Source organism: Rhizobium sp. P1_E6 (genome assembly GCF_056405875.1).
This window is the reverse complement of record NZ_JBFUBG010000009.1, coordinates 57,672-112,860: the sequence shown is the minus strand read 5'-3', so window position 1 is coordinate 112,860 and position 55,189 is coordinate 57,672. Positions and strand designations below refer to the sequence as shown.

57 protein-coding genes and 1 pseudogene (1 of these 58 running past the window's edge) are annotated in these 55,189 nt (G+C 59.7%); 41 read left to right on the top strand and 17 right to left on the bottom strand.

All coding sequences use genetic code 11. The features are described from left to right. The coding region (locus AC1D35_RS07745; protein ID WP_477938468.1) for a MurR/RpiR family transcriptional regulator at window positions 1–199 on the top strand (199 nt) is incomplete at its 5' end. 93 nt (window positions 200–292) lie between these two features. Here AC1D35_RS07745 and AC1D35_RS07740 read toward each other — a convergent pair. Further along, entirely contained in the window at window positions 293–1,045 is a 753-nt protein-coding gene (locus AC1D35_RS07740; RefSeq protein ID WP_477938467.1) for a FadR/GntR family transcriptional regulator, read from the bottom strand. Window positions 1,046–1,495: 450 nt separating this feature from the next. Here AC1D35_RS07740 and AC1D35_RS07735 point away from each other — a divergent pair, with 450 nt between their 5' ends. From AC1D35_RS07735 to AC1D35_RS07685, 11 genes are all read left to right on the top strand, one after another. Further along, window positions 1,496–1,969, top strand: a complete 474-nt coding sequence (locus tag AC1D35_RS07735; RefSeq protein ID WP_477938466.1) for a RidA family protein — start codon at window positions 1,496–1,498, stop codon at window positions 1,967–1,969. A gap of 38 nt (window positions 1,970–2,007) precedes the next feature. Next, window positions 2,008–2,748 (top strand): amino acid ABC transporter ATP-binding protein, encoded by a 741-nt coding sequence (locus AC1D35_RS07730; RefSeq protein WP_477938471.1) that lies wholly within the window; start codon window positions 2,008–2,010, stop codon window positions 2,746–2,748. Window positions 2,749–2,758: 10 nt separating this feature from the next. Further along, window positions 2,759–3,427, top strand: a complete 669-nt coding sequence (locus AC1D35_RS07725; protein WP_477938465.1) for an amino acid ABC transporter permease — start codon at window positions 2,759–2,761, stop codon at window positions 3,425–3,427. Window positions 3,428–3,436: 9 nt separating this feature from the next. After that, the gene (locus AC1D35_RS07720; protein ID WP_477938464.1) at window positions 3,437–4,087 is read left to right on the top strand and encodes an amino acid ABC transporter permease; all 651 of its coding nucleotides are present in this window, start codon (window positions 3,437–3,439) and stop codon (window positions 4,085–4,087) included. Between the two features lie 42 nt (window positions 4,088–4,129). After that, window positions 4,130–4,975: a transporter substrate-binding domain-containing protein gene (locus AC1D35_RS07715; RefSeq protein ID WP_477938463.1), complete on the top strand. Its 846-nt coding sequence runs from the start codon at window positions 4,130–4,132 to the stop codon at window positions 4,973–4,975. Between the two features lie 174 nt (window positions 4,976–5,149). Beyond that, window positions 5,150–7,240, top strand: a complete 2,091-nt coding sequence (locus AC1D35_RS07710; protein ID WP_477938462.1) for a hydantoinase/oxoprolinase family protein — start codon at window positions 5,150–5,152, stop codon at window positions 7,238–7,240. A 14-nt stretch (window positions 7,241–7,254) separates the two neighbouring features. Then, window positions 7,255–8,892, top strand: a complete 1,638-nt coding sequence (locus AC1D35_RS07705; RefSeq protein WP_477938461.1) for a hydantoinase B/oxoprolinase family protein — start codon at window positions 7,255–7,257, stop codon at window positions 8,890–8,892. Window positions 8,893–8,952: 60 nt separating this feature from the next. Then, complete coding sequence (locus AC1D35_RS07700; protein WP_477938460.1) at window positions 8,953–10,158, top strand: pyridoxal phosphate-dependent aminotransferase; 1,206 nt, start codon at window positions 8,953–8,955, stop codon at window positions 10,156–10,158. A gap of 72 nt (window positions 10,159–10,230) precedes the next feature. Continuing rightward, a complete protein-coding gene (kdgD, locus tag AC1D35_RS07695; RefSeq protein WP_477938459.1) occupies window positions 10,231–11,139 on the top strand; it encodes a 5-dehydro-4-deoxyglucarate dehydratase in 909 nt (302 codons plus the stop codon). A 488-nt stretch (window positions 11,140–11,627) separates the two neighbouring features. Beyond that, a complete protein-coding gene (locus AC1D35_RS07690) occupies window positions 11,628–12,074 on the top strand; it encodes a transposase (RefSeq protein WP_477938458.1) in 447 nt (148 codons plus the stop codon). A gap of 118 nt (window positions 12,075–12,192) precedes the next feature. Then, entirely contained in the window at window positions 12,193–12,780 is a 588-nt protein-coding gene (locus tag AC1D35_RS07685) for a hypothetical protein (RefSeq protein ID WP_477938457.1), read from the top strand. Between the two features lie 73 nt (window positions 12,781–12,853). Here the strand turns inward: AC1D35_RS07685 and AC1D35_RS07680 are convergent, their stop codons facing one another. Further along, complete coding sequence (locus AC1D35_RS07680) at window positions 12,854–13,141, bottom strand: DinB/UmuC family translesion DNA polymerase (RefSeq protein ID WP_477938470.1); 288 nt, start codon at window positions 13,139–13,141, stop codon at window positions 12,854–12,856. Window positions 13,142–13,156: 15 nt separating this feature from the next. Here AC1D35_RS07680 and AC1D35_RS07675 point away from each other — a divergent pair, with 15 nt between their 5' ends. Beyond that, complete coding sequence (locus tag AC1D35_RS07675; protein WP_477938456.1) at window positions 13,157–13,558, top strand: hypothetical protein; 402 nt, start codon at window positions 13,157–13,159, stop codon at window positions 13,556–13,558. A gap of 755 nt (window positions 13,559–14,313) precedes the next feature. On the opposite strand, the gene AC1D35_RS07670 is transcribed toward AC1D35_RS07675, so the two are convergent. Further along, window positions 14,314–14,667 carry a MarR family transcriptional regulator gene (locus tag AC1D35_RS07670; protein WP_113297809.1) on the bottom strand — a complete coding sequence of 118 codons (354 nt, stop codon included), beginning with the start codon at window positions 14,665–14,667 and terminating at the stop codon, window positions 14,314–14,316. A 98-nt stretch (window positions 14,668–14,765) separates the two neighbouring features. On the opposite strand from AC1D35_RS07670, the gene AC1D35_RS07665 reads away from it, so the two are divergent. From AC1D35_RS07665 to virB11, 13 genes are read left to right on the top strand one after another with little or no spacing between them, the layout of a single operon-like run. Further along, window positions 14,766–15,305: a hypothetical protein gene (locus AC1D35_RS07665; protein WP_477938455.1), complete on the top strand. Its 540-nt coding sequence runs from the start codon at window positions 14,766–14,768 to the stop codon at window positions 15,303–15,305. A gap of 3 nt (window positions 15,306–15,308) precedes the next feature. Next, window positions 15,309–15,974: a lytic transglycosylase domain-containing protein gene (locus AC1D35_RS07660; protein WP_477938454.1), complete on the top strand. Its 666-nt coding sequence runs from the start codon at window positions 15,309–15,311 to the stop codon at window positions 15,972–15,974. After that, window positions 15,971–16,270: a TrbC/VirB2 family protein gene (locus tag AC1D35_RS07655; protein ID WP_477938453.1), complete on the top strand. Its 300-nt coding sequence runs from the start codon at window positions 15,971–15,973 to the stop codon at window positions 16,268–16,270. The genes AC1D35_RS07660 and AC1D35_RS07655 overlap by 4 nt, the downstream gene beginning before the upstream one ends. Before the next feature lie 6 nt (window positions 16,271–16,276). Next, window positions 16,277–16,615 carry a VirB3 family type IV secretion system protein gene (locus AC1D35_RS07650; protein ID WP_477938452.1) on the top strand — a complete coding sequence of 113 codons (339 nt, stop codon included), beginning with the start codon at window positions 16,277–16,279 and terminating at the stop codon, window positions 16,613–16,615. Then, complete coding sequence (locus tag AC1D35_RS07645; protein ID WP_477938451.1) at window positions 16,608–18,974, top strand: VirB4 family type IV secretion/conjugal transfer ATPase; 2,367 nt, start codon at window positions 16,608–16,610, stop codon at window positions 18,972–18,974. Before AC1D35_RS07650 ends, AC1D35_RS07645 begins: the two co-directional genes overlap by 8 nt. After that, window positions 18,971–19,672 carry a P-type DNA transfer protein VirB5 gene (virB5, locus tag AC1D35_RS07640; protein WP_113297743.1) on the top strand — a complete coding sequence of 234 codons (702 nt, stop codon included), beginning with the start codon at window positions 18,971–18,973 and terminating at the stop codon, window positions 19,670–19,672. The genes AC1D35_RS07645 and virB5 overlap by 4 nt, the downstream gene beginning before the upstream one ends. Then, the gene (locus AC1D35_RS07635; protein WP_477938450.1) at window positions 19,669–19,902 is read left to right on the top strand and encodes an EexN family lipoprotein; all 234 of its coding nucleotides are present in this window, start codon (window positions 19,669–19,671) and stop codon (window positions 19,900–19,902) included. The genes virB5 and AC1D35_RS07635 overlap by 4 nt, the downstream gene beginning before the upstream one ends. A 3-nt stretch (window positions 19,903–19,905) precedes the next feature. Then, a complete protein-coding gene (locus tag AC1D35_RS07630; RefSeq protein WP_477938449.1) occupies window positions 19,906–20,838 on the top strand; it encodes a TrbL/VirB6 family protein in 933 nt (310 codons plus the stop codon). A gap of 39 nt (window positions 20,839–20,877) precedes the next feature. Further along, the gene (locus AC1D35_RS07625) at window positions 20,878–21,162 is read left to right on the top strand and encodes a hypothetical protein (RefSeq protein WP_113310848.1); all 285 of its coding nucleotides are present in this window, start codon (window positions 20,878–20,880) and stop codon (window positions 21,160–21,162) included. 1 nt (window position 21,163) lies between these two features. After that, a complete protein-coding gene (locus tag AC1D35_RS07620; protein ID WP_477938448.1) occupies window positions 21,164–21,835 on the top strand; it encodes a VirB8 family type IV secretion system protein in 672 nt (223 codons plus the stop codon). Then, window positions 21,832–22,689 (top strand): P-type conjugative transfer protein VirB9, encoded by an 858-nt coding sequence (virB9, locus tag AC1D35_RS07615; protein ID WP_477938447.1) that lies wholly within the window; start codon window positions 21,832–21,834, stop codon window positions 22,687–22,689. Before AC1D35_RS07620 ends, virB9 begins: the two co-directional genes overlap by 4 nt. An 8-nt stretch (window positions 22,690–22,697) precedes the next feature. Beyond that, window positions 22,698–23,873 (top strand): type IV secretion system protein VirB10, encoded by a 1,176-nt coding sequence (gene virB10, locus AC1D35_RS07610; protein WP_477938446.1) that lies wholly within the window; start codon window positions 22,698–22,700, stop codon window positions 23,871–23,873. Between the two features lie 7 nt (window positions 23,874–23,880). Next, window positions 23,881–24,888, top strand: coding sequence for a P-type DNA transfer ATPase VirB11 (virB11, locus tag AC1D35_RS07605; protein ID WP_113310852.1), 1,008 nt, complete (start codon window positions 23,881–23,883; stop codon window positions 24,886–24,888). A 207-nt stretch (window positions 24,889–25,095) separates the two neighbouring features. Here the strand turns inward: virB11 and AC1D35_RS07600 are convergent, their stop codons facing one another. Genes AC1D35_RS07600 through AC1D35_RS07585 form a run of 4 tightly spaced genes read right to left on the bottom strand, consistent with a single transcriptional unit; the run spans window position 25,096 to window position 27,304 of the window. Next, window positions 25,096–25,836: a hypothetical protein gene (locus AC1D35_RS07600; protein WP_162747125.1), complete on the bottom strand. Its 741-nt coding sequence runs from the start codon at window positions 25,834–25,836 to the stop codon at window positions 25,096–25,098. Continuing rightward, the gene (locus AC1D35_RS07595; protein ID WP_477938445.1) at window positions 25,818–26,258 is read right to left on the bottom strand and encodes a hypothetical protein; all 441 of its coding nucleotides are present in this window, start codon (window positions 26,256–26,258) and stop codon (window positions 25,818–25,820) included. The genes AC1D35_RS07600 and AC1D35_RS07595 overlap by 19 nt, the downstream gene beginning before the upstream one ends. Before the next feature lie 30 nt (window positions 26,259–26,288). Beyond that, entirely contained in the window at window positions 26,289–27,044 is a 756-nt protein-coding gene (locus AC1D35_RS07590) for a S1/P1 nuclease (protein WP_477938444.1), read from the bottom strand. Further along, complete coding sequence (locus AC1D35_RS07585; protein WP_477938443.1) at window positions 27,011–27,304, bottom strand: hypothetical protein; 294 nt, start codon at window positions 27,302–27,304, stop codon at window positions 27,011–27,013. The genes AC1D35_RS07590 and AC1D35_RS07585 overlap by 34 nt, the downstream gene beginning before the upstream one ends. A gap of 637 nt (window positions 27,305–27,941) precedes the next feature. Between AC1D35_RS07585 and AC1D35_RS07580 the strand changes: the two genes are divergently transcribed. The 6 genes from AC1D35_RS07580 (at window position 27,942) to AC1D35_RS07555 (ending at window position 37,808) form a co-directional block, all read left to right on the top strand. After that, window positions 27,942–29,207, top strand: coding sequence for a metallophosphoesterase family protein (locus tag AC1D35_RS07580; RefSeq protein WP_477938442.1), 1,266 nt, complete (start codon window positions 27,942–27,944; stop codon window positions 29,205–29,207). A 1-nt stretch (window position 29,208) separates the two neighbouring features. Then, window positions 29,209–32,715, top strand: a complete 3,507-nt coding sequence (locus AC1D35_RS07575; protein WP_477938441.1) for an AAA family ATPase — start codon at window positions 29,209–29,211, stop codon at window positions 32,713–32,715. A gap of 391 nt (window positions 32,716–33,106) precedes the next feature. Then, complete coding sequence (locus AC1D35_RS07570; RefSeq protein WP_477938440.1) at window positions 33,107–33,361, top strand: hypothetical protein; 255 nt, start codon at window positions 33,107–33,109, stop codon at window positions 33,359–33,361. 264 nt (window positions 33,362–33,625) lie between these two features. After that, the gene (locus AC1D35_RS07565; protein WP_477938439.1) at window positions 33,626–35,767 is read left to right on the top strand and encodes a ParB/RepB/Spo0J family partition protein; all 2,142 of its coding nucleotides are present in this window, start codon (window positions 33,626–33,628) and stop codon (window positions 35,765–35,767) included. 269 nt (window positions 35,768–36,036) lie between these two features. Next, the gene (locus tag AC1D35_RS07560; RefSeq protein WP_477938438.1) at window positions 36,037–36,459 is read left to right on the top strand and encodes an antirestriction protein; all 423 of its coding nucleotides are present in this window, start codon (window positions 36,037–36,039) and stop codon (window positions 36,457–36,459) included. Between the two features lie 158 nt (window positions 36,460–36,617). Further along, window positions 36,618–37,808 (top strand): DUF932 domain-containing protein, encoded by a 1,191-nt coding sequence (locus tag AC1D35_RS07555; protein WP_477938437.1) that lies wholly within the window; start codon window positions 36,618–36,620, stop codon window positions 37,806–37,808. Between the two features lie 109 nt (window positions 37,809–37,917). On the opposite strand, the gene AC1D35_RS07550 is transcribed toward AC1D35_RS07555, so the two are convergent. After that, window positions 37,918–39,108: a DUF1173 domain-containing protein gene (locus tag AC1D35_RS07550; RefSeq protein WP_477938436.1), complete on the bottom strand. Its 1,191-nt coding sequence runs from the start codon at window positions 39,106–39,108 to the stop codon at window positions 37,918–37,920. Window positions 39,109–39,802: 694 nt separating this feature from the next. Between AC1D35_RS07550 and AC1D35_RS07545 the strand changes: the two genes are divergently transcribed. From AC1D35_RS07545 to AC1D35_RS07535, 3 genes and pseudogenes are all read left to right on the top strand, one after another. Further along, window positions 39,803–44,224, top strand: a complete 4,422-nt coding sequence (locus AC1D35_RS07545; protein WP_477938435.1) for a strawberry notch-like NTP hydrolase domain-containing protein — start codon at window positions 39,803–39,805, stop codon at window positions 44,222–44,224. Between the two features lie 5 nt (window positions 44,225–44,229). Continuing rightward, a pseudogene (locus AC1D35_RS07540) lies at window positions 44,230–45,266 on the top strand (DUF7146 domain-containing protein). A gap of 353 nt (window positions 45,267–45,619) precedes the next feature. Beyond that, the gene (locus AC1D35_RS07535) at window positions 45,620–46,561 is read left to right on the top strand and encodes a DUF2493 domain-containing protein (protein ID WP_477938434.1); all 942 of its coding nucleotides are present in this window, start codon (window positions 45,620–45,622) and stop codon (window positions 46,559–46,561) included. 50 nt (window positions 46,562–46,611) lie between these two features. Here AC1D35_RS07535 and AC1D35_RS07530 read toward each other — a convergent pair whose 3' ends face one another. The 3 genes from AC1D35_RS07530 to parS form a co-directional block, all read right to left on the bottom strand. Beyond that, window positions 46,612–46,890: an HU family DNA-binding protein gene (locus tag AC1D35_RS07530; RefSeq protein WP_477938433.1), complete on the bottom strand. Its 279-nt coding sequence runs from the start codon at window positions 46,888–46,890 to the stop codon at window positions 46,612–46,614. A gap of 112 nt (window positions 46,891–47,002) precedes the next feature. Then, on the bottom strand, window positions 47,003–47,512 hold the full coding sequence (locus tag AC1D35_RS07525; RefSeq protein WP_477938432.1) for an RES family NAD+ phosphorylase: 510 nt from the start codon (window positions 47,510–47,512) through the stop codon (window positions 47,003–47,005). Continuing rightward, window positions 47,509–47,994, bottom strand: a complete 486-nt coding sequence (gene parS, locus AC1D35_RS07520; protein ID WP_477938431.1) for a type II RES/Xre toxin-antitoxin system antitoxin — start codon at window positions 47,992–47,994, stop codon at window positions 47,509–47,511. The genes AC1D35_RS07525 and parS overlap by 4 nt, the downstream gene beginning before the upstream one ends. A 596-nt stretch (window positions 47,995–48,590) precedes the next feature. Between parS and AC1D35_RS07515 the strand changes: the two genes are divergently transcribed. Further along, window positions 48,591–48,917 carry a DUF736 domain-containing protein gene (locus tag AC1D35_RS07515; RefSeq protein WP_477938430.1) on the top strand — a complete coding sequence of 109 codons (327 nt, stop codon included), beginning with the start codon at window positions 48,591–48,593 and terminating at the stop codon, window positions 48,915–48,917. A 73-nt stretch (window positions 48,918–48,990) separates the two neighbouring features. Then, the gene (locus AC1D35_RS07510; RefSeq protein ID WP_477938429.1) at window positions 48,991–49,314 is read left to right on the top strand and encodes a hypothetical protein; all 324 of its coding nucleotides are present in this window, start codon (window positions 48,991–48,993) and stop codon (window positions 49,312–49,314) included. 134 nt (window positions 49,315–49,448) lie between these two features. Here the strand turns inward: AC1D35_RS07510 and AC1D35_RS07505 are convergent, their stop codons facing one another. Genes AC1D35_RS07505 through AC1D35_RS07495 form a run of 3 tightly spaced genes read right to left on the bottom strand, consistent with a single transcriptional unit; the run spans window position 49,449 to window position 50,517 of the window. Beyond that, window positions 49,449–49,859 carry a PIN domain-containing protein gene (locus tag AC1D35_RS07505; protein ID WP_477938428.1) on the bottom strand — a complete coding sequence of 137 codons (411 nt, stop codon included), beginning with the start codon at window positions 49,857–49,859 and terminating at the stop codon, window positions 49,449–49,451. Continuing rightward, window positions 49,856–50,116 (bottom strand): antitoxin, encoded by a 261-nt coding sequence (locus AC1D35_RS07500; protein ID WP_477938427.1) that lies wholly within the window; start codon window positions 50,114–50,116, stop codon window positions 49,856–49,858. The genes AC1D35_RS07505 and AC1D35_RS07500 overlap by 4 nt, the downstream gene beginning before the upstream one ends. After that, window positions 50,029–50,517 carry a WGR domain-containing protein gene (locus AC1D35_RS07495; RefSeq protein WP_477938469.1) on the bottom strand — a complete coding sequence of 163 codons (489 nt, stop codon included), beginning with the start codon at window positions 50,515–50,517 and terminating at the stop codon, window positions 50,029–50,031. The genes AC1D35_RS07500 and AC1D35_RS07495 overlap by 88 nt, the downstream gene beginning before the upstream one ends. Window positions 50,518–50,726: 209 nt before the next feature. Between AC1D35_RS07495 and AC1D35_RS07490 the strand changes: the two genes are divergently transcribed. The 3 genes from AC1D35_RS07490 (at window position 50,727) to AC1D35_RS07480 (ending at window position 52,512) form a co-directional block, all read left to right on the top strand. Next, window positions 50,727–50,957, top strand: a complete 231-nt coding sequence (locus AC1D35_RS07490; protein WP_477938426.1) for a hypothetical protein — start codon at window positions 50,727–50,729, stop codon at window positions 50,955–50,957. A 285-nt stretch (window positions 50,958–51,242) separates the two neighbouring features. Continuing rightward, on the top strand, window positions 51,243–51,401 hold the full coding sequence (locus AC1D35_RS07485; protein WP_477938425.1) for a hypothetical protein: 159 nt from the start codon (window positions 51,243–51,245) through the stop codon (window positions 51,399–51,401). Between the two features lie 865 nt (window positions 51,402–52,266). Then, window positions 52,267–52,512 (top strand): hypothetical protein, encoded by a 246-nt coding sequence (locus AC1D35_RS07480; protein WP_477938424.1) that lies wholly within the window; start codon window positions 52,267–52,269, stop codon window positions 52,510–52,512. Window positions 52,513–52,515: 3 nt separating this feature from the next. On the opposite strand, the gene traG is transcribed toward AC1D35_RS07480, so the two are convergent. The 3 genes from traG to AC1D35_RS07465 are packed head-to-tail and all read right to left on the bottom strand — an operon-like array spanning window position 52,516 to window position 54,942. Then, window positions 52,516–54,435: a Ti-type conjugative transfer system protein TraG gene (gene traG, locus AC1D35_RS07475; RefSeq protein ID WP_477938423.1), complete on the bottom strand. Its 1,920-nt coding sequence runs from the start codon at window positions 54,433–54,435 to the stop codon at window positions 52,516–52,518. Then, on the bottom strand, window positions 54,426–54,665 hold the full coding sequence (locus AC1D35_RS07470; protein ID WP_477938422.1) for a conjugal transfer protein TraD: 240 nt from the start codon (window positions 54,663–54,665) through the stop codon (window positions 54,426–54,428). The genes traG and AC1D35_RS07470 overlap by 10 nt, the downstream gene beginning before the upstream one ends. After that, window positions 54,655–54,942 carry a TraC family protein gene (locus AC1D35_RS07465; RefSeq protein WP_477938421.1) on the bottom strand — a complete coding sequence of 96 codons (288 nt, stop codon included), beginning with the start codon at window positions 54,940–54,942 and terminating at the stop codon, window positions 54,655–54,657. Before AC1D35_RS07465 ends, AC1D35_RS07470 begins: the two co-directional genes overlap by 11 nt. A gap of 222 nt (window positions 54,943–55,164) precedes the next feature. On the opposite strand from AC1D35_RS07465, the gene traA reads away from it, so the two are divergent. Next, window positions 55,165–55,189, top strand: the 5' portion of a protein-coding gene (traA, locus tag AC1D35_RS07460) for a Ti-type conjugative transfer relaxase TraA (RefSeq protein ID WP_477938420.1). 4,610 nt of this gene lie beyond the right edge of the window; 25 of the gene's 4,635 nt are visible here — the first part of the coding sequence; the start codon lies at window positions 55,165–55,167; its stop codon lies beyond the right edge, outside the window.

The window sequence follows — 55,189 nt, the reverse complement described above, 5'->3', positions numbered from 1 at the left end:
GTCCGAGCGCGTCGCCCGGCTTGCCCTTGAAAAGCCGGAAGCGATCGCCTTCGGTACGGTACAATCGATCGCTGCTGAATGCTGCGTGGGGCCGACGACCGTATCCCGGGCGGCCAAAGCGGCGGGATGCGAGAGCTTCGCCGATTTCAAGGATTTGTTTCGAGCACATTTCAAATCAACGGCATCGAGGCGAGCTTAATCGCGGACGATTTTCATCATCAAATGTGCCTGCTCGATTTGACCGCCACGCCGGCGGTTCAAATCTGTTCAAGAGCTACTACAGCGAGGTAAGCTAGTCGCTAGGCGCCACGTTGCTCAGGGGAGAGTTCGAGCCGTCTGAAAAGCCGCGATATCGCAGGTGACTCCTGCTGAGATGGGCCCGCATGGCCTCGCGTGCCTGTTCCTCAACCCCTGAGCTGATTGCCTCGCAGATTGCCCGATGTTCGACCACCGTATTCTGGATATAATCTAGAGTGATAAGGGCAGGATTGAGCTGTTTGGAGAAGGCCGGTTGCGGAAGAATCTGTAGGCTCATAAGGCTAAAGAACTCGATGAAAGCACCATTGTTCGTCGCTTCTGCGATCGACCGGTGAAAAACGAAATCGAGATGATCAAGCGCGGCTTCGTCTTCAAGTGAGGCTTCGAACTCGCGGGAGGCATTCCAGATGTTGGATTCCTGAGCCCAGGATCGCCGAACCGCCGCAAGACCGGCAGCATGCACCTCGAAGGCCATTCTAAGTTCCAGCAGGTCCATGAATGACGTCTGTAAACGAGCGAGTGGAGCAAGCGCGACGTCCGCATCCAACACGCCGGCATCTTCGACGTCGGGACCTGGTCTGTTGCGGACGAAGACCCCGACACCATGTCGTGACTCTATGATGCCATCGGACCGCAAGGCGGACACGGCTTCTCGAATGACGGTTCTGCTTACGCCGAATTGTTCCGATAATTCGGCGAGTGATCCCAGTTTAGTACCGCTTTCGAACTGGCTGTTGCCGATGTGAGCCTTGAGAGCCCGTATTGTTCGGCCCGTTAAAGTGTCCAAAATCCTGTTCCCCTTTGCCCCAAGTAGCGTCTGCAGAAGATATGCAGGGGGTCGACACAAGGTATCACTTGATCCTGCGGTGATGCTACCACCTGTCGTTAATTTTGTTGGCACAGAGTGCGCACACTTCACTCATCGTAGGTATGGGCGGCCAATTTGCCACGTACAGCTCCGAAAAAAATGATGGGAAAGATTCTGAATCTCGCACGATACGACCATAAACCAACTTTGGGGCGGTAATTAACAAATTGAATTTGAAAGATAAAATTGTAATTCGATAAAAACCTTCCCGAGAGATAGTATCTCTAGATTTTATCTTGACATGAGATACTATTTCACTAATTCTCTTTACGGAATAGTGGATCAACATCCGATGCCGATGGCTTCTGATGAATGGTTCCGGGAACCTGGTTCGCGCATCAGCGCGCCTGACAGTGATGGAAAGCTGCTATGAGTGTCGTCGCCGCACGTCTCTCGGAGCTCGGTATCGTTTTGCCTACGATTGCCCCGGCTTCAGGAAATTATATTCCGCATAGGCTCGTTGGGAGCCTTCTCTTCGTTTCAGGACAGATCCCGCGGATCGACGGTGTTGAGCATTACGCCGGCGTGGTCGGTCAAGACATTTCCGCCGAGGACGGCTACAGGGCCGCTCGCCTTTGCGCACTCAATATCCTAGCGCGGGTCAATGCTGCCCTAGATGGCGATCTCGACCGCGTCATCGCTTGCGCTCAGTTGCGTGGCTTCGTCAACGCGCCCGCGAATTTTAGGGGCCATCCGACGGTCATCGACGGCGCTTCCGACCTCCTCGTGGAGATCTTTGGCGATAACGGGCGCCACGTTCGCACTGCGCTTGGTGCGGGCTCATTGCCGCGCGGCTCCTCCGTAGAAGTCGATGCCATTTTCGAAGTCGCACCGAAAGCCTGACAGGAAATAAAGGGGAATTGGCCATGAACGGGACCAGCATGTCGGAAAAAGCCATTGCCATGACGGGCGTCAACAAATGGTATGGGCATCTCCAGGTCCTAAAAGGGATCAACCTGGAAGTTGGTCGCGGTGAGCACATCGTTCTGTGTGGGCCCTCAGGTTCGGGTAAATCGACCCTTATCCGTTGTATCAACCACCTGGAGGAAATCCAGGAAGGCAGCATTGCCGTCAACGGCACCGAGCTAAGACAGAAGGGGAGCAATGCCGACCATATCCGCCGCGACGTCGGCATGGTTTTTCAGCAGTTTAATCTCTTCCCGCATCTGACTGTCTTACAGAACTGCGTGCTGGCGCAGCGTCGCGTTCGAACGGCTACCTTGGCCGAGGCGAAGGACAAGGCAATGCGTCATCTCGAGCGTGTCCATATCGCCGAACAGGCTGAAAAATACCCCGCCCAGCTATCCGGTGGACAGCAGCAACGGGTGGCAATCGCCCGGGCGCTGTGCATGGACCCCAAGATCATGCTGTTCGACGAGCCGACCTCGGCGCTGGACCCTGAAATGGTCAAGGAAGTGCTCGATACGATGATCTCGCTTGCAGACGATGGCATTACGATGATCTGCGTGACCCACGAGATGGGCTTTGCACGTGCCGTCGCCCACCGCGTCATTTTCATGGACCGCGGCGAAATCATAGAGAGCGCCAAACCCGACGTATTTTTCAGCAATCCGGCACACGAGCGAACCAAAACGTTCCTCAGCCAGATCCTCAACCATTGAGGAGGGCCTGATGAATTACACCTTCGACTTCGCACCCGTTCTCGCCGCGTGGCCGACGCTGCTTGAAGGCGTGATCGGTACGTTGAGAATGTCGTCTATCTCAATGGTCTTCGGATTGTCGCTCGGAATTGTCTTCATGATGGTGCGGATGAGCAAGGTACCCGCACTGCGCACCATTGCCATTGGCTACATCGAGCTGATCCGCAACACGCCCATACTTGTGCAGGTGTTCTTTGTCTTTTTCGGGATGCCTGCAATTGGTATCCGGCTCAGCGGCGAACAAGCGGCTATTCTTGCCATGACGCTAAATTGCGCGGCCTATGCGGCCGAGATCGTGCGCGGCGGTGTACAGTCCATCCGTCCGGGCCAGATTGAAGCGGGCAGGGCGCTTGGGATGCAAACGGCTGATATCTATCGGTTTATTGTCTTCCGGCCGGCGATCCGGGCCGTCTATCCCGCGTTGTGCAGCCAGTTCATCCTGATGATGCTGAACTCCAGTCTGGTGTCGTCGGTCTCGGCGGAAGAGCTCACCTACTTTGCACAGACACTGGATGCGCAGACATTCCGCAGTTTCGAGATCTATTTCACGCTCGGTGTCATCTACCTCCTGTTGTCCCAGTTCGTTTCCGTCGCCCTCGGCATGATCGGCCGGGTCTATTTTTCTTATCCGGCAAAGTGAGGCAGTCCGATGATCCGTCAATTTGGCTGGAATGAGTTCCTCTTTTTGCTCGAAGGCGCACGCTGGACCGTTGTTCTTTCGCTTCTTGCCTTCACCGTCGGCGGAGCGCTGGGCCTGGCTGTCGCACTTGGACGCACCAGCAAATGGAAACCATTGCGCATTCTGATGGCAACCTACATCCAGATCTTTCAAGGCACCCCGCTGCTGATCCAACTGTTCTTTGTGTATTTCGGGGTGCCCCTCTTGGGCTTCAAGGTAGATGTCTGGGTTGCGCTGGCCATCGGTCTTTCGCTCCATACCAGCGCATTCCTTGGCGAAATATGGCGCGGCAGCATCCAGGCTGTTCCTGGTGGGCAGAGCGAGGCGGCACGCGCACTCGGCATTGGCTACAGACATCGCATGATTGATGTCGTGCTGCCGCAAGCATTTCGCATCGGGCTGCCGGCTACCATCAGCTTCCTCGTCAACCTGATCAAGGGCACGGCACTTGCCGCACTGCTCGGTCTCACGGAGCTGACCCGATCCGGTCAGCTGATGGCCAACATCACGTTTCAGCCGCTGCAGGTCTACGGGGCGGTCGCACTCATCTACTTTTTCACCTGCGTCCCACTGACCTACTGCTGTGCCCGGATCGAACGGCGCCTCAACGCCGCGCGGTAAAACAAGAATGCATGCCAAAAAAAACCAACCAGAGGTGATCACATGACCAAGACAGTAAGAACTCATTCGCGTTCGAAAGCCCTGAGCAGCCTTGCCACCATCCTCTTCACCGCGACTTCTTTTGCAACGACGGCGCTCGCCGTTACGCCCGAAGAGCTCAAAGCCAAGGGTACGGCCACCATCGGCGTTCAGATGGACCAGTTTCCATGGGGCTTCATCGACGCTAAGGGCGGCAATGACGGTTTCGACATCGCGATCGCCAAGATGATCGGCAAGGAACTGGGCGTCGACGTTAAATTCGAGCGTATCACCGGCCAGAACCGTATTCCGCTGCTGRTCAATGGCAATGTCGACTTCCTGGTGCCGTCAATGACGATCACCGAAGAACGCGCCAAGGTCATCCAGTACGTTATTCCCTATTCGTCGAACGACATCACCGTCTGGGGAAAGACCGACGCTGCCATCAAAGGCAACGAGGATCTCTCGAAATACGTGATCGGCGTCAACCGCGGCAGCGCTTTCGAGCCGTTGCTGGTCAAGGTCGCGCCGAAGGGAACGCAAATCAAACGTTTTGATGACGACGCAACAACCGTTCAATCGCTCTTGTCCGGTCAGGTCGATGCGATCCTGGGGAGCGTCACCTACGGCCTTGTCATCAAAGAAACCGGTTATGACAAGCAGTTTGAGCGTAAGTACAAGGTCGCCGACAACTTCCAGGGGATGGCGGTCCGCAAGGGTGATAAAGAAATGCTCGCCTTCCTGACTGACTTCGTCGCCAAGCACACCGCAGACGGGTCACTCGACGCGCTCTACAAGAGGTGGATCGGCGTCGATCGTGCGAAACTTCCAACAGAACTGCCGGGTGTAGACTTCACCGGAAAACAGTAACGCCAAAGTTCAGCGCGGCCATTTCCGCTGTCGCGCTGGGCTTGAGAAACTCATCACATCGAAGAGCCTTTGGCCTCCGCCTGTTTGTGCGGGCGGGGACAGGCCCCTGCACGCCGATAATCGGATTATCGAGCAGGCGCAACAATCGCTCGCTTAGGGAGCATAGTCGAGAAAATGACGAAAGATGGCAAGCAGATCAGGGTTGGTGTCGATATCGGCGGCACCTTCACCGACGTCGCGATGGAGGTTGGCACCACGTTCCACTCGATCAAGGTGCTGACCGATTATTCCTATCCTGAAAACGCGATCGTAAAGGGTGTCCGGGAAGTGGCCGATGTCGCCGGCGTCGAGCTTTCTCAAATCGACACGATCATCCATGGCACGACGCTCGCCACCAACGCCCTGATCGAACGGCGGGGCGCACGCACCGCCTTTATCACCACCAAGGGGTTTCGCGACGTTATCGAGATGCGCACCGAAAGCCGCTTCGAGCAGTATGACCTCGATATCGTGCTGCCGGCGCCGCTTGTGCCGCGCAACGAACGTTTCGTCATCGACGAGCGTATCGGTGCAGCCGGTTCGGTTCTGAGGCCGCTCGATCTCGCCGAAGTCGACGGGCTGTGCGATCGCATCATCGGTGCCGGCTATGAAAGCGTCGCTATCGGTTTCATCCACTCCTATCTCAACGGCGCGCATGAGCAGGTCGTTCGCGATCGTCTGCTGGCCAAGAAATCGGATATTTCCGTATCGATCTCGTCGGAAGTCTCGCCGCAAATGCGCGAATTCCAGCGCTTCAACACTGTCTGCRCCAATGCCTTCGTCAAGCCGCTGATGGCCTCTTACCTCAACCGGCTTGTTGGTCGTTTGACGGAAGAGGGCACCCGCTGCCCCGTCTTTATGATTCATTCCGGCGGCGGCATCATCAGCGTCGAAAGTGCCATCGAATTCCCGGTGCGCCTCTTGGAATCCGGTCCCGCAGGCGGTGCCATCTTCGCGGCCCATATTGCCAGCAGCTATGGTCTCGACCAGGTCTTGTCCTATGACATGGGCGGTACCACTGCAAAGATTTGCCTGATCGAAAAGCAGACGCCGAAGACTTCGAAGACCTTCGAGGTCGCCCGCACCTGGCGTTTCAAGAAGGGCAGCGGCATGCCGATTTCCATTCCAGTCATCGAGATGGTCGAGATTGGTGCTGGCGGCGGCTCCATCGCGACCATCGACAGCATGCGCCAGATCCGCGTCGGCCCGCACAGCGCCGGTTCAGAGCCCGGTCCTGCCTGCTACGGTCGCGGCGGAGTCAACCCGACAGTCACCGATGCCGATCTGATCCTTGGTCGCCTTGACCCGGACGAATTCGCTGGCGGGGCAATGAAGCTTGACCGCCCGGCCTCTGACAAGGCAATGGATGCGGATCTTGCATCGAAGCTCGAAACCGATATCGCCACGGCCGCTTATGGGCTCAGCGAAGTGGTTGACGAAAACATGAGCAACGCTGCGCGCATGCACGCGGTCGAGAATGGCAAGGAACTGTCCGAGTTCACCATGATCGCCTTCGGCGGCGCAGCACCCATCCATGCCGCCCGCCTGTGCGAAAAACTCGGCATGTCAGATCTTTTGATCCCGCCAGGTGCAGGTGTCGGTTCGGCCATCGGTTTCCTGCGCGCTCCTTTCGGTTTCGAAAGCGTGCGTAGCGCCTACAGCCGGCTCAGCCACTTCGATGCGGCCCAGATCAACCAGACGATCGCCGATCTCAGCGCCGAGGCTATATCCTTTGTGCGGTCTGGGTCGCCCGAGGCAAATCCCGATCTCGAATGCACGGCTTATATGCGTTACCTCGGTCAGGGCTGGGAAGTGCCCGTCACGATCGAAGTACGCGCCTATGCCGATGCAGATGGCAAGTTGTTCCGCAAGCTGTTCGACGAGCAATACGAGCACTTCTTCGGGCGCGTCATCGATGGCCTCGATGTCGAAATCGTCAGTTGGTCCTTGCGCGCAACCTCGAAGGTCGCGCCGCCAGCGAGGATCGGCAAGACCGCCAAGGTTGGCGAAGCAAAGGTCCGCGGCACCCGCAACATCTTCGACGTCCAGGAAGGCGGTTTCCAGAAGGCATCGATCGTTGCAAGAGCCGACATGAAGCCGGGCGATTTTGTTTCCGGTCCCGCCGTTATCACCGAACGCGAAACCTCGACCATCATCACCGCAAGCCGCGAAGTCATCATGCAGGCCGACGGCTGCCTGCTCGTACGCGTCAAGCAGAACGCTTGAACGGAGGATTTGACATGAAAACCAACGCACTTTCCGAGGTCCATATGCAGATCATGTGGAACAGGCTGATCTCCGTTGTGGAAGAACAAGCCGTCACCCTCATCCGTACCGCCTTCTCGACCAGTGTGCGTGAGTCAGGCGATCTTTCCGCCGGTGTCTTCAACCGCGGCGGCAAGATGATCGCCCAGGCGGTGACCGGCACACCTGGCCATGTCAACGCCATGGCCGAAGCCGTCGGCCACTTCATCCGCGACATCGGGCCTGAAAGCATCTTCGAAGGCGATGTCTACATCACCAACGATCCGTGGAAGGGAACCGGTCACCTGCACGATTTCACCGTCGTCTCGCCCAGCTTCCGTAATGAGGCGCTCGTCGGTTATTTCGCCTGCACGGCGCACGTGGTGGATGTCGGCGGCCGCGGTTTCGGGCCAGACGCCAACGAGGTCTACGAAGAGGGCATTTTCGTTCCGATCATGAAGTTTGCGGAGCGCGGCAAGGTCAACAAGGATCTCGTTAACATCCTGCACAACAACGTCCGCGAAAGCCATCAGGTGGTCGGCGACGTCTATTCGCTCGCAGCCTGCAACGAGATCGGCCATCGCCGGCTCATGGACATGATGGAGGAGTTTGAACTCACGGATCTGGAGACGCTCGGCGAATTCATCTTCAAGCGTAGCTATGACGCCACGATCGAACGCATCGCCGCCCTGCCGAAAGGCTCTTACTCCAACACCATGCGCGTCGATGGTTACGGCTCGCCGATCGACATTGTCGTGCGCCTTGATGTGGCCGACGACCATATCCTTGCCGACTTCGAGGGGACCTCACCACCAAGCTCGAAGGGCATCAATTGCCCGATCATCTATTCGGCGGCCTATGCCTGCTATGGCATGAAATGCTCGATCGCGCCTGAGATCCCCAACAACCATGCATCGCTTTTGCCCTTCCGCGTGAAGGCGCCGAAGGATTGCATCCTCAACGCGCAGCATCCCGCTCCGGTCTCGGTTCGCCACGTACTCGGTCACCTAGTGCCGGATGCCGTCCTCGGCGCAGTACACAAGATGCTGCCGGGTAGGGTGCCGGCGGAAGGTGCGGGTGCGCTGTGGAACCTGCATGTCAGCGTTCGTCCGCTTCAGGGCGACAAGGCGCCGGCCGATGGTGGCCAGCGTGCCGAAGTCCTACTGTTCAATAGCGGCGGCGCTGGTGCGCGGTCCACGCTCGATGGTCTGAGCGCCACTGCGTTCCCGAGCGGTGTGCATTCCATGTCGATCGAGGCGACCGAGCATGTCGGACCGGTGATCTTTTGGCGCAAGGAACTGCGTGATGGGTCCGGTGGTGCCGGCCAGTTCCGTGGCGGTCTCGGCCAGGTCGTCGAAATCTCTCCGACAGATGGGCATGAGATGCATTTTAACGCCATGTTCGATCGCGTCGACCATCCGCCCCGGGGACGCGAGGGTGGAGCCAATGGCGCGGAGGGCGCTGTCTTGCTTGACGACGGAACAGTCCTTGCCACCAAGGGGCGTCAACATGTCCGGGCCGGCCGAAGACTCATCCTGCAGCTTCCGGGGGGAGGCGGATACGGTGCGCCCGACAAGCGAGATCCGGTGGCCGCGCAGCGAGACAGGGATTTCGACTACGCGCCGAAAAGTTAATCCGCCAGCGACCGGTGGAGAGATCCGCAGGTCACAAGCGCAGTTTTCAGGAATGTGGACATGACTTTCGAGAACAAACGGGCGGCAGGCATCAAGTCGTCGCCGAGCATGGCCATTGCGATGGCGGCAAATCGATTGGCGGCGGAAGGCCGCGACATCATCGACCTATCGCTCGGAGAGCCAGATTTTGACCCTCCCGCACATGTAGCGGAGGCGGCTGCGGAGGCCATCCGCAGGGGCCGCGTGCGCTATGGCGCGGCGGCCGGCACAGAGAGCCTGCGTCAGGCGATCGTGTCCAAGTTCAAGAACGAAAACCGACTCGACTACAGCGTCGACGAGGTGATGGTCGCCAACGGCGCCAAGCAGGTCTTGTTCAACGTGTTTCTTGCGACGTTGGATCAGGGCGACGAGGTAATCATCCCAACGCCCTGCTGGGTGTCCTATGGCGATATCGTCTCGCTGCATGGCGGTGAACCCATCTATGTGCCTTGCGGCCCGCAGATTGGGTTCAAGATCGATGCGGCAAGGCTCGAAGCATCGATCACGCCAAAAACACGCTGGCTGATGCTGAATTCTCCGTCCAACCCGACCGGTGCCATCTATTCGCTTGGGGAATACCGCGCATTGGGCGAGGTGCTCGCTCGCCATCCGCGCGTTCTGGTGATCTCCGACGAGATTTACGAACACGTGCTGCTGAAAGACGTGCCCTTTGTATCCTTCGCCCAGGCCTGCCCGGATCTGCGCGACCGCACACTGATCGTCAACGGTGTCTCCAAGGCCTACGCGATGACAGGGTGGCGCGTAGGGTATGCCGCCGGGCCAAAAGCGTTGATTGCAGCCCTCAACAAGATGCAGTCGCAGAGCGTCACCTCGGTCTCGACCATCGCTCAGGCGGCAGCCCTTGCGGCCTTGACGGGCGATCAGACCTTTGTCGGAAAGGGGGCGGCGACATTTGCCGGCCGCGCCAAAATCGTCGCCGATCGCCTGGCACAGATCGAGGGCGTGGAATTTACCCCGCCGGATGGCGCCTTCTATGCGTTCATCGCCGTTCAACGTCTGCTCGGAAGAAAGACGGGGGCAGGCGAGATAATCGCAGACGACCCGGCATTTGCCGCGCATCTGTTGCAGCAGTTCGGCCTGTCCAGCGTGCCCGGCGCCGCTTTCGGCGCGCCCGGGTTCATCCGCCTGTCGATCGCGGCATCCAACCGTGAACTCGAAGCTGCCTGCGACCGTCTGGCTGCGATGGTTCAATCTCTGAGTGGCTGAACGGCATTTCCAATCATTCCATCATCAATGCGGCGGCGCTCGATTGCGCTTCCCCCTAAAGGAGGTAATTCCATGAGGACCGAAGACTTGAAACATGCTCTTGGAGCGGGACTGCTTTCCTTTCCCGTGACGCATTTTGGGTCGGATGGAAAGTTCAACGCCGACAGCTATGCCAGACATGTCAACTGGCTTTCCGGTTTCGGGGCCACGACGCTGTTTGCCGCAGGCGGAACCGGTGAGTTCTTTTCGCTGACGCCCGATGAAATCCCGCAAATCGTGCGAGTAGCGAAACAGGCCGCTGGTACCACTCCCATCGTCTCGGGCTGCGGATACGGTACGGAGATCGCCGTTTCCATTGCGCGGTCAGTCGAGAAGGCTGGCGCTGACGGCATCCTCCTCCTCCCGCACTATCTGATCGACGCTCCACAGGAAGGACTGTACCACCATATTAAAGCGGTCTGCGGTGCGACGGGCATGGGCGTCATGGTGTACAACCGTGATAACTTGGTGCTGCAAGCCGATACGCTGGCCCGGCTCTGTGATGCGTGCCGCAACCTCGTTGGTTTCAAGGACGGAACAGGCGATATCGGGCTTGTTCGTCAGGTCACCGCTAAGATGGGCGATCGTCTGACCTATCTTGGTGGTATGCCAACGGCGGAGCTTTTTGCAGAAGCCTATCTTGGCGCCGGCTTCACAACATATTCCTCGGCAGTCTTCAACTTCGTTCCAGCACTCGCAATTGATTTCTACAATGCATTGCGAGCGGAAGATCGGGCCAAGTGCGAAGCCTATCTGAATGATTTCTTCTACCCGTTCATGGCGATCCGCAACCGGGCGAAGGGTTATGCGGTTTCGGCGGTAAAGGCAGGCGTGAGGCTACAGGGCTTTAATGCCGGTCCAGTCCGCTCCCCTCTCAAGGATCTCTCGAGTGAAGAAATTGGCATGATGGAAGCCCTTATCGGAAAGCATCAGCGCCAGTAACATTTTCAAGGGCCGCCGTCTTGAGATAGGCGGCCCTTTCACCGATCGGATCGAGGACAGATTATGACCGTCGATCAGAATCTCATTGCCGGTGAATGGACCGGTACCAATGCCGCCGAGAATATCAACCCGCCCGACACGAACGAGGTCGTCGGCGGATAAGGTCGGTGGCCAGAGCGTCATCGTCGAACGCGCCTTCCCATACTTGCGCACCCAAATCCGGATTAAGTTGCGCGATACGCGGTGGCGCTTTGCCAGAATATGTAGCATCTCGCCCGCGAGAAACTCCTGCGCGACCTGCCGTTTGAATCCATACCGTGATGCGATGTTTTGCCATGGGTTCCACTTTCGAAACCCGAAAAGCCGGTCAATTCATCAAGCCCATCGGTCCGCCGAGGGGCGCACTCCGGTCATTTAATATCGCAGGCGTGAACATTGACTCTTGGATCGAGCTGGCAGACAAAGCAGCAATACACAGAGGACGAACAATGGCTGACGAAGAGATTCAGATCCCGCCGGTCGCTATCGGCGCGGCCGAAGCTGGACCCGCTGCTCCGAAAAAAGCTTCCAAAGCAAAGAGCGTAAAAGCGGAAAAACCCCGCGCCGACTCGTCCAAACCGGCGAAGCCGAGAACGCGTGGTCTCAGCGATCAGGAAAAACTGGAAAGGATCGCTCAGATCGAAGCTCAGGTCGCTGGCGGCGCCACCTTGAAAGACGCGGTTAAAATTGCAGGCATTTCCGATGAGACCTATTATCAGTGGAAGAAAGCCGCCGCTCAACCCGTGACACAGGCTTCGGTCGCATCAGTTGCTGYGGATGATGAACTCGCCGAGTTCATTCAGCTCGAGGAAGAAAATCGGCGGCTCAGAAAACTGCTCTCTGAAAAGCTGCGTGCCGAAAACGCTGATCTGCGCAAAAGACTCGGAATGAGCTAGCGGCTTTGGGAAATCCCTCGCTAAACTACCTTCAAACGCATCCCACAGTGAAGGCGTGCCTTCGAAAATTGCCACGCGCTCTACTGCGCGCTATCATCCAATCCCAATTCTCCGGCACATGAGAACACCAAGATCCAATTTCGTCGTCGAATACAAAACGAACAGACGTCAAACCAAGGCGCGCCCAACGTCGATCTGGGGCAATCTGGATTTGCAGGCGGTGGCCCGTGCGGTCGAGGCCGACGGCGCCATGCCGGCAGTTGATCTGCCCCAAGTCTCTTCAGTCATGAAGAACGTCGCCGCGATTAAACTTGGAGAGGCCGCCTCGGGTGCTCAGATCGATGCTGACGGCCCTCCGGGGAGTTCCACCGCGATGTCGTCGCCGCACAAGATTCCCACCGAACCGGTAACTGTTGAGAGCAATGCGTTCGACGCCGCGTCGTCCGCACAGAGGCAACCGACTTCAACGCCAGCGCGGGCTCCGAGGTATCGACCAAAGCCGCAGACGAGGACGCAGCACTCGCGCATCCCAGAACGTCCGGCAATGCTCGATCATCGTCGAGATCCCTTCGGGCCTTGTGGTTCGGAGGAAGAGCTTGACGCTCTCGAGGCGGAAAACCACCATCTGAAACGCCTCATGATCGTAAGGCTCCGCGAGGAGAACGACAGGCTCAAGGTCATGCTTCGGCGGTTCGGCGGCGCCTGAGCGCCAAAAGTGCAGAGCCCACGAATGCCGGACCTCAACGTCATACCGACGAGCCCTCGTTTTTGTCCGGAAATCACAGCGGCAATGCGAGCTGCGGCATCTCTGGATGTCGACGAGGCTTCAGCGACGAACACGCTGTTCCAAAGAGCTGGATCTCTTTTCGAATCGGAAAGGTCGGTTGCGGCGGCAGGCTCAAGCTTTTTTTCGTTCGAAGCTCTCCTATTGAAGCGAACGGTGCCGGTGTCGCCTTGCTGCGGGTGAACTCTCGAAAATCGGAGTATTTGATCTTCACTCTTACCGTTTCGGCCGGGGTCGACTTAGACTCGCAAAAACCACGGATCCTTTTGATCAACGGCTGAATGCCCTGGAGGTTCTGATGGACGTCGCCCCTGAAGATGTCTTCAGCGCCAGCGAACTTTTCGCGGCTGGTTTTCGGGAAATGTTCGAAACGAATTTTTTCCCGAACCGGATATTAGCAAGGGCTATGATGAGCAAACAACGGCGCCTTGCGGCGCAAAAGGCCTTTGATCGTGTCCGTCGCGCGGGATTGCAGACGGAGGAGGATCCGCGTTTCCTCGGTTGGATCGAACAATGGATCCTGGGCGAGATCGACATGCAGGAGCTGCGAGAGCGATATCTCGGCCTGCTGCGGGAGCGGGCTCTCGAACGCAATACCAGTTCGCTTGCCGGCGTCGCCAAAGCGCCTTTCGATCCACTACCCGAACCTCCCACGACAGAGGAAACCGACGAATTCCTGAGCGGGATCGCCGATGGTTAATCGACCGTCAGATTATTGGACGATGCCAGCGCGGTAGTTGCCGAAGATGGCTGCGCTGGGATCTAGCTGGCGAGCGGCGTAAATTCCCGGCAATGCCGCGTTGAAGACCTCAAATGCGTTGGCGATGGCAATATCGCCGGTACATCAGGTCACAGCTCTGTGTTTGCAGCTACATCGCGAGCTCGGTGATTGGGTCGCCTTGATTTCCTTGGAGGTGAAATGCGTCAGCTTCATCTTCGGAGACAGAATCGTCATGCCATCGGAAAGCTGACGCGCTGGTTTGTAGAAGCCGGAAGTTGGGGCTTTCTCGGATTTCATAGCAGGGCTGGAGGCGCCTCGTTTCGTCATGTTCTCTACATGACCCTTCCCTTTCACAAGGTGCTCGCTCGCTACAACGGTGAGCTGAGCAGACCGTTCTCGAGACAGTTCTTTAGGTCCTCGCAAACAGAAAAAGAGGGCCGCCGAAGACCGGGGCCCTTTAAGGTGTGAAGGTTAAAACCTCCAGAGGGGAACAGCCAACGCGATGGCACTGGGAGGAGGCCATCAAATGCATCGGCTTATGCACTGTATGCCTGTGTTTTTCCAATTGCGCAATTATTTATTGTGCATGGCAGCTATTCGATAGGCCGGATGTCCCCTTGCAGTCCAGCCCAAATCATTGCCGCGGACAGCTCCGCAATACCGGAGCCGTCGACGGCGTTGATTTGTCCTAATCGACGTTAATTACCGAGAAAGCGTCACAAAAAGTGCGGATCCTAGGTGCTTGCGAAAGCGCTCAGCTTCTGCCGAATTTCCTCGGAAATCTCGAATTGCCGGGCTGTCCCGCGTCCCATGGAATTCTTCACCATCGTTTCCTTGAGTATTCCACGCCTAACAAGAAGATCGACCGTCTCCTTCGCACCGCTCCGGGTCAGCTCTGTAATTTCGACGATGTTTGAAAGGGTTAGCGGCTGGTGTGCTTGGGTCATCGTGTAGAGGATTGTCATCATGCCGATCTGTTTCAACCGCGCCTGCGGGGTTTCATCCTCAAATGGATGATCAAGGATCTCATGGAGAATGAGTCCCGAAAAGGCAAGGTTGTGCCACTGTGTCTTGAGCGCTCTTGTCATGTCATTTAACTGTGTTATATACGTCAGTAAAATGGCGCTTCGCTGGAGCTGGACACTGCTTCTGCAATGGGCCGTCATCGTTTCGGAGGGTGCTGTCCATGAAAAGCCTTCTGCTGAATATCCTGCTTCCGATCTCGTGCATGTTACCACCCTACCTGATTTCCGGAAGCAATGCGCGGACTGATGACTGGGGATGTCAGGTCATCCTGTGCCTTTCCAATCCCGGCGGGCCGACCCAGTATGCGGAATGCCGGCCGCCGATCCAGAAACTCTGGAGTGAGCTTGCAAAGGGCCACTCGTTTCCAACGTGCAGCGGCGTCGGCTTTCACAGTTCGCGTCCCGGTTACGAGCCCTATTATTGCGATGCCGGCTATCGGCTGTCGGGGCGCTACGGTCCCCGCGGAGAGCAGGCAACCTGTGTTTCGACCTCCCTGCAGCGTGTGAGCAATTCGTTTTGCTCCCATGATCGTGACAACGACGGCAACGACTCCGGCTCGCTCCAATCACCGCGTTGGCAACGGGAGGGCGGCCGCCTTCAATGCATGGGCTATCCGATCGCGCGCCCGAGTATGCGGTCGCAACCACACCATGTCGACGTGACCATCGACGGTGTCGGCCAGCAGCGCGTGTGGTACTGATCTATGGCGGCCGCATTCGTCGACATCGCACAGAACTGCGCACCGATGGTTCAGGCGGAAACACTGGCCGGCGTTGTGAGCCTGGAGAGCAAGTTTTTCCCCTTCGCCATCCGCATCAATAGCGGTTCACCACTTGCTGCCCAGGCTACCCGGAAAGCTGAAGCGATCGAGCTGGCCACATCCTTGATCGCCGATCACCAGGATATTCAGATTGGGCTTGGTGGGATCGGTGTGGAAGAACTCCGCAAACTGAAGCTCTCCGTTTCGGATGCCTTCGACCCTTGCCAGAACCTCAAGGCCACTGCGACGCTGCTCGACGGCTACTATCGCCTTGCCCTGCGCCTTGGCGCCGATCCGGCACAGGCGGAGAAGGTGATGCTGCAGTCCTACTATGGACGCGACAATCCGACTGTCGGCGCGATGGTCAAATACGACGAGCAGGTGCGCAGGGAGGCGGAACGGCTCTCGCCGAAACTCGCCTCCCTCACCGTCACGGCGCCGGATGACCAAGCCGCTCCCGTCGATGACCCTCGGGATCAGGTAGAACAGTCCATCCCGAGACAGCTCTCCCAAACCGAAGAATCAGTATCGTGGGATGTGTTCACATCCAGACGTCGATCCTCGGTTCTCGTGTTTCAGAACAATGACCGATCGGAGCAAAGTGAATGATCTCCAAAAACCGTATCCGCCCTTTGGCCGCTTCCGCGTTCATGGCGGTCGCCATCTTTGTCTGCGTGGTTGAACCGGCCTTTGCTCAATCTGCCGGTATAGAAACCGTACTGCAGAATATCGTCACCATGCTTACCGGCAACATTGCCAAATTGCTGGCGGTCATTGCCGTGATCATCATCTGCATCGCCTGGATGTTCGGGTATATGGACCTGCGCAAAGCCGGTTTCTGGATCATCGGCATCGGCGGAATTTTCGGCGCCACCGAACTGGTCAACACCATTGTCGGCGGCTGAGCATCGATGGCGAGCGCTCCCACCCTGGAAGAAGACATGTTGTTCCTCGCCTGCACGCGCCCGGCGATGGTTGCCGGCGTGACGATGGAGGCGATGGGCCTCAACATCATGCTGACGACGATCCTCTATATCACCGCCGGATCGATCGCCTACGCGCTCGTCGGTATCGTCTTCCATCTCGTGTTCCGGGCGATCGTCAAGCATGACCACAACATGTTCCGCATCCTGTTCGCCTGGATCGGGACCCGCGGCCGCTCGCGCAACGCCTCCTATTGGGGTGGCGCAACACTCTCGCCCTTAAAACTTGTCCGGCACTACGACGAAAGGGATCTGAGCCTTGCCTAGCATCGCCACACCGCAGTCCCGAGAGCTCGGGCCAGAGATCTTCATCCCTTATGTCCGCCACGTGAACGAGACGACCATCGCGCTCACTTCGCGCGCATTGATGACCGTGCTCGTCCTTGAAGGCGTTTCCTTCGAGACCGCCGATATTCTGGATCTCAACGGCCTGCACCGCAGCCTGAACACGCTCTACCGCAATATCGTCGACGAGCGATTGGCGCTCTGGACGCATGTCGTCCGCCGCCGTGACAACGACTATCCCGAGGGGCACTTTGCCAATCGGTTTTCCGATGACCTCAATGCCAGATATCGCGAACGCATGGTGCGTGAGGACCTGTTTCGCAACGACCTCCATATCACCCTCGTCTGGTATCCGAGCCGTGACCCCGCCGAGAAGGTCGCCAATCTTCTCTCCCGCCTGCGTAAGGTGCGCCGATCCGGCTTCGAGCTGGACGAAACGGCGCTCAAGCACCTGCGTGACAAGGTGGTCGACGTCACCGCGGGTCTGAAGCGCTTCGCCCCTCGCGCATTGTCCCTCTATGACCGTGCCGGCCTCCTGTTCTCCGAGCCGAGCGAGTTTCTCCACCAGCTGGTCGGTGGGCGCCGAGAGCCCTTGCCCCTGACGGAGGGCCGAATTTCATCGGCGATCTACTCGGACCGGGTGATCTTCGGCCGCGAGACAGTCGAAATCCGCCACGAGGCGCAGAGCCGCTACGCCGGCATGTTCGGTTTCAAGGAATATCCGGCGACAACCCGCAGCGGCATGCTCGACGGCATCCTGACCGCGCCGTTCGAACTCATCCTGACGCAGTCTTTTGCTTTTACCTCGAAGGCTGATGCCCGCACGATCATGGGCCGCAAGCAGAACCAGATGGTGAGTGCCGGTGACAAGGCAGCATCACAGATCGAAGAACTCGGTGACGCGATGGACGATCTGGAGTCCAACCGCTTCGTCGTAGGAGAACATCATCTTGGCCTGACGGTCTTTGCGCCGTCGGTCAAGGAGCTGACCGACCATATGGCGAAGGCACGCGCCCATCTCACCAGCGGCGGCGCCGTCGTCGCCCGCGAGGACCTCGGGCTCGAGGCCGCCTGGTGGGCGCAACTGCCCGGCAATCTGCGCTATCGGGCGCGTTCGGGAGCGATTACCTCCCGCAACTTCGCAGCACTCTCGCCCTATCATTCCTATCCGACCGGCCAGAAGGACGGCAACGAATGGGGATCGGCGGTCGCCATGCTGAAGACTGCGTCCGGTTCGCCGTTCTATTTCAATTTCCATCACAGCGATCTCGGCAACACCTTTGTTTGCGGCCCTTCGGGCGCGGGTAAGACCGTGCTCCTGAACTTCATGCTTTCGCAACTCGAGAAGCACGATCCCCAAATGGTTTTCTTCGACAAGGACAGGGGCGCCGACCTGTTCGTTCGCGCCGCAGGCGGCACCTATCTTCCGCTCAGAAACGGTGTTGCAACCGGCTGCGCGCCGTTGAAGGCGCTCGACCTGACAGCGGAGAACAGGATCTTCCTCGCACGTTGGGTCGGCAAGCTGGTGGGAGCGGCCGCGCGGGAGCTGACCGTCAGCGAGCTGCGCGACATCGCGACGGCCGTCGACGCTCTGGCGGACCTTCCTGTCGAACGCCGCTCCATTGGCGCATTGCGCACTTTCCTCAACAACACCGATCCTGAGGGCATCGCATCGCGGCTTAGACGATGGGAGAGGGGAGGGCCGCTCGGTTGGGTGTTCGACAACGAGGCAGACGATATCGGGATCGGCGCCAAGTTCATCGGCTACGATATGACCGACTTCCTCGATAACGAGGAAATCCGCACGCCGCTGATGACCTACCTCTTTTACCGGATCGAGCAGCTGATTGACGGTCGCCGCATCATCATCGTCATCGACGAATTCTGGAAGGCGTTGCAGGACGAAGGTTTTCGCGATCTCGCCCAGAACAAGCTGAAGACGATCCGCAAGCAGAACGGCCTCATGCTGTTTGCGACCCAAAGCCCGCGCGACGCGATCGTGTCACCGATCGCCCATACGATTATCGAGCAATGCCCGACACAGATCTTCCTGCCCAACCCCCGCGGTGACCGCGCCGACTATGTTGACGGCTTCAAGCTGACCGAACGCGAATTCGACCTGATTTCACGCGAGCTGTCTGTCGAAAGCCGTCGGTTCATCGTCAAGCAGGGCCACAACAGCGTCGTCGCCGAGCTGAACCTGAACGGCTTCGACGACGAGCTCGCCATCCTGTCTGGGCGGACGGCAAATGTGGAGTTGGCAGACGCCATTCGCGTCGAGCTCGGCGAGGGACGCAAGGACTGGCTTGCCGTGTTCCAGGAAAGAAGGAGGAAAGCATGATTCGCAAAGGTAGCATCCGGCTCTGTCTGGCATCGACCGCCTTTCTGGCAGCAGTCGGTCTGGCCTTGGCGCAGGGCATTCCCGTTATCGACGAGACGTCGATCGCCAAGCAGATCGAGAGCATCACGCAGCTCAAGTCTCAGCTCGACGCGCTGAACCAGCAGCTCCAGCAGGCCCAGCAGCTCTAYGGTTCGCTGAACAAGGTCACCAACATGGCTGATGTCGCTGGTTTGCTGAACGACCCTTCGATCCGCAAGGTGCTGCCGCAGGACTTCGAYGCCATCGAGGGTCTGTTCAAGGGCTCGGGAACTGGTGTCTTTGCCGACTCCGCCTCGAAATTCCTGCAGGACAATTCCACCTATCGAACCAGCGCGAACGATTTCTACGCGCAGGAGCTTTCACGCATCCAGAACCAGAACGCCGGGCAGATGAGTCTCGGCCGGCAGATCTATGATGTCGCCACCAAGCGCATCGATGGCATCGACCAGCTGCGTCGGCAGATATCGAGCGCAGCCAACGCCAAGGACATCGCCGATCTCCAGGCGCGCCTGCAGGCCGAAACCGCCTTCCTGCAAACCGACGTGCTTCGCATGCAGGGCCTGCAGATGGTTCAGCAGGCCCAGGTGCAGGTCGATGACCAGCGCAAGGCCGAGGATTGGCGCCAGCGCATGGACACCATGGGAGCGGCGCTCAAATGAAGTGGTTTTCTTTCGGCGTCGCGATGCTTCTCCTGTCCTCCCGCTCCCCGCAGACAGAGAAGGTCTACACCGTTGATGAGCCGGTCGCCGACGAGGCGTCGCTGACGAAGATCATCGGAAAATGCCGAAACAATCCCGGCGAGCTCCACGATACGCCCAATTGCCGCAATGCCGAGGCCGCCGACGGCAGGCTGCGCCTCGAACGTATGCGTAAATCGCTCGGAGGTTGATCAATGTATGAGGTGTTCAGCTTCGTCGACGGGCAGTTCAAGGCACCACTGGAGAACTTCATTTCATCCGGGACTTCGAACATCACCAATTGGATCAGCGGCCCGCTGACCGCGGCGCTCACGCTCTATGTCGTGCTCTATGGCTACCTTGTGCTTCGCGGTTCCGTGCAGGAGCCGATCCTCGAATTCGCTTTCCGGGCGATGAAACTCGCGATCATCGTCATGCTGGTGAGGAACGCCAGCGACTACCAGTCCTACGTCACCAATATCTTCTTCGATACGCTGCCCCGCGAGATATCGCAGGCGTTGAACTCCGGGACCGCGCCGAGTGCCTCCACCTTCGACAGCCTGCTGGATAAGGGTCAGAAATGCGCCTATGAGATCTGGTCCCGCGCCTCCTGGCCGGTCGACATCGTGACCGGCGTCGGCGGCATGCTGGTGATCGGCGCGAGCTTCCTCGTCGCTGCGATTGGCTACATCGTTTCGCTTTACGCGCGGCTGGCGCTTGCCATCATTCTGGCGATCGGGCCGATCTTCATCGCACTCGCCATGTTCCAGCCGACGCGCCGGTTCACCGAATCCTGGATCGGCCAGCTTGTAAACTTCGTCATCCTGCAGGTGCTTGTCGTTGCAATCGGCTCGCTGTTGATCACCTGCATCGACACGACATTCACAGCGATGGAAGGCTACCGCGACGTCATGATGCGCCCGATCGCACTCTGCGCTATCTGCATCGCCGCCCTCTACGTCTTCTATCAGCTGCCCGGTATCGCGTCGGCGCTCGCCGCCGGTGGCGCATCGCTGACCTACGGCTATGGCGCCGCCCGTGACGCGCACGAGAGCACGCTGGCCTGGGCTGCCTCACGCACGGTCAGGGCGGTTGGCCGCGGGACCCGCGCCGTTGGCCGGCGGCTGACACCGAACCGCGCGGAATGACAGCCTCGCTATTCATGAAATTGGACAGGTTATTTTGAAATGATCCGTATGTTCTTGTCGCTTTTGCTGACCTTAAGCCTCGCCGGCTGCGCTTCGATCTCCCATCCACTCCCAAAATGTGATGGCTATTCTCGCCGGCCGCTCAACCGCTCCATGTGGCAATGGGAGAGCGATGGTAAAACGGACCAGTCGACCACCGGAGTTATCTCCGCGGACCCGGCGAGGCACGTTGCTTCCTTTGCAGACCAACCCGCCCCCGTGACACCTGTTGCCTTCACACATTTCGATATCGCCGGCTCCTATCGTCCCTGCGAGGGCAAATGACATGGTGAGCACGGATAGTCTGAAGAACTATTTCGAGAAAGCCCGCCGGTTCGATCAGGACCGGCTGATTCAGGTTGAGCGCTCTGCCCGGATCGCCTGGTGTGTTGCCATTTGCGCCAGTATCATCGCCGTCGTCTCCGTCTTCGCCATCGCCTGTCTCACGCCGTTGAAGACGGTCGAGCCGTTCGTCGTGCGGGTCGACAATTCAACGGGGATCGTCGATGTGGTCTCCGCGCTGACCTCGACTGCCGGCACATACGACGAGGCAGTGACGAAGTATTTCGCGGCCAAATATGTTCGAGCCCGCGAAGGCTACGTGTCGAGCGAGGCTGAGGATAATTTCCGAACGGTGGCGCTGTTATCGACGCAACCCGAGCAGACCCGCTTCGCGACCGTCTATCGCGGCAGCAATCCGGATTCGCCGCAGAACATCTATGGCAGGAGCGCAACCTCGCGGATCAACATCATCTCGATCTCACTGATCAACGCCAATGTGGTCTCCGTCCGATACATGCGAACCGTCACGCGCGGTGACGATGTGCGTACCACGCATTGGGTGGCGACGCTCACCTTCTCCTATGTCAACGCTCCGATGTCTTCCACTGACCGGCTGGTCAATCCCTTGGGCTTCGTCGTCAGCGACTATCGCGCCGATCCGGAGGCCATCAATTGAGATTGCAATTCCTCATTCTACTTGCCCTGACTGTGGGGCTCTCCTCGCAGGCGTTTGCCCTCGACACGCCGCGCAGCGCGCCACAGGACAGCCGCGTCCGCTTCGTCGACTACCAACCCTATAACATCACCAGGATCGTCGGCACACTCAGATCGTCGGTGCAGATCGAGTTTGCCCCCGATGAGGAAATCGCCCATGTGGCGCTGGGCAACAGCGTGACGTGGGAGGTGGCACCGGCGGGCAACATCCTGTTTCTGAAACCCCGCGAGAACCAGCCGGTGACCAACATCTCAGTTGTGACGACGCGACGCGATGGCTCGACACGCAGCTACCAAATGGAGCTGACCGTCCGGGACGGAAGCGTCGAAGCCGGGCAGAACACCTACTTCTATGTAAAATACCGCTATCCAGCCGATGAAGCGGAGCGGCGAAAGCTGGAATCCGCCGCCCGCGTCCAGGCCGCCCAGGCAGGCGAAGCCGATCGCGTCCTTTCCCTGCACGAGGCCTATGGTCCGCGCAACTGGCGCTATTCGGCGCAAGGATCCCAGGCTCTTGACCCACAAGCCGTCTACGACAACGGCAAGGTCACGACCTTCGCGTTCGTCGGTAACCAGGAAATGCCGGCGATCTATATGGAAAATTCCGACGGCACCGAAAGCCTGGTCCCGAAGTCGGTCGATGGCAATCTCGTGCTGGTCCATGCGATCAGCCGCAAATTCATTTTGCGCAGAGGCGGCGATGTCCTCTGCGTCTTCAACGAGGCCTACGATCGCGTCGGCATCAATCCCGAGACGAATACGACGTCACCATCGGTCGAGCGTGTCGTCAAGACAGAGCCCCGCGCTGCGCAATAGGAGGTGTCATGGCCGATGAAGAAATCACCCGGATTCCCGGCGAGCGCGCCGAGACGTCGACCGGTCGCCGGCTCGATAACAATCCGTTCCTCAAGCGCGGCGCGGTCGCCGCCGCAATCGTTGCCTTTGTCGCTTTCGCTCTTTGGTCGATGCGCGGGCAAAACAAGCCGTCTGATAGCGTTCAGCCGGAGCGGGTCGTCATTCGTCAGACATCGGATTTCGAGCCGGCTAAGGAGCCGGTCCAGCCCGTGACGACGCCAAGAGAGGTCCAGCTTCCGACACCCGTCGTCACCGAGAAAGCGCCCACCGATGATGACAAGTTACTCGACGCAGCGCGTCGCGCTCCGGTCATGGCATATGGTGCAGAGAAAACGCCGACCGCCAGACGACAGCAGGATGATGCGAACACCGACACCACCTCGAACGACGTGCCTCTGGGAAACACGCCTGGCAGCTTTACCGGGCAGGGCGAGAACGAAGACCAGCGCTTCAACCGCATGCTGACGCCGACGCAATTGCAGGGATCCCGCGCCGGCACGCTCGGCAATCGCGATTTTATTGTCGCGATGGGGAGCTCGATCCCATGCGTGCTTGAGACAGCGCTTTCTTCTGATCAGCCAGGGTTCACGAGCTGCGTCATCAGCCGGGACGTCCTGTCCGACAACGGCCGCGTCGTGTTGATGGAAAAAGGCACGCAGGTCGTCGGCGAATATCGCGGCGGTCTCCGTCGCGGCCAGAAACGTCTGTTCGTGCTCTGGAGCCGGGCGAAAACCCCAGAGGGTGTGATCATCACCCTGGCGTCGCCGGCGACCGATGCCCTTGGTCGTGCTGGCGTCGATGGCTATGTCGACACGCATTGGTGGGAGCGTTTCGGCAGCGCAATCTTGCTATCGATCGTTGGCGATGCGACCTCCTATGCTAGTAGCCGGCTGCAGGACAGCGACGTCGAGGCGCAAAACACGACGGGCGCCGGTCAGCAGGCCGCGGCGATCGCCGTGGAGCAATCGATCAACATTCCGCCGACGCTCGAGAAGCACCAAGGCGAGCTCGTTTCGATCTTCGTGGCGCGCGATCTCGATTTCTCCAGCGTTTACCGGCTTCGCGTCACGGAACCAAGCAATCGCATCTACGATCGCGCGGTGCTCAGCGACTTTCGTCCGGCTTCAACACTTGTGACAAAGTAGGGCAGAGATGACTGAGGCTGCAGATGCCGGTGTGGTGCGAGAATTGCTGCAGCCGCTTTCGCGGTTCCTTCGCGACAAGACGCTCTATGAGGTCATCGTCAACCGGCCCGGCAAGGTCGTGACAGAAGGAGCAGACGGATGGCAGACCCACGACATGCCGGACCTATCCTACGACAGGTTGATGCGCCTCGCGCGAGCGGTCGCAAGCTTCTCTAGTCAATCGATCGATGAAACCCACCCGATCCTGTCGGCGACCCTGCCCGACGATGAGCGTATCCAGTTCGTGATCCCGCCGGCGACGACGAAGGGCACCGTCAGCATCACCATCCGCAAGCCCTTGTCCGTCTCTCTCAGCCTCGACGATCTCGACCATGGCGGCTTGTTCGCCGACGTCCTGCGGACCGAAGGGGATGGCAACCAATCGGACCAGAGGCTATTGGAATTCTATCGGACCGGCGCCCACAAGCAATTCCTTAGGGAGGCGGTGTTGGCGCGGAAGAATATCATCATCTCCGGCGCGACCGGATCGGGCAAGACGACCCTATCCAAAGCGTTGATCCGGCACATTCCGGAGAACGAGCGGATCATCTCCATCGAGGACACGCCGGAGCTGGTGATCCCGCAGCCGAACCATGTGCGGCTCTTCTATTCGAAAGGTGGCCAGGGAACGGCAAAAATCGGCGCCAAGGACCTTCTCGAATCCTGTCTGCGCATGCGGCCTGACAGGATCCTGCTGCAGGAGCTTCGCGACGGGACGGCCTTCTACTACATCCGCAATGTGAACTCCGGGCACCCCGGCTCGATCACGACTGTCCATGCCGACTCCGCTCGCTTTGCCTTCGAGCAGCTGACATTGCTCGTCAAGGAGTCGGAAGGCGGCGGAGACCTCGAACGGCACGACATTCGCGAGATGCTGACGATGACGATCGACGTCATCGTTCAATGCAAACGGATCGACGGACGGTTTCGTGTGACCGAAATCTACTACCGGGATGCTTACGAGGCGGAAAAATAACGCGGTCTGATCGACGGTTGGTGTGTGGCTACAATCTTTGTCGTATTGTAGTATTTTCGAACATGCTGCCTGTCCTCTTGGATAGGTTCAAATCCAAGTCGGTCACGAGGTTGCGCGCATCGCCAGGAGTGGCTTTGTGTTTGGTCGCCACCACGTCGCTCTATAGTTACTGGAGGGGAATACTCGTTTGACGCACGGTCCGAGCAATTAGCTTCGGTCCGCAAGCTCCTTCTTCGAAAGCGTCTTCAAATCGGCGAAACGCTTTCGGAAGGTTTCACCGTCCGGTCTCGCGCTCGAAAGATCGTCTTCGACACTCTTCATTTTGCTTCGCAGGTCGGTTTTTGTGTTGGCACGTTGAGCGATTGACTGCGCCTCCTGCCAAAACGACAACCAATCCTGCTCGACCTCATCTGAAACATACAGCAGGTGACTACTTGCCGCGATCATGAGGATTTCAGCCTTGTCGAGTTCCTTTTCTTCCCATTTGTGAATGGCTGCCGAACGAAGCGCGTAGAAGTATTGTGCAGCTGCGCCCATGATTTCGCGATTGGCTATCGCATTGAAGTCAAGTGATCGTTTGAGCCGCTCTAGAGATGCGTCTGACTTTTCATCCATGGTCTTAATTTGTAGGCTTAACGTGTGCTGGAGTTTCGCCAAATCTTCAGTGGAAGTCTTTCGCGACATCTCGATACGCGAAGAAACCTCGGCCTGCCGGTTCACGGTGTAAAGTGCCCCGAGCGCTGTTAAACCGGTTCCCACGACCGCTATCAAAGCGCCGATGGCCGCTTTGTCGAAATCGGAAACGCTCGTTGCAGTCATCGCCCCTTTCACAACAACATACGCAAAGGCGAGCGTCATTCCGATATAAGCGATTAATGCCAAGAACAGTAACGCGTTGAATATGCCCAGCAATATTGTGCGGACCCACATCACCACGTTCTCTTGCATTCACCGGAGATGCATCGGCACGCGGGGTTGACGCAATCGTTGTCGGTTCTACAGAGGCCGCCGGATTTTGCTTGGATCAAAGTGCGGCCATCCTGGAAGCTCTCGGGAACCCATCGGTAGGCGTCCACGTTGCCTCGCGGCAAGGTGTCCAGATCGCCTGCAATCTGGTCTGCGTCCTCCCGTTTGATGTACGGTACGAACAACTGACGCATTTTTCCGCTGCCATCAGTAAACCAGTAAATGCCAGTCCCGGATGCCTGATCGGTCGCGCCTTCGAGCGTTCTTGGGTTTGTAATGTCGACTGCCGGTTGGGTCATAAATTCCTCCATTGCGACGTCGGTCAAATCTGCCTGATCAAAAAGGGCGATCAGTTTATTCGCCTCGACCATGAATCCTCCACCGAGTGCGGCGATGGAAACCATATTCGGGGTCCATTCGATGCGTGCTCAGCATCATGGCCGCTGCGTCGAGTTCTGCGCAGGCTCGCTGTACGCCGGATCGAGTGCCTGGTTTATCAGATGTCCCAGCCGAAACCCTGCCCGACGCACTCGTTCTTGGGCGATGTCCTTGAAAGCGTCCCGGTAGTCCTGGCGGATGTTGACGGATCGTTTTGGCTGGCCTTGTTTGTAGACAACACGATCCTGCGAATATTGGCAGCTGTCGCCAACCTCGATGCAGTACATCACGTCGGGGCGCAGGGTGATCTGAAAGGACTCGTTCGCCCACTGCCACGGGTCTCCGCCGACGATGCCCTTTTCGGCGGTAAGCGTCGTGTTCGCCTGAAGACTATCTACGGCGCGATAGGTGATTGTACGCTTTCCCCAAGTTTTCTTGAAGTCGGCACGCTGTCTGACGTGTTCGAACAGACCGGATTCCAGCAGGCAATTATCCCACACGGCGTGAAGGTTGTCGGGCTTCGGGGAAGTTCCGCCACACTTTCCCTGCAGGTCGACCACGATCCAATTTCCACCGCGGTCATTGGCAAACGAGATATGTAGGGGCTGGTGAATGTCGCCGACCCAGTGGCCGATCGCCATCAGCGCAAATACCCTTTCCTCTTTGGATTTCGACGTGTCCTTGAGAATGTCTAGGTCTCGCTTGATACCTGAGAGCACGCACTCGCCGTTTGCCGGGCAACTGCCGTCTACGATCGACTTTGTTGATCGCTCGACGTTTATGAAGTGATCGTCAGGATGTTGGCGAGGCATCTCATCTTCTCGAGGCATCCGAGATTGAAGCTTGTATAGTGGCGGTCGGGGAGCTTTCCGCGCCCCTCGACGTTGATGCCGCCTTTGTCGATCTCAAAAAGCGTGCGGAGTTCCTTTCGTGTCGCATCGGTGAAATTGCGATATGCTAGATCGCATACCGTCAGGTGACCGAATTGACCCCAGGCTCGTGCGGGCGCAGTGACCCCGAACAGTGATGCGGCGAGGATGCAGCCTCCCGATATCAAGTTGAAAACGCGCATGTTTACTGATCCCTCATGGTAAGAACAGCAAGCATCAAGCGCCGCGCATAAAAATGCTCGGTGCGTGGGGTCTCAATTGAATTGTAAAACCGAAATGTACGTGTGTAATGCCGTATAACTCGTATCACGAGTGCTGAAGTTGTCAATACGTCCTGTTTGTGGCGCTGAAATACTTGAGGTATTCGGAGGAATACTCGGGCTGCGGTTTGATTGTGGACAATCGCGTCTGATTCAATTCGCGTACCCCGGCCAAATCCATCGCCGCCGGGATTACATGATCGAAGACCCGAGGATATCTGCAATCCGCGGAGATACCCGGACGAGAGTTCATTTTCTTCTTTCGCCAGTGGAGTTGTTGTCACAATCTAGGCGACGACGCTGCCAGCATCTATCTAGCCTGGACAGGCAGGCAGAAACCCAGGCCCTTGTGCTGACCGGGCCCTCCCATTGCGACCTCTACGTCACGTTTTGTCCGTCAATGCCCAAGTACTCGTCCTGACCCGATGCCCAGCGTATTGACTGCTGTCGCAAAAAAAATCGAGTAATTTACTGTGGATACAAGAACAAAACAAGAATATTAGCTGGCGCGGACGCGTGGGAATGGCTACGAAAATCGACCAACAGATGAGGCTCTGCATTGGTCTATCGTTTCATCCACACCGCCGACATTCATCTCGATTCCCCGCTGAGAACGCTGGCCCTACGTAATGCCGAGCTTGCCCAACTGATTGGCCTGGCGACCCGGCGTTCGTTTGTTCGGATCATCGATCTTTGTCTAGAGGAACAAGTAGACGCGTTGGTCATCGCCGGCGATCTCTACGATGGCGACCAAACGTCGATGAAGACGGCGCGGTTCCTAGCCGAGCAGCTTGCGCGCCTGCACCAGGCAGGCATCAGGGCGTTCATCATCCGCGGCAACCATGATGCGCTTTCTAAAATCACTGCCGAACTTGTAATGCCGGAGACGGTCAAGGTGTTCGATGCCGTGGCTGAAGCCATCGCCATCGACCGCGCACCGGGCCATTTCCCCGTCGCAATACACGGACTGAGCTTTGCCAAGCCGCAAGCGCCCGAAAGCCTCCTTCGACACTATGCCCTTCCTGTTCCGGACGCAGTGAACATCGGGATCATGCATACCAGTCTCGGAGGCTCGGCGGGGCACGATCTATATGCCCCGTGCAGCGTCCCCGATCTACGGCAAGCAGGGTTCCGGTATTGGGCTCTTGGCCACATTCACAAGAGGTCGTCAGTTGAAGATGTGTCTTGCGCGATTGTCATGCCCGGCATACCTCAGGGGCGTGATATAAACGAGGATGGTCCCAAATCCGTCTCCCTGGTGACAATTAAAGATGACCGCTCGATCCTCATCGAGGAGCGCCAGACAGCCGTCGCCCAGTTCGGGAGACTGGTCGTGAACATATCCAAAGCAGGTGACTGGAAGGATGTGATCCTTCAAGCCAAAGGCAGATTGGAAGACTTTTCTTCCGCGGTCTCGGCCGACCATCTTGTCGCGCGAATCGAAGTCACCGGGTCGAGCGAACTCGCCTGGCGTATTCGACGGGATACCGATCTCCTGCGGGCTGAGCTAGACACGCACGGTGCGGCAATCGGGAATGTCTGGATCGAAAAAGTCGTGACATACCCAGTTGCGCCCCTGCGACCGGATGCACGACCGGGTGCGTTGGATGAACTTGCCGCGATCATCGACAGCGAGGTCCACGGCTCGACCGAATTTCGCGAGGAGGTACGCTCGATCGCCGATGAACTGCGGGGTCAGCTCCCGGCAGAACTCCGGGATATCTTCGGCAAGGACGAGGCGTCTTTCGAAAACCTCCTAGCGCAATCCGCCCAAGACGGTGTGTCGCAGGTCTTGGCGCGTTTGCGTGGAAGCGAAGGAGAGTAGTGTGCGCATCAATCGCCTCGACCTCACGCGTTATGGCAAGTTCACCGACGCCGTCATCGATTTCGGATCGTGTCGGGTCGGATCGCCCGACCTCCACGTCATCTACGGTCCGAACGAGGCGGGGAAATCAACCACGCTCGATGCGATCCTCGACCTGATCTTCGGGATCGGCAATACGACGAAATACGGGTTCCTGCATCCCTACAATACCATGCGTATAGGGGCGAACGTTCACGTGGCAGGTCAGGACAGAGACTTCGTTCGCATCAAACGGCCGCAGAACAGCCTGCTCGATCGCGAGGAACGCAGTCTGGCCGACACGGAGATAAGGGCCGACCTTGGCGGGATCGACCGCGAAGCGTTCTCGACGATGTTCTCGCTGGACGACATTACGCTCGAAAAAGGTGGCGAGAACATCCTTGCAAGCAAGGGCGATCTCGGCGAACTGCTTTTCTCTGCCAGCGCGGGCCTTTCCGATCTCAGCCGTCAACTCGTGGCGATCCGCGGCGATGCGGATAGCTTTTACAAATTTCGTGGACGCAGTAGCCAACTGAGCGATCTCAAGGCACGATTGACTGAGCTGAAGCATAAACGCGAGGCTCTCGACCTCCAGGCCACCGAGTATCGTAAAAGGTTGGCTGAACTGCATCGCCTGGACGGACTCTACGATCAGGCATTAGTCGAGCGCGCGAACACCCAGCGGCGAGCTGACGAGATCAACCGTATCCTTCGTGCGCTTCCGACGATGCGGAGGATTACCGGGCTTCGAGGACAGCTCGACGCCCTTGAGTCCGTGTCCGATCCGCCGGGATCGTGGAAGCTCGAGCTCCCGGTGATCCGCAAGGACGAAATYGAAATCCGCGTCAAGCTGGACGAGGTTGCCCGCACCGTCGCGGAGATCGAATACGAGATCGGCGAGATCACTGATGACGCCCTTGCTCTCGGCCTTGCGGCGCGCGTCGGAGATCTTACGAAAACGCTGGAGCCAAGATATCTTACGGCACAGGCCGACATCCCAAAGCTTCGTGGTCGGGTTGCGGAGCTCTCAGTCGAAACCCTTCTCCTGCAGCTTGGCAAAACCAACGAAAAAATGCCAGCGCGGCTCGTCCTGGATGCAGCCACCGTTGGCAAGTTTAGAGCGCTCATAAGCTCCAAATCGGGTATCGACGCTCGCCGGACCTCTGCCGCAGAAGAACTTACCCGAGCTGAGCGCGCACTTCAGGAGGAAGACGAAAACATCTCCCGCTTCGAGGAATTCCGTTCTCCGGCGCGGATCAAGGCGTTCGAGATTCTTTCCGTGACAGTCAAAGCGCTGCCGAAATCTGACGACGAGGTTGCGCTCCGTTCCCTGATGCGGCGACGCGAAAACGCGAATGTCGTATTGGCGGAAAGCCTGGCGCAGCTTGCCCCTTGGCGCGGTAATCCGGCCGACCTCGCGGCCATGAGTCTACCGTCGGGCGCAAAGCTGGACGATTGGAAAACACGATACAGGGAGGACCGGGACCGTTCGAAGACGGCGCGCTCCGAACTCGCGCGGCTGGAGCCGCACGCTAAGCGGATGGACGCGGAGATCAACGTCCTGCGCGCGCGGGCAGGGGAGATCGATGAACCTTCGGTCGCGGCGAGCCGGGCCGCTCGTGAGAAGGCATGGATTTCGCATCGCCAGATCATGGACGCACAATCGGCTGACGCTTTCGAACATGCCATGAGAGCCGACGATCAACTCGTTTCGCAGCGGCTTCTGCACTTCGCGGAAGCCAGCAAGTTGGCGCAGTTGATGCTGACCCGAGCTTCCGCGGGTTCTGATATCGAAGCAGCCCACGAGCGCATTGAACAGGCCGCACGTTCACTTTCGGAGCTCGGAAGCGAGATGTCCGCAACGTTCGCGTCGATTTCTTGCAGCGCCGATTTCGGCATTGATCCGACAGAGCTGGAAGAATGGCTGCGCAGGAGAACCGTCGCGGTGAGAGCCCGGGACGACATGTCGGCCATCGATCAAGAAGTCGCAGATATTCAGGATAGGGCTCACCAATCGAAGAAACAGTTGCTTGCCGCCGTCGAGGGAGCAGGACTGACGGTCAGCAGCGACGCCGATCTTGCAACGCTGTTTGCCGTCGCCGAGGAAGGACTGGATGCCTTCTACCTAGCCATGGATCAGGCAGACCGTCTGGAGCGACTGAAAGAAGATAGCGTCGCTCGCAGACGCGCGATGAACGATGCACTGAAAGCCGCGCACGAATGGGACTCAAGCTGGTCCGAACTGTGCAGCGGTTGCTGGCTGGGGGAGGCATCCGCATTTCCGAAGGTCGATGCAGTCAACGGAATCCTCCACGTTCTCGAGAAGCTCGCGTCCGCGATCGAAGCCAGAGACGGCTTGGTCGATCGAATCCAGAAAATGGAGAAGGATAGCGCCCTGTTCGAAGCTGCGGTCTTCGAGCTGTGCGATAGACTGGAAATCCAGAAATCCGCCTCCCTCACCGAGCTTACGCGGATGATCTCAGACAGGGTCAAGGCGGCCGAGCGAAGCCAGGAGCAGCGGGAAAAGCTCGCGCGTGATCGCGATAAGAAGCACCAGGAAAAGCGTGCAATTCTGGTCGGCAAGGACGTACTCGGTATCCAGATAGGGAAGATGACAGCGTTCTTCGGCTGCACCACCCTGGACGAAGTCGAAACCTTCATTGAGCTGTCGTCGAAACGGCAGGCACTGCGGAATTCCACAGCCGAGCTGGAACAGGAGCTGGTCGAGATCAGTGTTGCGAACGACATCGCCGACGTCGAAGAACGGCTCGCATCGGCGGATAGAGAGGACTTGGAAGGTCAACTCGCACTGTTGACACCAATCCTGGAAGACCAGGACAGAAAATGTCACGACGTCTTCCATGAGCGGTCCACTATGCAGAAGGCACTCGATGCGATCGGAGGGGACTCCGTCGTCGCGGAAATCGAAGAGCAGCGACGCACCATTTTGCTGGAGATCGAGGAGCGAGCCGGTCGTTACCTAGAGCTTCGCGCGGGGATAACCGCTGCCGAGCAAGCATTGAGGCTCTACAGGGACCGCCATCGAAGTGGGATGATGACAAGAGCCTCGGAGGCTTTCCGGATCATCAGCCGCGGAGCCTACACAGGTGTCGCCGCGCAACCCGGTAAGGATGGCGAAATCCTGATCGCGATATCTGCGAGCGGAGGTTCGAAGGCCGCCGACGAACTATCCAAGGGCGCGCGCTTCCAGCTCTATCTTGCGCTGCGGGTGGCCGGGTATCACGAGTTCGTGGCCAACCGTGCTCCCATTCCTTTCATCGCAGACGACATCATGGAAACATTCGATGACTTCCGCGCCGAGGAGGCCTTCCGATTGTTTTCAGAGATGGCCGGGCACGGGCAAGTGATCTACCTTACCCATCATCAGCATTTGATCGATATCGCCAGAAAGGTTTACCCAGGTGTCCGGCTGCACGATCTGGCGACGATCCAGTCGGCATCGAGGCTTGGCGGGATTGCGGCAGAGTAGCCGGTCCTTTGACACAAGCCGCCTCCGTTTAGGGATCCGTCGTCAGAAGGTCCAACAACTCCGCATTCTCCGGCCTGTGCAAATCCTGGTCGAGGGGCTGGCGTGAGATGAGCGCTGTCAGCTCGCACCTTGACCACGATGCTCTATGCCGTTTCGAATAGTGTCGCCATCTTGGGGACGGAAATGCGGCTAACGGTCTTCCCCTGGTGTTTTTGTCGACATCGCGCATCCAGTCCGATCGAAGTCCACTGCATGGCCGTCAGCCGTTCATCCAGGACAAAAGCGGCGACGATCGCGGCGATGGTAGTGCGCGCCGGCTTCGCGCTGGCTACCTTCATCTGACTAGAACTTTGGTTGGCTCGATCCATTCTGCGCTTTATTCGCTGTGTTGTTGTCGCCGACGGAGGCGGCACTGGATCACGACTTCATCGCATCGATATACGAAGCAGCTGTCGTGCCCGAACTCTGGAAGGGGCGGGGCTTGCTGGATCAGTTGGCGCGCCGCAGCTACGCGCATGACGCCGTGCTGATGAGTGTTTCGCCTGACCGCGATTTCCGATGGATTGGAAACGACTCCGCCATTCCGAAAATGCACGTTTATATCGAGGAAGGCTGGGGCGCCAAGAACCCCGTACCTGCTGAGTGAGCAACGAAACCGGAGATTTTCCGAACCGCGCCTTCTTATGGACACCGACATCATGACTCAAGAGGAAATGATGGCGAGCGAGTAATATCAGGGGTTCATGCGTCCCCACGGCTGCTTCTGGCACACCGGACTCAAGGGTCATGGCAATGCCGGTCGCAAACGGTAAGAGCGGTGGGTGTGGCTGGAGGGAGAGGGGGAGGGGTGTTCGTGGCGGGTTGAGGTTGTCGGAGAGAGGCTCCGGCAAGCCCGCCACGGAGAAACGAAATGGCACAGGCCATCCAGAAAATCACGCTCAACGCTGGACGTGACATTCCTTTCAACAAGCTCGTTCTCAGCCAGCAGAACGTGCGCAAGACCAAGGCGGGGGTTTCGATCGAGGAACTTGCCGAGGACATTGCCCATCGCGGGCTGCTGACCAGCCTCAACGTCCGCGCCGAAGTCGATGGAGACGGTAATGAGACCGGCATCTATCGTATTCCGGCGGGCGGTCGCCGCTATCGCGCACTGGAGCTGCTGGTCGCACAGAAGAAACTGTCGAGGACGGCGGCCATTCCCTGCATCGTGAGCAAGGGCGATACCCTCGAAGTGGAGGATTCGCTTGCCGAGAACGTCAAGCGCGTCGATCTTCACCCGCTGGACGAATTCCGGGCCGTCATGACGCTCCGCGAACAGGGGCTCGACGAGGAAGAGATCGCTGCCCGCTTCCATATGTCGGTCGCAACGGTGAAGCAGCGCCTGCGGCTGGCTTCAGTCTCGTCGCGTATCCTCGAACTCTACGCCAATGACGACATGAAGCTCGGGCAAGTCATGGCGTTCTCGATCACCAATGATCACGTTCGGCAGGACCAGGTCTGGGACATGATCTCGCGGTCGCACAATCAGGATGCCTACTATATCCGCCGGATGTTGACCGAAACCGCAGTCCGGGCCTCCGACCGCCGCGCCGTCTATGTTGGAATTGACGTCTATGAGGCAGCCGGCGGTATCGTCATGCGCGACCTGTTCGAGCAGGACAATGGCGGATGGCTACAGGATCCGGCGCTTCTCGAAAAGCTCGTGCTCGAAAAGCTGACCTCTCAGGCCGAAGCACTGAAAGCCGAAGAGGGTTGGAAGTGGGTCGACGCAGCCTTCGACTTCTCCTACGGCCACACCTCCGGTCTTCGCCGCTTCTACGGCGAACGCGCCGAATATAGCGAGGAAGAGCTTGCGCGGCATGGTGCATTGAAGGCGGAATACGACAGGCTCGACACAGAATACGCAGAGTCGGAGGACCATTCCGAGGAAACCGAGATGCGGCTGGAGGAACTCGGCAACGAGCTGGATGCTTTGAACGACCGGCCCTACGTCTTCGATCCGGAAGACGTTGCCCGCGGCGGCGCCTTCGTCTCGCTCGCCGCCAATGGTGAACTGAAGATCGAACGCGGTTTCGTCCGGCCCGAAGACGAACCCGTCGCCGAGCCGGAAAGCGGAAATACCGACAACGGCGCCGGTGATGGTCAAAGCGATAATGATGCCGTGGTGGTCTCGGTGAACGGCGGCATCTCCATCAACGGCAAGCCTGTCGGCGCCGAAGAACCGGAAGAGGACGACGGCAGGGTTCGTCCGCTCTCCGACCGCGTCATCGAAGATCTAACGGCCGCCCGTACCGTTGCGCTGCGCAATGCGCTGGCGAACGATCCCGTGGTGGCCTTCATCGCCGCTCTTCATGTCGCGGTCCTGAAAATCTTCTACAGATACGAGGCTGACTCGTGCCTGGAGATCACGCTCCAGCACACTCTGTTCGGCCAGACGCAGGGGCTCGGCGACACGGTCTGGGCAAAGGAGATCGAACAGCGGCAGGAAGCCTGGGGCTATGATCTTCCCGGCAACGCCGACGAGGTCTGGAACTATCTGACCGCGCTCGACCAGGATAGCCGCATGGCGCTGTTTGCCCATTGCGTCTCGCTGTCGGTGAACACAACCGTGCAGGCGTGGAACCGGCGCACCAAGGAAAATGTCCACGCCAGGCAGCTTGCCCATTCGCTCGGCTTCGGCATGGTCGCGGCCGGCTGGATGCCGACGGTCGACAACTATCTCGGCCGCGTGACCAAAGCGTATATCCTGCAAGCGGTCCGCGAGGCGAAGGGCGAACAGTCGGCGCAACTCATCGGTCATCTGAAGAAGCCCGACATGGCGCGCGAAGCCGCCCGGCTTCTGGAAGGTAGCGGATGGCTCCCCGAAGTGCTGCGGCTCCCGATCGATCAACGCCTCGCGGAGGCAGAGATCGATGCTGCGGCGATCGACGCCATTGTCGAGGACAATATCGCCGAAGCCGCGGTCGATCTGCCAGCCTTCCTGACGGAAGCTGGAGAAACGGTCACCGACCCGATCGGGGACGACGACGAACATCTTGAGGCCGCCGAATAACCAACCCAAACCCTCGCTCAAGAAGCCCGGCCGCTGCGCCGGGCTTCTCTGTTTTCAGGGGCGCCATCATGCCCGTCTATACAATTGAACTGACCTATAACCTGCCGACATTGCGACGACCGCCGTCCGCAACTTCTTCCTGCGCGGCCGGCAAAGGGGGACGGGTGCGGTCAGCCAAAAGGGAGAGCCGGGCCGGGGAGAGGGGCAAGCCGGTCGGTAGAGAGAGAGCCGCCCGGCCTCAACCCTGTTGCCTCTCTGGAGAAAGATCGATGTCGATATCCGAAGTTCCTCCCCAAGCCGCCTCCATCGTTCCTGACGAGCGCCGCCTGAAATTCCTGCCCACGCTGTTCGGGCGCTCGCTTTTGATCATCGGTGAGAACGCGGTTTACAGCCTCATGGAGCAGCTCAGCCCCCTCGATTATGGCGGGGGTTTCTGGGATTTCTATGAACATGAGGGCAAGCCGCTGTTTTTGGCTCCGCGATCCAAATCGCGTTTCAGGATCACCGGCGCGATCACCGGCTTTCAGGGGAAGGTTTCTGCCGAGCCTGCAGGGATTATCGCGACGCTTTTTGCCTTCTCGCATCTCTCCTTCCAGCATCAATCCGAGCACCTCTCGGAAGGTTATGGCCGCCTTTACGCCTATTCGGCTGACCACCCCGAAGCCGCGGAGATCTTCCAGGCAATCGATTGATCAGTGCGCCGCGTCGCCCTCAGGCGGCGCGCTTGTTTGTCGTCCAGCCCGGATTGCCCTGTCAGTCGGGTTTTGCGTCCGTAATTCATCGTCCATCTCACCAGCCCGGCTGTCGCAAGAGCGGTCAGCCGGGCTCTTTCGTTTCAGGAGACTTCATCATGAACACCATGATTTCCTACCCGCCACCGGTATCATCTGGATTCAAGGTCGATATATCCCGCGGCGAACGTATCGGTCGTGTTTCGTCAGAGTGGTTTTTGCGTCCCGACGACGAGCGCTATCTGTCGCTCTGCGATCTTCATTGCGCCGTCAGCGCGAGAACCGAACGCGCTCGCGTCCGCACGGTCGAGGCCGCCGAAATCCGCGTCGAGGCAACCCGCGACAATGCCGAACGCTTGTCCTTGATTGTTCCCGGCGGTCGCGAACCGCTTGCACCGACGCACTGGAGCTACGGTCAGCTCTGCGGCCTGGTTGGCGCACCTGCGAGCTATATGCGCCAGCTACCCGCGCCGCTGGCGGCGATCAACCTCCAGCACGGGCTTCTCAATCATAACGCCGAAATGGTCAAAACCCTGGAGATGGACGATGGTCGCCTTGAGTTACGAGCGGTGACCGGTCCTGAATACGGCCGGATCTGGGATAAGGATTTGATCGCTGCGATCATGAACATTGCTGGCAATGGCACAGGCGACACGATCTGGAAAGTTCCCGGTCTGCTCGACTGGTCTGCGATGACCCACAATCCTTTCGTCGACATCACGAAGGATACGACGACGCTCTACGCCAGCGATCACGATGTCTTCGTCTTTCTTTGCGATGACACCCACCCGATCGAAGCCGGACGACTGCCTACCGGCGAACCTGATTTGTATTTCCGCGGCTTCTATGCCTGGAACAGCGAGGTGGGTTCGAAAACCCTAGGAATTGCAAGCTTTTACCTGCGGGCAGTGTGCGCCAACAGGAATCTCTGGGGGACCGAAAATTTCGAAGAAATCACCATCCGTCACTCAAAATTCGCGAGCCAGCGTTTCGCCCACGAAGCGGCGCCGGCGTTGACGAATTTCGCCAATTCCTCGCCCGCGCCATTCGTCGCCGGCATTCGTGCCGCCCGTGAACGCATCGTCGCCCGAAACGAAGACGATCGCTTGGAGTTCCTGCGCAAGCGCGGCTTCTCGAAGGCTGAAACCGGCAAGATCATCGAGACCGTTCTCAGCGAGGAGGGGAGGCCGCCCGAGAGCATTTTTGACTTTGTTCAGGGTATCACCGCGCTGGCGCGGGGAAAGCCGCATCAAGACACGCGGCTCGAACTCGAAGGCAAAGCGAAGAAACTCCTCGAAAGCGCTGCCTGACCGCACGCCACCAACCCTTCTCCATCCCCTTCAAGGCCCGGCCGTCGAGCCGGGCCTTTGGAGGTTCCAGAAAGGAAACATCATGACCACACTCGAGACCAGAATCAGATCAAGGTAGCCTTGGGATTTCGCCTTTGGCTATTCGCCAGACCCAGGGTGTGATCTCGGGCCGCGCCTCGATCATCTCCGAAAGCGCCTGTTCATAATCCTCTCCGGCGCTCGCCGGCACGATGAACATCGCAATGGGAGCGGGTTTCTGTTCCGGCAATGTCACCGACACGATCGGTGCATCGCGTGGCAGGTTGAAACGCAATCCTTTGACGCTCTTTCGCTTGAGGCGACTCACCTTTTCCAGAAGCCGCAGCTCATGAATATTCTCGAACGGCAGCCAGTGCTCGTTGACCACCATCAGCGCGACCTCTTCACCTGCGGCAATGCCGGCGGCTGAAATGCCAAAGGTGGCGATGACAATCAGATGGAACACCTCGTTCGAGCGCCACAGTTCGAGTTCTGTCTCAAAGCACGCAGCGAGCCGTCTCCATGTGCCCTCCTCGATCATCAGCGGAAAGGGCATGTGCCGGACGACGATCCTCTGTCCTTCACGCGCGGCTGAAAACTCCTTCACTTCGGCCACGATCATCATCAGTTTGCGCGGACCCGAGCCCGCGGCCTGTAAACCCTTGAACGCCGCCGCACGCCGGGCGGCGATCCCGTCCTTGTCCTCGGGATGAAACACTTCCGGTATGAAAAGCATGTCGCCCAGGCTAGCGCCTCTTGCCGTCATCTGCGCGGCCGCATTGAGAAGATTTGCGCGCACGCGACCCCAGCCGCGCTTGCCAGACCAGGTCGAACGCCATTCTGTCAATTCGCCTGCCTCCCAGAAATAGTGCAGCATTGCCCGCAGCGACAATTTCCGCGGTTCGTTGCGGATGCCGTGTTCAGACGCTTCTGCCGGCTGGCCGGCTGCGGCGCGAGGCCCGCGCTTCGTCAGTGAAAAGTCCAGCTTAAGGTCAGTCTTGCCATTCTCGTCGATCAGGATCGCGCTGCCGATCAGCGGCCCAAGGCCAGAAAGCTCGTAGGGAGGCTCATAGGAGGGGCAGACAGGATCATGATCGCGTCCCGACAGCGGCATCCGCTTGATGAGATACTGGTCTTCAACACGCGCGATATACATCGGCGCCTGCGGCTCCTTGCACATGCACATCGGCCGCAGTCGCTGCTCGTAGGCCTGAGCGAGAAATCCCTGCAATTCAGGCGTCGATTCCTCAAGCACCCGGTCACCGATCGTGAATTTCCGCATCCTTGTTCTCCCATGTCTGCCATCGAATCTATACAGCGACTGTCTTTTTTACTATCTTAAATTAGTCAGTAAAACATCTGGACGCCGTTGCGACCTGCACGGCGGGAGTTTCCATTCTGCTCGCGAGACGGCGAAGGGAAGACGATGGAGCGACGTCGCGGAGCGGCCGCGGCTCCATTTGGAGGCAAGCATCCTCCAAGACATGTTGGTCGATCCCCTTTTGGCGAGACGGGCTGCGTCTCGCGCTTGACAACAGCAGAGCGCTGACCGGAGGGGTTTCGCTGTCGTGGAGCACCAGACGGCGCAACTCCCTCCGGCGGAGCGACGGCATCTGCGGGCTGTGTTCGAGGTTACCTGCTTCGGCGCGGCATCGACACCACAGGCGTATCCGACGGCACTTCCTCTGCCCCGCGTTCCGTAAACTGCGTGTACATGCCCATTCCCAATTCTTTGAAAATTGGAACTATCGAGCATGATAATTGGAAGTCGACAATTTGTTGATTGGAACTGATGGGCATGAATTTTGGGAGCCGATAGTAAAATGAAGGCGGTTTTGCCCAGCAGGCCGTCGGGCGTTCCAGCAATTGTTCGCTGCCACGGGAGAGGGAGAAAGGGGCCGGAAAGAGGCGGCTTGCTGGGGCTTGGAGAGCGTCCGGGCGGGCCGATCCTTTGCCGCTCTCGACAGGACTTCCCTATGAACGTGATCACGCCCAGTGCCGCGAACGCGGCCGCCACCTCGCTTGTTCCCATCGGCCGCGCCGCAGCAATTATCACTGCCGGCCGCGCGCTTCTTCCGTTTCTCGAACTTGGCCAGCCGATCGTCGCAACCGATCTTCGCACTATTCTGAGTGATAGCTTTGGCGGCTCGGATGCTGAAGGTTTCTGGTTCTGGAAAGACGCTTACGAGGCGGCCGAAGTGGCGCAGGTCCTGTTCCTGCGCAAGTTCGGCGCTGCCATCGCCGCCCGCGCGAAAGCACCGCAGGCGACGCTCTCGATGCTGACCAAGGTGGCCGGCTTGATCCCGACCCACACGCGGCGCTCGGAGGAAAGCCAGCAGCTCCAGCAATTCTCGACGCCGATACCGCTTGGCTTTATCGCGGCTCACGCAGCCGGAATCATGGCGGACGACATGGTACTCGAACCCTCCGCCGGGACCGGCCTGATGGCGATCTTCGCCGAGCTCGCGCGTGCGCGCCTTTCTCTCAACGAATATGCACCGGTCCGTCGCGGTCTTCTGGAGCAGCTTTTCTCCGGATCGATCGTGTCGCAGCACGATGCCGCCCACATCGACGACCATCTCGACCGCTCGGTGCGTCCGTCTGTCGTCTTGATGAACCCGCCGTTTTCCGCCGGCGTTCACGTGGAGGGCCGCATGACCGCCGCCGCATGGCGCCATCTCGCCTCCGCCTTCGCGCGGCTCGCCCCTGGCGGCAGGCTGGTGGCGATCACCGGCTCAAGTCTCTCTCCCGACAATCCCAAATGGCGCGACGCCTTCGTCCGCCTGCGGGAACGTGGCACGGTTCTGTTCAGCGCGGCGATCGATGGTTCTGCCTACGCCCGGCACGGCACGACGATGGAAACGAGGCTGACGGTGATCGACAAGATAGCGGCCGCCGATCCGGCAAACTTCATTGCCTCCCACGGCGTCGCTCCCGATCCAGAAACATTACTGTCATGGATCTGCGGCCTTCCGCCTCGCTCGCCTTCGACCGCGCCGAACTCCATCGGCACGCATTCCAACGGAACCTCAAGTGCCTGTGCGGCGAAGATGGCCATGCGCAAAACTGCCGACACCATGCGTCCCGCGGCGGCGGCTTCGGCGAACCGCCCCTCGACCGTTGCTCATGTGCCGCGCCCGGTTTCTCAGCTGCCAGCTCCGACCGACGATGTCCTCGAGCTCTCCTACGAGCTGCGCGACGGCGCGACGAACGCCCGCTCCGATGTTGCCGATGGGATCTACGAACCTTACCAGCTGCGGACGATCCGCATTCCGGACACCAAACCGCATCCTGACAAGCTGGTCGAATCCGTGGCCATGGCTTCCGTCGCGCCTCCCAAGCCGACCTATCGTCCGCATCTGCCCAAGCGCATCGTCATTGACGGCGACCTCTCCGATGCCCAGCTTGAGAGCGTAATCTATGCCGGTGAGGCCCATACCGGTTATCTCACCGGCCACTGGTCCGTCGATACCACCTTCGACAACCTGAAAGCCGTCAAGCCGGACGAAGAGGGCGCTGTCCGCTTTCGTCGTGGCTGGTTCCTCGGAGACGGCACTGGCGCCGGCAAAGGTCGCCAGGCGGCCGGTATTATCCTCGACAACTGGCTCAAGGGTCGTCGCCGGCATCTGTGGATTTCCAAATCGGAGACCCTGATCGAGGATGCCCAGCGCGACTGGAGCGCGCTCGGGCAGGAAAAGCTACTGGTCACGCCGCTGTCGCGCTTCCGCCAGGGCAAACCGATCAAGCTCGACGAAGGCATCCTCTTCGTCACCTTCGCCACGCTACGCACCGACGACCGCGAAGGCAAGCGTTCGCGCGTCCAGCAGATCGTCGATTGGTTGGGAGGCGATTTTGACGGAGCCGTCATTTTCGATGAGGGGCATTCGATGGCGAACGCCGCCGGTGGCAAGTCCGAGCGCGGCGAAAAGGCAGCCTCGCAACAGGGCCGTGCCGGTCTTCGCCTTCAGCGCGCTCTGCCTGATGCCCGTGTAGTCTACGTTTCAGCCACCGGCGCGTCCGAGGTGGAGTCGCTGGCCTATGCCGAGCGCCTCGGTCTCTGGGGCAGCAGCGATTTTCCTTTCTCGACCAGATCGGAGTTCATTGCCGCAATCGAAGACGGTGGGGTGGCGACGATGGAAGTGCTCGCACGCGATCTCAAGGCGATGGGCCTTTACGCCTCCCGGTCGCTGTCCTTCGAGGGCGTCGAATATGACATTCTCGAACACGAGCTGACCGAGGAGCAAGTCCGCATCTACGATTCCTACGCCGAGGCGTTCCAGGTCATTCACAACAATCTCGACGCGGCGCTCGAAGCCTCCGGTATTATCAGCAACAGCACCACGCGCAACAAAAATGCCAAGGCCGCGGCCCGCTCGGCCTTCGAGAGCTCGAAGCAGAGATTTTTCAATCACTTGCTCACCGGCATGAAAACGCCGGCGCTGATCGACGCGACGACAGGGGACGTCGAGGAGGGGCATGCGGCGATCGTCCAGATCATCTCAACCGGCCAGTCCCTGACCGAGCGCCGGCTCGCGGAAATACCGACCGAGGAGTGGGGTGATATCCAGGTCGACGTCACGCCGCGCGAGATCGTTGCCGAATATCTCAACCATTCCTTCCCGACTCAGCTCTTCGAGGAATATTCCGACGCCGAAGGCAATCTCCTGTCCCGGCCGGTTTACGACGCCGACGGCAATGCCGTCCTGTGCCGGGAAGCTGTCGCTTGCCGGGACGCGTTGCTCGAACGGGTCGGTAGCCTGCCGGCGATCCCGACCGCGCTCGACCAGATCGTTCAGCACTTTGGCACAGATCGCGTCGCTGAGATCACCGGCCGCACGCGCCGCATCGTCCGCCGCGACGACGGCGGCACGATCGACCGCTTTGCCGTCGAAAGCCGGCCGGGCAGTGCCAATCTTGAAGAGACCCGGGCCTTCATGGACGACGAGAAGCCGATCCTGATTTTCTCCGAAGCCGGCGGCACGGGACGGTCCTACCACGCCGATCTCGGCGCGAAGAATCAGCGTCTGCGTCTTCACAATCTTCTCGAAGCCGGCTGGCGCGCCGACGTGGCGATCCAGGGACTTGGCCGCAGCCACCGCACCAATCAGGCGCAGCCGCCTCGATTCCGCATGATCGCCACCAACGTCAAGGCCGAGCGACGCTTCCTGTCGACCATCGCCCGGCGTCTCGATACGCTCGGCGCCATCACCCGCGGGCAGCGCCAGACCGGCGGGCAGGGGATGTTCCGCTCGGAGGATAATCTCGAATCGCAGTATGCCCGCGATGCGCTCCGGCAGTTCTACAAGTTGATCCACAGCGGCGGGGTCGCGGGATGCGCGCTGGAAAAATTCGAGATGATCACCGGCCTGTCGCTGACCGCGGAAGAAGGCGGTCTCAAGGACGAGCTGCCGCCGATCCATACCTTCCTGAACCGGATGCTGGCGCTCACCATCGCCATGCAGAACCTGCTGTTCGACGCATTCGAGCAACTGCTTGCCGCCCGCATCGAGGGAGCGATTGCAGCAGGTGTCTATGACAAGGGGCTGGAGACGCTGACAGCGGACCGGATGACAGTGAGGGACCGTCGGCTGGTCTACACCCATCCCGTCACCGGCGCCCAGTCACACCTGCTGACCATCGAGCGTATGGATCGCAATACGCCGATGGCACTTGCCGACGCGTTAAAACTCGCCGCATGTGACCCCTGGGCAAAGCTGATGGTCAATGGCAAGTCCCGCCGCCCAGCCGTTCAGCTTCCGACGCGCTCGGTCATGCTCGACGATGGCTCGGTCCAACCGCGCGTTGCGCTCGTCCGACCGATGGACGAAATCCGTTTCGAGGTGCGCCAGCTCGAAGAAACGAACTGGGAGGAAACAGACGAGGAGAGCTTTTCCGCCGCCTGGACGGCCGAAATCGCCAATCTCCCGGAGTTTTCCGTGTCGACCATGCATGTGGTCTCCGGCCTCTTGTTGCCGATCTGGAAACTGCTGCCGCAGGATTACTGCCGGGTTTATCGACTCGAAACCGACGAAGGCGAGAGGATCGTCGGCCGTCTGATCCCTTTGGAAGGGCTCTCCGGGCTTCGCCGGAATTTCGGGCTCGACCAGGCGGAGGTCATAACCGCCGGGCAGGTATGGCAGTCGCTGCTCGGCGGTTCCGTGGTCGTAGCACTTGCCGGCAACATGACGCTGCGGCGTGTCCGGGTGATGAACGACTATCGGATCGAGCTCTCCGGCTTCAGCGATGGGATGCGCGACAGGCTGAGATCCATCGGTCTGTTCTCCGAAATGATCGCCTGGAAAGTCCGGTTCTTCATCCCGGCTTCGGATGACGGACCGGCGGTCCTGTCGCGCCTCCTCGAACGGCATCGCATCGTCGATGTCGCCGGCCGGGGTTGACTGCGATGTTGTCCGCCTCCGAACTTGCGGACCGTCTCGCGCGCGATGCCGAAGCGGTCTGCCGGCACTATCTTTCTGCCGGCCGCAGGGCCGGCAACTACTGGATCGTTGGCGAGTCGCCAACAGCAAGGGCAAGTCGCTCTACGTCCATCTGTCGGGCCCTCGCAAGGGCAGATGGACGGACGCGGCTGCGGCTCAATATGGCGACCTGCTCGATCTCGTGCGGGAAACCTGCGGACTGGTCGATTTCCGCGATGTTGCCGATGAGGCGCGGCGTTTCCTCAACGAACCCCAATCCAGGCCGGTGTCGTCCCGCAGAGACGTTACCCTCGACAGCCAGCCGGCCGAAAGACCGGCTGCGGAACGTGCAAGGCGCCTGTTCGGTTCCACGCAGCCGCTCTCCGGCACGCTGGCCGACAGCTATCTACGTCAGCGCGGCATCCTGCGCGCATCTTTGCATCGCGCGCTCCGCTTCCATCCGTCCTGCTATTATCGCGATCTCGTCAGCGGCAAGACCAGCAGCTATCCGGCGCTGATCGCGGCCGTGACTGATCGCGCCGGCAAGATCACCGGCGTGCATCGCACCTGGCTCGACCCGGACGGCGAAGGGAAGGCGAGGGTCGACGATCCCCGCCGAGCGCTTGGCGGTCTGCTCGGCAATGCCGTCCGGTTCCGCTTTCCCTTCGATGGCCCCGTGCCGGTTATGGTCGCAGGCGAGGGGCTCGAAAGCATGCTGTCGCTTTCGCACGTGATGCCCGGCATGCCAATGGTGTCGGCGCTGACAGCCAATCACCTTGCCGCCTTCCGGCCGCCAAGCGGGTGCCTGCGCCTATACGTTGCCGCCGACGCGGATGCCGCCGGCCGACACGGTATCGAGGGATTGAGCCGCCGGGCGCGGTGGCTCGGCGTCCTGCCACTCGTGTTTACCCCGGAACTCGGTGACTTCAACGAGGACCTGCGCAGGCTTGGGCATGACCGGCTCATCGCAAATCTCCGCGCCCAACTCGCCCCGGAGGATGCTCAGGCCCTCTTGCCCGCGTAATGCGGTCGTGAGGGGAGGGCGAGTGCGGGGGGCGGCCTGGTGGGAGCGCCGGTCCCCTGCCAGTCTCCGTTCTGGTGAGGCGCGCCTGCGGGCCTGCCGAGAGGCGACCCTTACCAGGCGGCTGTCGGGCCTTCAGCGGGTCGGTCGGGTTTCTTCCCCGCGCCGGCTTTACTCCGTATCGGCCGTTCCGAAAAGCGGCAGCCGGCGCTCCTCGCGGGCCAAGAAACCCTCCCTCAGCCGCCCGGCGCTGCGCTGGGCCGCTTCGCTGCGCTCGCGGTTCCGGCCCGCCCGCCGCCTGGACAGGGATCGCCGTCAGGCCGCGAGAGGCGCGGCCCAAACCGACGGAGACCATCATGAACTTGACCCTTCCCATCGACGACACCTTCGAGCCCCACCACGCGTCTTCCCCGACCGACTGCTTCATCTACGAGATGCAAGTCTTTGGTTATCGCCCCTTCCAGGACGAGCCGGACCCGCGCCCACTGCCCGAGGAGCCTGTCGTCCAGTCTGCGCTGACCGCGATGTTCTCCGCGATGTTCGAAATGCTCGGCGACACGCGGCTGGAGCCCGATCTCGAAGATCTTCTCTGGTCGACGGTCAACCTTTTCCACCGCGCCGGCGAGCGCATCCAGCGCGAGCTTCAGCGCAACGAGGACGCCCAGCGCACCGGCCAGCGCGAGCAGGACGGCTCGGAGGTCAAGAGCGTCGGGCTTGAGCGCCATGTCGCGGAAGGCATCACGCTTCTCGAGCGCCGCAACGCCTTCGAGTTCATGCGGGATTATGCCGCCGACCTGTTCGAGGCGCAGACCGGGTCAGGATGGCGGCCGCGGACGGGCTCGAAGGTCAATCACGCCAATATGACCGCGGCGATGATCGACTCCCGAGATTTCCTCTCCGCCCGCCGGCATGCCGAGACCGAGGTGCTGATCCCGGCCGGCACCAAGATCGCCTTCGGTGGCGGTATGGACCATAACAATCACGAGGCCATCTGGGATGCGCTCGATCGCGCGCGCGCAAAATTCCCCGACATGATTCTCCTTCACGGCGGCTCGCCGAAAGGTGCCGAACGCATAGCGGCGTGCTGGGCCGAAAACCGAAAGGTGACGCAAATCGCTTTCAAGCCAAACTGGACGAAGCACGCCAAGGCAGCACCCTTCCGGCGCAACGACGACATGCTGTCGGTGATGCCCGCCGGCGTCATCGTTTTCCCGGGCTCGGGGATCACCGGCAATCTCGCCGACAAGGCCCGTCGCTTCGGTATCCCGGTCTGGCGCTTCGGTGGCGATGGCGCGTGAGCGCCATCGTCTTCCTGAGCCATGATCTCGTGTTCGGGTTTGGCTCCAGATTACTTGTTCATCGCATCCTTCAGCGCTTTGGCAGGGGTGAAGGTCAGCTTTTTCTGGGCAGCGACCTTGATCGTCGCCCCGGTTGCCGGATTGCGTGCTTCGCGTTCCGGCGTATCCTTTACCTTGAACTTCCCAAATCCCGGGATGGAAGTTTCCGCACCCGACGTCGCGGCGGCCATGATGGAGGAGAATACGGCTTCGACGACAGACTTGCTCTGAACCTTTGTCAGGCCGTGTTCGGCGGCGATCTTGTCGGCAATTTCGTTGGTGGTTGTCATCTGGTTCCCTTTTGTTTGGAATCCGGGATACTTTCCATCGAGATAGCCAGCTGTCACGCTGCTCCAGCCTCATTCGGAGCAAACGTGGACACCTTTCCACAATTTCTGGCGATCATGCCGGCGCTGGCGGGTGTAGTCGGGTATCAAGAGCAAACGTCTCCTGGAACTTCAACGAATAGCTACCGGCAGCCTGGCTCGCGACGAAGATGAGGTTCCAGCTATAGGTGGACACCGCGCTCGGGATCGCCATGACGCGATGTTGCCTCAGAAGCTCGTCGCCGAACGCCTGTTGACCGGCGCTTGGAATTCCGGGCCGCAGCCAGTTCGGATTGGGAACGCTGGCGGGATCGACAATATGAACCGCGGAGGTGTCGGTGATGACAGCCGCCGTCAGGACATGAGGAACTGTGTCGAGAGCGCGAAATCCCTTGTGAACCGCGACTTCGAGGATCGCGGTCGAAGGGTCTATGGCGCAATAGACTGCCCGCACCCCCTTGCTGTTCCAGCGGCCGCCCACACGATAGGCGCCTTCGCCGCTATCCCATGTCGGAGCAAAGGCAGCCTGGTCGAGCCGCCATGCGATCAGCTCGGAACCGCCGAGCGCAATCGGCAGAGGCGTCATGCATAGACGCCGTATTCAAGCCGTTCCAGATAGTCCTCGACCAGCTCGACACCGGCAGGCGTCCCGAGCAGGTCGATCGGACGGCGCTGATCGAGCCCGATTGCCGGACGCTCCAGCCATTGCTCGGCTTCTGCCTGTGTTCCCAGCACATCCGTTGCCTTCGCCAGAATCTCGGCGAACTTCCACGCGCGGCCGCTCTGCTCCTGGCTTAGCGGCTTGGACGGCGCATCCTTGCGCCGCTGCCATGTCCTGAGGCTCATGCCGACGGCCTTTTCGAGGGATTCGGTCTTGCCGATAAAGACCAGGCTTCCGACGAGGTGATCGACCGCGGAGGCCGGCAAGCCGTGTAGCAGAAGCTCATGCGCATCGAGCGCGCTCGTCAGTCGGCGCGACAGGATGCGCGTGCCGCCGAGCAGCGCTGCCACCTTCTGCAATTCTCCGCCACTTCCCTCAGGAAAGGCCACTTCCGCCGCAACCGCCACTAAGCATCTCCTATGTCATCTGTCGCTCTATATATGACAGTTGACGCGAAGTATTTCAATAGCGTTGAGAGGTCGTCCGACTCAAGCCCACCGCTGCCGGGGCGTCTGCGCGCATGACGTATCAAGTGTCCTGCAGGCGGGCTAGTTGCCGGGAGCGGGCGCGCAGCGGTCGATGACGGCGGCGCCTGGGGCTGGCAGCTTCTCGACAGGTCGGAACCCTCACTCGCGCATCGGCATTGACCGGCGCACTGCGGATGGTGCGGGCGTGGAGGCTGACCTGGCAGGATCGTCTCCATACCGCGTGTTGTCGAGGACGGTCGGGCAGGGGGCTGACCTGATCGTCGGATGTGGCTCCAGGCAGGCTGGCATTGCGGGCACGGACGGCAACCGGGCGGCCGGTCGATGTGCGTCTTGGCTCTCCGGTTATATCGAGAGCCATCCCCTTTCTATGTCGCCTTTGTAGGCAACCCCCGGACCTATGCGGTCAACCCCGCAAGGGGGTTCGCCCTCGCTTTCGCTCGGTGACCGCGGCCGAGGGCCGCCTCCTTCTGGCGCCATCGGGAATGGTTCCCGATGCAACCGAAGGAGACAGCACAATGGCCACCACGATCGCAACCCTGACGCAGAAGACCGACGGCTCGCTGGAAGGCATCTTCGCCACCATCAAGGTCAACGCCCCGATCGCGCTGATCCCGAACGCCAACAAGACGAGCGACGTCGCTCCGGACTACCGGATCATCCACCGGCGCACCGGCTTCGAGATCGGCGCGGGCTGGTACCGCAACTCGCAGCGCACCGGCGAGGAATACCTCTCGGTCAAACTGGAAGCCCCGGAGATCGGCGTGATCTTCGGCAACGTAGCGCCGGCGCCCGGCGGCGACGACAGCCGCAAGGTCATCCTCTGGAACGACCCCGATGCCTGAGACGCCAACCGGCCCCGCAAAAAGCGGGGCCGGACCTGCCTCGCCGAAAACCGTTCAACCGATGGAGTTTGACATGAGCCGCTATATCATCACCGTCACTGGCCGCGGACAATCCGACCCCGAAGCCGTCATTGGCTACGACCGTCCGCTTCAGACCTTCTTCCTACAGGCTTTTCCCGACGAAGAAGCCGAGAACCTTGCCCTCTGGCTTGGCACCGAATACCGCGCCTTCGAGACGCTGACCGCGCTGCGCGCCGCCGCGGAAGGCTACGATTTCATGCCGTTGTCCTCCGAAATCTTGTGGAGCCTCGTCAACGATCACGCCCGCGAGGCGACCCGTCCGCTTCCGGACGATATCGTCGATCAGCTCTTGAACGGCAGTCGATCGCCCGAATAGGGCGGTCTTCGCTTCCCCGGTTTTCTCGTCAGGTCCGGCTCTGCGGGGAGCCGGGTTGTTGTCGTTTGCGTGCGGCAGGACACTTCCATGAGGACTTGGGCAATTCCCGGTGGCGCCGATGCACTCGCCTTGGATTATCTCGGGCTCGTCCAGTCTTCGACCCGCAACCCCTCGACCCGGGAAAATTCGCCGACATTGTTGGTAACAAGGATCAGGTGCCGTGCTTTGGCCTGACCCGCAATGAGAACGTCATAGGGACCGATCGGTTTCCCCTTTGCGGCAAGATCGGCGCGGATCTCTCCGGATAGTTGCCCGTCCTCGCGCTCGAAGCCAACAATCGGGAAATCGGACATGGCCAGTCGTAGGGTCTCGAGATTGAAGGAAACCCTGGCGCTCTTGTATGCCCCGAAATAGAGCTCGAAGGCGGCGATCGACGACAGCCCGATCGAACCTTCTCCACTTTCCATGATACGCTCGACAAGCAGTGGGGATTTGCGACCAAGCAAGGCGATCACCGCGTTCGTATCGAGAAGATGCGTAATCATTCGAACAGGTTCTCCAGGCCCGGCCTGCTCTGCTCATCGGGTTGCTGTCGTCCTTCAGCCACGAAATCCTCGCTGACGCCGCGATCGAGTGCTGCTCGCAATGAGGCCCAGCGCTCGCGACGATCGGCGCGCGGTCGCAGGATGACAGCGTCGCCTTCCCGCGTCACTTCTACCTGATCGACATCGAAGCGGAAGTCCTTCGGCAATCGGATAGCCTGGGAATTTCCCGACTGAAACACTTTCGCATATTGGGGCATGGCATTGCCTCCTTATGTATATACGTGTCAGTATATACGCCGAGAAGCGGCCCAGGCAAGGTTGAAACCGGGCTGAGCTGGACGAATAGATGGTGGGGCGCATCCGGCAGGCCGGACCGGGCTCTATTCCACCGGCGTCGCCGGCTCCACGAAGCCTGCTTTCGCAGTCTTCGCCCCTGGTGGGGTGACGATCCCTTGCGCGGAAACCGCGGCACTCTTGTGCGAATAGCCACGGTGCAGCTTACGGGCAGGAGCTTCGAGAAAACGGCAGTCGCTTCGGCAGACGTGTCGAACAGTTCGATCTTGCTCTGACCTGCCGTGCCGATCCGGCCCCAGCGCCGGACCAGAGACACGTCGCCGAACAAGGCCGGTTCGACGGCAAGCGCGTAGAAGCGCGCCATATTGCGCGTCGGATCGATCCGGTAAAGCAGCATTTCGCGTTCAAACATGTCCATGCCTGAGAATCTGACATCACCACAGCGGCGTCCAACGAGTTTCCTGAATCGATCATGGGTGACCGATTCATTTCAGTGATGAGGGCGGGAATCGATCAGGTGCGGGCCACGCCGACAGGCGCCGCCCTTCCGCGTGGGATGTGACGGACGGGGACATGAGGGCGGCATCAGATTTTGCTCCGGGAACTGGCGCACCCCCGCGGCGTCTCGGCGCATGGCGTGTCAAGTGTCATGTAGGCGAACTGGTTGCTGAGAGCGGGCGCGACGCAGCGGTCGACGACGGCGGCGCCTGGGGCTGGCAGCTTCTCGACAGGTCGGAAACCTCACTCGTACGCCGCAGTGGCGACATTGACCGGCGCGCTGCGGATGGTGCCGCCGGCCGGTAGGCTGACCCGGCGCGATCGTCTCCCGGCGACGGGCAAGGCCCGTCGCCGGCTTTGATTGGTGCCACACGAGACGTGAGCTGTCTGCTCAGATGCCCCAGTCTATCATGGCGAATTGGCCCGCCTCAAAAACACGCGGCCCCTCCAATTTTGCCTCCGCGGCGTGGCCGCCGCTCCAACAAAATCGGTTCCTCCGCGCGCTGGCAAGCCGGTCGCTACGCGATTTTTGACCCGCACCAACCCACCATGACAGCCCGTGCCATCTTTTTCAAACGTCAGGAGACGACGATGACACTGGAACGGCACATCACCATAGAGCGCGAACTCGAGGAGTTGCGGCTGGAGCTTAACAATGCGCCGACCACTGGGGAACGCCGCCGCATCGAAGCGGAGCTGGAGGCGATGCGCGCCGAATTCGCCAAACTCACCGAGGAGGAGCTGCCGTGAGGCGGTTCTTTCCTCATTGCGAACGAGGCAGCCCGGCCGGGTCGACCGGCCCGCCTGCCTGTCAGGGTTTCACCCTCGACACTCCCTGCCGGCGACGCGGGAAACGATCGCGTCCCGGCAGGGACGCGGGTCTCTTCTCTGTGGCCGTTCTATCGTACTCCAGCAATCCGGCGAACGGCGAGAAGATCACGGCCCCGATAGGCTCGCAGGAAGCCGGCAAATTCGGAACCAGCCACTGATATCGGCTCTGTCTGGAAAATCGATCCCGCGACACTTGTCTTGCTCTCGCCTCACGATTAGACCCTCTTAAATTCGTCAGTAAGAGGCGCCGGCAATCGCCCAGACAAGTGCTTGCAGACCGGTGACGAGGGGATGCATCATCGTGACGGGACCTTACTCTCTGCGCCTCACTCCTCGTGAGCCTCGCCGAAAGGCCGCTGCCCGCGTGGGGCGGTTCGCGGTCAGGCTGCCGTTTGGCATCCATTGCGGCGTTGCCCGAGCGTTGCTCTATAGCGCGTGGTATCTGGCCTGCTACGTGCTCTGCATGTTTCGGCCCTTCACCGGGCATGATGGTGCTGGCGGCGATCGTGATGGTTCCGATATCGATCGTGGTATTCGCGCATCCCGAAGCCGCCTGCGGCATGCCGTTCTGAGCATTCGGCCTCATGGGGCTCGGCTTCATCGCATTCGCGCTCGGCTCCGCGCTCTTTATCGACTGGATCACGCCGCCCGGTGCCGAAGTTCCGTTTGAGCGCTATCGCCGAACCGATCGATAGGCGCGCCGCGCCGCTCGCTTTTGGTGTATTCGCCGGTTACATTCTCTGTCGAGGAATAAGCAGGATCAAGGCTCCAGGAGGTCGCATTAATGTCTGTAGTCGAGAAAGCTGCGGCCGCAACAACCGCAATGCAAGATCACGTAAGCAAAGCCTTGGACGTTTTGCAGTACGGCTTCAACGGCCACATCGTGAACGGCTGCGGCGTCTACACCGATCCCTCGGGCCGCCATAGCAACCTTCTCGAAGCGCGCAAGGCGATCGACGCGGCACTGGAATTGATGAAGGCCACAAAATGGCCGACCGAGGCGGAATACGATCTCGCCGAGCAATCCTGAGCCTCACGGGTTGAGTTTGACGAAGCGGTTGGCCTTCGCCGCCGCATTCATGTCTTTTCGCCGGAAGTAGATCGCGCGCCCGCAGCGGATCGGGCTATGGCCCTGGACGATAATGATCTGCTCGTCCTTGCGCATCGACTGAGTGATCTCATGGGGCATGATCAGCGGCCGTCGCTGGAAATTGACATTCTCCGACTTGCGCGATGCGCTGTTCTTCGTATCCCAGCCGATGTTGCGGGAACTGCCCTTCACCTCCACTGTCATCTCGCCGCATTGTGCCGACACGTTGCGGGCGGTGTCGAGCGCCTTGATCGCCGCATAGGAGGCGAAGGCGCAGCCGTCGATCCATGACGTGGCGCCGTCCTTCCCGAAATGCCGCTCCAGCTGTCCGACCGACTGGTACATCAGCATCATGGAGATCCCGTACTTGCGGCCGCGATCACGCGCTTCTTCCAGAACGCGCATGTAGCCGAGCAGATCGACTTCATCGAGCATGAAGAGCGCCCGGCGCCTGAACGCGCCATCGGCTTGGATCATCGCATTGATCAGCGCGCCGATAATCACCCGGCCGATGCCCGGATAGGATCGCAGGATTGATGCCGGGATATTCAGAAAAACGTCCTTCCTCCCGCTGACGATGTCGCTGGACTTGAAAGCATTGCCGCAGACCAATGCCGCATAGCTGTCGAGCGAGAGCCATTGCGTATCCTTCGACGCGGTCGAATAGACGCCGGAGAACGTCTGCTCGGTCATGTTGGTGAACACACCCAAGGTTTCGCGGATAAAGGCGGACGCGGAATTCTCCTGAATGTCGCGCAGCATCGCCAGCACCGACGGTTCGGGCTCGGACACGATCTGGCGCAGGCTGCGCAGGTTTCGCCTTCCGGCATATTCCGGCAACAGCATGACATGGGCGAGCAGCCCTGTCAGAAGATTGTGCGCCTGGCTCTGGAAGTAGTAGCCGGTCGAGCTTTCGAAGCGCACGCTTTCTGACAGCAGCATATGGGCGACGCCGACGATGTCTTCTTCTTTCTGTTTCGATGTCTCGATCCCGTCGAGCACGTTAAACCCCATGATCGGGTTCATCGGGTCGAGCACCATGACCTCGCGCTTGAGAATGCGAGTGCGATGCTCGACCACCATCGGCGCGACCTCGGTCGAAGGGTCGAGGCAGATCAACGGTCCGGTATAGCGCAGCGCCGTCGGCACGACATTGCTGGTGGTCTTGTACCCGCCCGATCCGGCAAAGAAGAGCATATGGGTGGAATCGAAATCCTGCCCGTAGGTGAGCAGTGGGGCCTTGCCCCCTTGCCCCCATGTCGAACTATCGTTCGGATCGAACGGCAGTTCATGGACGATTTCCTTGTCGACGCGATAGCGCTCGCCAACGACGATCTCGCCATCGGCAGGAAAGAGTTTGCCCGCCGCTGACATCGAAAGCCAGTTCGCGTCGCCGAAGGTCGGGCGCCGCGCCCGTTTGACCTGTTCTGGAACGACGGTGGAGATGCGGGCCGACACGGCGACGGCCATGAAGCCGCATAAGGCGCCTATCACGACAACCATGTCGAGATAGGACAGGGCATAGTCCCAGGTGACGACACCACGTTCGACCGATGGAGCTAGCCGCCCATACTCTCTGAGGCTGTAGAAGCCGACCACAGCCAAAAAACACAACAGGCTTGTCATGGCGACCGGCCGGCGGCGGTGCATCGGTAAGGCCCAAACCGCCAACAGTCCGGCGAGCGGCCCGAACAAAAGCATGGGCATCGGCGCCGCACGCAGAAACCAATATTCGGCCTTGCCCGACATGCCGGCAGCCAGTCCCGACCACTGCCAGCCGACGATGTAGACGGTGATCGCTGTCACTGCGATCGGCACGAGGACGAGCAGCAGGCTCGGATGCATTTTTCCCTTCAATGCCATTCCGCCATCTCCTTGATGCACGCTGTCTCGCCATTCGGGGAAGGCGTCTTGAACGCCTCTACGCCGATATCACGCAGCCGCCGATACTCCGGCGAGCCTGCCGCCACGCGCGCCAGTTCGAGCAGGCCGCCGAGCAGGAACGCCCGGTCGGCCATCGACAGGCCTGCTTTGACGACGATGCCGCCGAGCAGGAATTTTTCCCGCGCCTCCCGTTTGCGGTCAGCCGTCATTTGAAACCGCCTCCGGCGTTCCAGTCCCATTATCCGTTGATCGACGCGCCGGAGCAGATGCGCCGCCAGAGCCTTTCTTTGCCTCTTTGCGAAATCGAGCGGCGATCTCTTCGAAGATCCGATCCACCTCATCGTCTGCGATCTCCATCTCCGCCAGCCCCGACTTCGTGGCGGCTTTGGCAAAGCGCTCGGCGGATTTAACTATTAGAAATCGTCTGCGTTCCCGAAGTTTTTCAATCTGGGCATCGAGATCAGAAATCGCTGACTTTGCGGCCATTGGCGATTTTTTCCTTTAGCAAAAATAACCTCAACACGCCGGTTATACTAACTATTATACGATAGTAAAATAGGCTATTTTGCATCACCCTAAAAACGTCGCAGCTGGAAGTCTTAGCCGTGGCCGCGTACCGGAAAAGCGGTATCGGCCCTTCGGTCCGATCGGTTTGAGGGCGCAATATACGTCGCTGTCGCGACGTGCTTGGTCGATGTGGAGACGGCAGTGGCGATCATGTTCGTCAGAGCGC

Bases quoted from the DNA above. Each gene is read 5' to 3' on its own strand.
- AC1D35_RS07490 (WP_477938426.1), top strand. From the start codon at position 50,727: ATGAGGGCGGCATCAGATTTTGCTCCGGGAACTGGCGCACCCCCGCGG.
- AC1D35_RS07550 (WP_477938436.1), bottom strand. From the start codon at position 39,108: ATGCGGAAATTCACGATCGGTGACCGGGTGCTTGAGGAATCGACGCCT.
- AC1D35_RS07485 (WP_477938425.1), top strand. From the start codon at position 51,243: ATGACACTGGAACGGCACATCACCATAGAGCGCGAACTCGAGGAGTTG.
- traG (WP_477938423.1), bottom strand. From the start codon at position 54,435: ATGGCATTGAAGGGAAAAATGCATCCGAGCCTGCTGCTCGTCCTCGTG.
- AC1D35_RS07525 (WP_477938432.1), bottom strand. From the start codon at position 47,512: ATGACGCCTCTGCCGATTGCGCTCGGCGGTTCCGAGCTGATCGCATGG.
- AC1D35_RS07470 (WP_477938422.1), bottom strand. From the start codon at position 54,665: ATGACGGCTGACCGCAAACGGGAGGCGCGGGAAAAATTCCTGCTCGGC.
- AC1D35_RS07735 (WP_477938466.1), top strand. From the start codon at position 1,496: ATGAGTGTCGTCGCCGCACGTCTCTCGGAGCTCGGTATCGTTTTGCCT.
- AC1D35_RS07510 (WP_477938429.1), top strand. From the start codon at position 48,991: ATGAGCCGCTATATCATCACCGTCACTGGCCGCGGACAATCCGACCCC.
- AC1D35_RS07725 (WP_477938465.1), top strand. From the start codon at position 2,759: ATGAATTACACCTTCGACTTCGCACCCGTTCTCGCCGCGTGGCCGACG.
- AC1D35_RS07630 (WP_477938449.1), top strand. From the start codon at position 19,906: ATGTATGAGGTGTTCAGCTTCGTCGACGGGCAGTTCAAGGCACCACTG.
- AC1D35_RS07700 (WP_477938460.1), top strand. From the start codon at position 8,953: ATGACTTTCGAGAACAAACGGGCGGCAGGCATCAAGTCGTCGCCGAGC.
- AC1D35_RS07555 (WP_477938437.1), top strand. From the start codon at position 36,618: ATGAACACCATGATTTCCTACCCGCCACCGGTATCATCTGGATTCAAG.
- AC1D35_RS07530 (WP_477938433.1), bottom strand. From the start codon at position 46,890: ATGACAACCACCAACGAAATTGCCGACAAGATCGCCGCCGAACACGGC.
- AC1D35_RS07625 (WP_113310848.1), top strand. From the start codon at position 20,878: ATGATCCGTATGTTCTTGTCGCTTTTGCTGACCTTAAGCCTCGCCGGC.
- AC1D35_RS07730 (WP_477938471.1), top strand. From the start codon at position 2,008: ATGTCGGAAAAAGCCATTGCCATGACGGGCGTCAACAAATGGTATGGG.
- AC1D35_RS07665 (WP_477938455.1), top strand. From the start codon at position 14,766: ATGAAAAGCCTTCTGCTGAATATCCTGCTTCCGATCTCGTGCATGTTA.
- AC1D35_RS07560 (WP_477938438.1), top strand. From the start codon at position 36,037: ATGTCGATATCCGAAGTTCCTCCCCAAGCCGCCTCCATCGTTCCTGAC.
- AC1D35_RS07515 (WP_477938430.1), top strand. From the start codon at position 48,591: ATGGCCACCACGATCGCAACCCTGACGCAGAAGACCGACGGCTCGCTG.
- virB10 (WP_477938446.1), top strand. From the start codon at position 22,698: ATGGCCGATGAAGAAATCACCCGGATTCCCGGCGAGCGCGCCGAGACG.
- kdgD (WP_477938459.1), top strand. From the start codon at position 10,231: ATGAGGACCGAAGACTTGAAACATGCTCTTGGAGCGGGACTGCTTTCC.
- AC1D35_RS07505 (WP_477938428.1), bottom strand. From the start codon at position 49,859: ATGATTACGCATCTTCTCGATACGAACGCGGTGATCGCCTTGCTTGGT.
- AC1D35_RS07565 (WP_477938439.1), top strand. From the start codon at position 33,626: ATGGCACAGGCCATCCAGAAAATCACGCTCAACGCTGGACGTGACATT.
- AC1D35_RS07685 (WP_477938457.1), top strand. From the start codon at position 12,193: ATGAGAACACCAAGATCCAATTTCGTCGTCGAATACAAAACGAACAGA.
- AC1D35_RS07650 (WP_477938452.1), top strand. From the start codon at position 16,277: ATGGCGAGCGCTCCCACCCTGGAAGAAGACATGTTGTTCCTCGCCTGC.
- AC1D35_RS07535 (WP_477938434.1), top strand. From the start codon at position 45,620: ATGAACTTGACCCTTCCCATCGACGACACCTTCGAGCCCCACCACGCG.
- AC1D35_RS07675 (WP_477938456.1), top strand. From the start codon at position 13,157: ATGGACGTCGCCCCTGAAGATGTCTTCAGCGCCAGCGAACTTTTCGCG.
- AC1D35_RS07495 (WP_477938469.1), bottom strand. From the start codon at position 50,517: ATGGCGCGCTTCTACGCGCTTGCCGTCGAACCGGCCTTGTTCGGCGAC.
- AC1D35_RS07480 (WP_477938424.1), top strand. From the start codon at position 52,267: ATGTCTGTAGTCGAGAAAGCTGCGGCCGCAACAACCGCAATGCAAGAT.
- AC1D35_RS07585 (WP_477938443.1), bottom strand. From the start codon at position 27,304: ATGCGCGTTTTCAACTTGATATCGGGAGGCTGCATCCTCGCCGCATCA.
- AC1D35_RS07620 (WP_477938448.1), top strand. From the start codon at position 21,164: ATGGTGAGCACGGATAGTCTGAAGAACTATTTCGAGAAAGCCCGCCGG.
- virB11 (WP_113310852.1), top strand. From the start codon at position 23,881: ATGACTGAGGCTGCAGATGCCGGTGTGGTGCGAGAATTGCTGCAGCCG.
- AC1D35_RS07545 (WP_477938435.1), top strand. From the start codon at position 39,803: ATGAACGTGATCACGCCCAGTGCCGCGAACGCGGCCGCCACCTCGCTT.
- AC1D35_RS07705 (WP_477938461.1), top strand. From the start codon at position 7,255: ATGAAAACCAACGCACTTTCCGAGGTCCATATGCAGATCATGTGGAAC.
- AC1D35_RS07635 (WP_477938450.1), top strand. From the start codon at position 19,669: ATGAAGTGGTTTTCTTTCGGCGTCGCGATGCTTCTCCTGTCCTCCCGC.
- AC1D35_RS07500 (WP_477938427.1), bottom strand. From the start codon at position 50,116: ATGCCCCAATATGCGAAAGTGTTTCAGTCGGGAAATTCCCAGGCTATC.
- AC1D35_RS07465 (WP_477938421.1), bottom strand. From the start codon at position 54,942: ATGGCCGCAAAGTCAGCGATTTCTGATCTCGATGCCCAGATTGAAAAA.
- AC1D35_RS07670 (WP_113297809.1), bottom strand. From the start codon at position 14,667: ATGACAAGAGCGCTCAAGACACAGTGGCACAACCTTGCCTTTTCGGGA.
- AC1D35_RS07660 (WP_477938454.1), top strand. From the start codon at position 15,309: ATGGCGGCCGCATTCGTCGACATCGCACAGAACTGCGCACCGATGGTT.
- AC1D35_RS07720 (WP_477938464.1), top strand. From the start codon at position 3,437: ATGATCCGTCAATTTGGCTGGAATGAGTTCCTCTTTTTGCTCGAAGGC.
- AC1D35_RS07590 (WP_477938444.1), bottom strand. From the start codon at position 27,044: ATGCCTCGCCAACATCCTGACGATCACTTCATAAACGTCGAGCGATCA.
- AC1D35_RS07655 (WP_477938453.1), top strand. From the start codon at position 15,971: ATGATCTCCAAAAACCGTATCCGCCCTTTGGCCGCTTCCGCGTTCATG.
- AC1D35_RS07595 (WP_477938445.1), bottom strand. From the start codon at position 26,258: ATGGTTTCCATCGCCGCACTCGGTGGAGGATTCATGGTCGAGGCGAAT.
- AC1D35_RS07600 (WP_162747125.1), bottom strand. From the start codon at position 25,836: ATGCAAGAGAACGTGGTGATGTGGGTCCGCACAATATTGCTGGGCATA.